Origin of the sequence: Enterobacter cloacae complex sp. 2015409 (assembly GCF_041365315.1) — a bacterium.
Taxonomy (GTDB): Bacteria; Pseudomonadota; Gammaproteobacteria; order Enterobacterales; family Enterobacteriaceae; genus Enterobacter; species Enterobacter pseudoroggenkampii.
The window spans coordinates 2,454,086-2,511,084 of sequence record NZ_JBFTVM010000001.1; the positions used below are offsets into that span (position 1 = coordinate 2,454,086).

A 56,999-nucleotide genomic window follows, 5' to 3' on the forward strand; every position below is an offset into this window, starting at 1 on the left:
ACGTCAACATCCGCGGCGTGGTGATCGCCATTCAGGAAGCGCTGGTGCACATGTCCGACGGCGGGCGCATCATCAACATCGGCAGCTGTCTGGCAAACCGCGTGGCGATGCCGGGCATTGCCGTTTACTCGATGACGAAGTCCGCTCTTAACTCCCTCACCCGCGGTCTGGCCCGTGATTTAGGACCGCGCGGCATTACCGTAAACCTGGTGCACCCCGGCCCCACCAACAGCGATATGAACCCGGAAGACGGCGAACAGGCGGAAGCCCAGCGCCAGATGATTGCGGTCGGTCACTACGGCCAGCCGGAAGACATCGCGGCGGCGGTCACCTTCCTCGCCAGCCCGGCTGCCGGGCAGATCTCCGGTACCGGTCTCGATGTGGACGGTGGTTTGAACGCCTGATCGCACATTTCCTGCAAGCCTCTGTCGTCCGGCAGAGGCCTTCCCGAGCACCCTCGACGGTTCACGTTTTGCCGCTTTCTCCCGGTTTTTCTCCGCTCTACAGTACCCCATTAGAAATTCGGAATTTATCTAATAGTCTTATTATTTCCTTATATTTTGTGTGGGCGTACAGTGGAGGTACGGATGAAGATTGTCTGGTCCAATGGTGCAAAGAAGGCGTTTTCAAAGATTGAAGAGCGGTATCAGCGGCGCATTGAGGTAAAGCTTACTGAGCTGGATGACCGCTCGGCTCCCCGGCCCGATATCAAAAAAATATCGGCGACAGAAGATCATTTCCGGCTACGCGTTGGCGATTACCGCATCATCTATACGCTTCGGGACGATCCCGATGACCATTGTTATGTTTTGGCCGTCAAGCGCAGAACTTCAACGACTTACCTGCATGAGGAGAGTGCCACATATGGCTGTACAGCTAATCAAGGACGATAACGGGAAAACGCAGTACGCCGTTATTCCCTATCACGAATATTTTCGTATGCTCTTACAGATGTCAGAAATTGACGACGAAACCGATGACGATCTGGAGGATATTGAGGTCGAACACGATAGTCTGGATGACGTGGAATTGCCCGGAGAAGTGTGCAGCATCATGACCTGGCAGAACGTCAGCCTGCAGGCCGCGTGGCGTATTCTGCGTGGGTTATCCCAGCAGGAGGTGGCGGAGAAACTCGGTATCAGCCAGTCCGCCGTGTCACAGCTGGAAGCGCTGGACTCCCGTCCGCAAAAACGCACCCGCGAAAAGCTGGCGGCGATCTACGGCTGTAAGCAGGAGCAGATCAGCCTCTATCTCCCGAAAGAGGGTTAACAGCACTTCGCCCCGCCCTTGCCGCCGTAGCGGGCGTCCTGGCGGTCACGGAAAAATTCTTCGTAGGTCATTGGCGTCTGGTCCGGATGGTTGACGCGCATATGCTCGACGTAGTTGTCGTAGTCCGGCACGCCAATCATCATTTTGGCGGCCTGGCCCAGGTACTTACCGGCTTTGGAAAGGGTGTCGAACATGATTCTGATCTCACAGGGAATATAGGCCGGGTAAGGCGAAGCCGCCACCCGGCACAAAGGTTAGTGCGCCCCTTTCGCCTGGGTCACAATCTCTTCCAGGTTTTCAGGCATTGGCTCATACGGCGTCTCTTTCGCCGTTGGCGTGTCGACTTTCAATGCCGCCAGCGCGGTCTTGAGAGAATACAACGCCAGCACCACGACCACCACCATAAAGAAGATGGTCAGCCCGGCGTCCAGACGGTTGTTAAACACCAGCTGCGACAGCTGCGACTCGGTGTACTGCGCCGGGATCTTACCGCTGTCGATCATCGCCTGGAACTTGTTGGCGATCGCCAGGAAGCCCACTTTGTTGTCCGGGCTGAAGGCTTTCTGCCAGCCCGCCGTCAGGGTACAAATCAGCAGCCATGCGGTTGGCACTAATGCCACCCAGGCGTAACGCTGGCGCTTCATCTTGAACAGCACCACCGCGCAGAGCATCAGCGCCATACCTGCCAGCATCTGGTTGGCGATACCGAACAGCGGCCACAGGGTGTTAATCCCGCCCAGCGGATCGACCACACCCTGATGCAGGAAGTAGCCCCACGCCAGCACGCACAGCGCCGTCGCCAGCAGGTTAGCCGGGAGCGAATCGGTACGCTTCAGGTTCGGGGAGATCACCCCCAGCAGGTCCTGCAGCATAAAGCGCGCCGCACGGGTTCCCGCATCCACCGCCGTCAGGATAAACAGCGCCTCGAACAGAATGGCGAAGTGATACCAGAAGGAGACGTCCATCAGCCCGCCCAGCGCGCCGTGCAGGATGTAGGCCATGCCGACCGCCAGCGTTGGCGCCCCGCCCGCACGGGAGATAATCGACTGCTCGCCCACTTCACTGGCGATGCTCGTCAACGTATCAGGGGTAATCGCAAAGCCCCAGCCGCTCACTACCTGCGCGGCGGAGGCCACCACGTCAACGGTTCCGGCAGGCGCCAGGACCGCCATCGGGCTGTTCATCGCGAAGTACACGCCCGGGTCGATGATACAGGCCGAGACCAGCGCCATGATGGCGACGAAGGACTCCATCAGCATGCCGCCGTAGCCAATCAGGCAGGCCTGATTTTCATTCGCCAGCATCTTCGGCGTCGTCCCGGAGGCGATCAGCGCGTGGAAGCCGGACACCGCGCCGCAGGCAATGGTAATAAACAGGAACGGGAACAGGTTACCGGTCCAGACCGGGCCGGTGCCGTCGATAAATTTGGTTAACGCAGGCATGGTCAGGGTCGGGCGCATAATCAGAATGCCGATCGCCAGCCCAATGATGGTGCCGATTTTCAGGAAGGTAGAGAGGTAGTCACGCGGGGCCAGCAGCAGCCACACCGGCAGTACCGCCGCCACAAAGCCGTAGCCCACCAGCATCCAGGTCAGCTGTACGCCGGTAAAGTCGAAGAACGGCGCCCAGGTCGGGCTTTCCGCCACCCAGCCGCCGGAGATAATGGCGAACACCAGGAATACCAGACCAATCACCGACACTTCACCAATGCGCCCCGGGCGCAGATAGCGAATGTAGATCCCCATAAACAGCGCCAGCGGAATGGTAAAGGCTACGGTATAGGTTCCCCACGGGCTGTGGGTCAGCGCTTTCACCACTATCATCGCCAGCACCGCGAGGATGATCACCATGATCATAAAGGTCGCCACCAGCGCAATCACCCCGGCGGTGGCCCCCATCTCCTCTTTCACCAGCTCACCCAGCGAACGTCCGTCGCGGCGGGTGGAGACAAACAGCACCATAAAGTCCTGTACCGCCCCCGCCAACACCACCCCGGCGAGGATCCAGATCATCCCCGGCAGGTAACCCATTTGCGCCGCCAGCACCGGACCCACCAGCGGGCCTGCCCCGGCAATCGCCGCAAAATGGTGACCGAACAGCACTTTCTTGTCGGTCGGCACGTAGTCCAGCCCGTCGTTGTGGCGGACGGCTGGCGTCATGCGCTTCGCATCAACGCCTAACACGTTCTTTGCGATATAGCGGCCATAAAAACGGTACGCGATCAGATAAATGCAGACGGAGGAGACAACGATCCAGAGCGCGTTGATCTGCTCCCCCCGGTTGAGGGCGATATAGCCCAGGGCAAAGGCTCCCACAACGGAGAGCCCTGCCCATGTAAGGTATTTCCCTGAGTTGTTCATAGTTGTTGTCCGTTGTTGTGAAACAGTGAGATGTTACATTTTGTTTCTAGAACAACCGGAAAAATTTAACAACTTTGAAACGCAATAATGCGTGGTCAAACCAGAGATTTACACCACAGTGTTAAGCCGATCACTTTGATCTGCCTGGGCTAGCCCAACACCATCGTACTCAGCCGGCAGGTGCAGCACCGCCGCCCCTGCTCGTCGAAGACCACGATCTCCCAGCTTTGGCTCGAACGCCCAAGATGCAGCGGCTGGCACACCCCGCGCACCTTACCGTGGGAGACCGCGCGATGGTGCGTGGCGTTCAGCTCCGTCCCCACCACGCTCTGCCCGTCGCGGGTCATCAGAAAACCGGCCATTGAGCCCAGCGTCTCCGCCAGCGCCGCCGACGCGCCGCCGTGCAGCAGGCCAAACGGCTGGTGGGTACGCGCATCCACCGGCATCTCCGCTTCCAGCGTGTCGTCGCCGATACGGGTATAGACAATGCCGAGATGCGCCACCAGGGTGTTCAGGCTGGTCGCGTTCAGCTCCTCGAGCGGTATATGACGTTTCCAGATCATCTTACGCCCCCAGCGTGGAGCCGCCGTCCACCACAATATCCTGCAGGGTGATATGGCTGGCGGCATCGGACGCCAGGAACAGCACGGTGCTGGCAATCTCCTGCGGACGGGCGATTTTGCCGAGCGGAATGCCGAGCTTGAACTGCTCGCCAAAGCCGTGAATGCGCTGCTGCTCCGCATCGTCGCTTTTCCACAGGGTGCGCTGCATATCGGTATCCGTTGAGCCCGGCGACACCAGATTACAGCGCACGCCGCTGCCTGCCAGCTCCAACCCGACGGTCAGGGCCAGGCTTTTCAGCGCCGCTTTCGATGCGCCATAGGCGCTCATGCCGATGCGCGGCGTGTGTGCCGCGTCGGACGCCACGGTAACAATCGCCCCGCCCTGCTGACGGCGAAACTGCCCCATGGTCAGCTGGAACAGATTGAACGCGCCGCCGACGTTGACTGCGAAGGTCTGCTGCCAGTCCTCCTGCGAGAGCTGGTCCGTTGCCCCCATGCGCAGAATGCCCGCCGCGTTGACCAGCACGTCCAGCCGTTCGAGCGAAGCCAGCACGCGCCCGCACACCTCATGCACCTGCGCGACGTTCGCCACGTCCAGCGTTTCGGTGGCGAACGGGTAATCATCCTGCGGAAACGCCAGATCGAACCCGGTCACCTGCGCGCCGGCTTCGGCAAACGCCAGTGCGGTCGCGTAGCCAATCCCCTTCCCCGCGCCCGTCACCCAGACGGTTTTACCGGTGAAATCCCATCCCATCACTTCACCTCGCGGGAAAGCAGCGCCCACCAGGCGTCGAGGGTCGGATTTTTCGCCAGCATCACGAAATCAATGTCGCCATGCACTTTGCGCCAGCGGGCGGCCAGCGCCATCATGCGCACTGAATCCAGGCCGTAGTCGATCAGGTTTTCGTCATCCATCGGCTCGTCGGACTCGTCCAGCAGCGGCAGGATCAGCTCGCGCAGCGCGGCCTTCGATGCCGGAATGGACGGCAGCAGTTCGTCGGTCATCACCACGCGGCCCGAACGTCCGGCTACATAGTTCAGCGACATCAGGTGCTCGTCACGGGTGAAATCCGCCAGCGCGTCGGCAATGAAGAACGGCTTAATGTCGCGCATAAAGGCATCGGTGGCGGTGGTCATGCAGCCGATGTGGGCGTAGACGCCGGTAATCAGCAGCTGGTTTCGTCCCGTCTCTTTCAGCATCTGCTCCAGCGGCGAGCGGTGAAACGCGCTGTAGCGCCACTTCACCAGCACCGTGTCCGCTTCGTCCGGTGTCAGCTCTGCGACGATGCGCTGCTGCTCCGGCGAGCGGGTCAGGCCCGGCCCCCACATGTCGTTCAGCAGGGCGCGGTCTTCGTCGCTCTGCTCTTTCGGCTGAGCGGTGTAGTACACCGGGATATTGTGTTCTTTGCACCAGGCGCGCAGTCTGGCGATGTTCGCCACCACCTGCTGCATCATCTCGCTGTTTTCGCCCCAGAAGTTCAGGAAATACTCCTGCATATCGTGGATCAGCAGCGCCGCGCGCTCGGGCTCAAACGTCCAGTTCACCTTGCTGGTCGGCAGCTCTGCGGCGGTCGGCAGCGCGTAAGCGGTTAATTTTGGAATGGCCATACTCTTTTCCTCAGCCCCGGGCGCGTTCAGCAAGCCACAGGCGCAACTGTTTCTTATCGACTTTGCCGACAGGCGTCAGCGGGAGCGCATCCACGCTCTCCACTCGGTCCGGCAGCTTGAATTCGGCGACGCCCTGCTCGCGCAGGAAGCGACGCACCTCAACCGCGCGCAGGGGCTGTTTCACCACCAGATACGCGCAGCTTTTTTCGCCCAGCAGGCTGTCCTCCATGCTCACCAGCGCGGCGTGGATCACCGCCTCATGGCGCAGCAGCAGGTTTTCGATCTCTTCTGCGGCAATCTTCTCGCCGCCGCGGTTGATCTGATCCTTCTCGCGTCCCTGCACGGTGATGTAGCCCTGCTCGTCAATGGCGATCAGATCCCCGGAGCAGTAAAAGCCGTCGGCGTCGAAGGCGCTGGCGTTGTGTTCCGGGCTGTTGAAATAGCCGCGGAAGGTATACGGACCGCGCGTCATCAGACGCCCGACCTCCCCGCGCGGCAGCGGGTTGCCGTGCTCGTCCGCCACCCACACTTCGTCGTCCGGACACATCGGGCGGCCCTGGGTGTTGATGATGCGCTCCGGCGCGTCGTCGAGCGCGGTGTAGTTCACCAGCCCTTCCGCCATGCCGAACACCTGCTGAAGCTGGCAGCCGATTTCTGCCGGAATGCGCGCCGCGAGCGTGGCGGAGAGGCGTGCGCCGCCCACCTGCAGCAGCTTCAGGGAGTTAAGCTGCGCGTTGCCCGCGCCGTCGGCAATCGCCTGCAGCCAGAGGCTCACCGCCGGCGGGACCAGCGAGGTGACGTTAATCTGATGCTGTTCGATCAGCGGGAAGCAGAGCGTCGCGCTCGGATCGTTCGCCAGCACCACGCAGCCGCCCGCCGTGAAGACGCCCAGCGATCCCGGCGAACTCATGGCGTAGTTATGCGCCGCAGGGAGCGCGTTCAGATAGCGGGTGTGCGCAGTAATGCCGCAGATCTCGTTGCTGCGGCGAATGCTGTAGTCATAGTCGTTGTGCGTGCGCGGGATCAGCTTCGGCGTGCCGGTGCTGCCGCCGGAGAGCTGGAAGAATGCCACTTTGTCGGCGGGCGTCGGGTTAGGGATGAAGTTGTCCGCCGGGCGCGCAATCACCGCGTCCAGGGCATATTCACCCTTATCGCCGCGCAGGAGCACGACGCGCACCGAGCGATGTTCATCCACAAAGGTATGAAGAAAATCATCGCCCGCAAACAGCGCATGGTCGCGATCGGCGATCAGCACGGCGGGGTTGATCTGCGCCGCGTAGGCGTTCAGCTCGCTGCGCTGGTGGCTAAAGAGCGCGTTGACCGGCGCGACGCCGATTTGCAGCAGCGCGAAGAAGGTCATGTAGAACTCGGCCACGTTGCCAAGCTGCACCAGCGCCGTCTCGCCACGCTGTAGCCCACGCGCCTGAAGGGCTGAGGCCAGGTTGTTCACGGCCTGATTCAGCGCGCGGTAGGTAATGTGGCGATCGCCATCGATAATCGCCATCGCATCGCTGTCCGCCCGATCCGTCAGGATGTGGGTCAACGGCAGATCCTGCCAGTAGCCTTTTTCACGGTAGCGGCGGGCAAATGCCTCAGGCCAGCGGGTAAAGGGAATGGTCATGAGTCTTCCTTAGTGCAAACCAAACACGTTGAGCATGGTGGAGAGCTTCACGCCCGTCTCGCGCCACTCGCCCACCGGGGAGGAGGCAGGCACAATGCCCGCACCGGCAAACAGGCGAACGGTATTTTCGCGAAGACGCGCGCAGCGGATGGTCACCACCCACTCGCCGTTGCCTTCGCTGTCGCACCAGCCGACGATGCCGCCGAACAGCTCGCGGTCGAACGGCTCCAGCTCGGCGATCAGGTCTTTCGCCACCTGATGCGGGAAACCGCTCAGCGCCGGCGTCGGGTGCAGCAGACAGGCCAGGGTCAGGGCGTTTTCATTTTTACGCGCCTCGCCTTCTACCGGCGTTGCCAGATGCCACAGCGTCGGCGTGGTAATCAACTGAGGCGAATCCGGCATGCTGAGATGGTGGCTGCGCGGTGCCAGAATGGCTTTCATCGCCTGGGTCACCAGGTCGTGCTCGTGACGGTCCTTTTCGGAGGCCAGCAGCTTGTTGCCTGCTTCACGATCAAGCACGTCGTCCGGCTGACGACGTGCGGAGCCTGCCAGCGGCAGCGAGCTAAAGTGCCCACCCTCTTTGCGCAGCAGCAGCTCCGGGCTGGCGCCGAGCAGTACGCCGCCGTCTTCCAGCGGCACGTGGAAGTTAAAGCTCGCCGGGTTCTGGGCGATCAGGCGCTCCATCAGCGCGCCACTATCAATGTGCTTATCGGTCGTGATATCAATCAGGCGCGACAGCACCACCTTGTTCACCTGCGGCGTGGCAGTGAGCGACGCGGCGCGGGCAACCATCTCTTCGAACACGGGCTGCGGCGGGATCTCGGTGCGTTGTTCCACCTTCAGCGCCTGCGAGTCGGAAAAATAGCGTGAAGACTGCTGACGCGCCGGACGGGAAAAGGTCTGCCAGCGCTGTGGAATAAACAGAGAGGATGGCTTGCGGGTATCGAACGGGATAGCCCCTACCATCACCGGATGGGCGATGCCGCTGGCTTTCGCATTCCGGAAGGCCTGGGCTAATTTTTGCTGGAAGTGCCCCGCCGGATCGTCGCCGCCAACGGCGGGTTCACTGAAGCGGGCAAAGCAGCCGGACGTGGTAAAGCTGCGGTAAGGCGACATAAAGAAAAAGCGGTCTGATTCGAGCATGGTTGCGGTGTGCTGAACTTCCTCAGCCAGGGACGTATCCATATCATCCTCCTCAAAATGATAAAAGAAGCAATAATGATTATCATTTATATTTTCGTCGGCTAACCTAATCCCACATCGCTTCGCTGTCAACCGTCGGGCAAATAACTTGTGCGACAAAAGCTTGCATCCCGGTGCGGCAACCATGAAAATGAGAAGCATTATCTTCAACAAAAACAGGATGTCGCGCTGTGAAATTCCCCACCGTATTTCGAAATACCCTGCTTTTACCTGGACTTTTTGTTTTCGGACTTGCCTCAGCCGCTGCCGCCGACTGGCCGCGTCAGGTAACCGACAGCCGCGGCGTTCACGCGCTTGAGAGCAAACCGACGCGCATTGTCTCCACCAGCGTGACCTTAACCGGCTCCCTGCTGGCGATTGACGCACCGGTCGTCGCCAGCGGCGCGACCACGCCGAATAACCGCGTGGCGGATGGACAGGGCTTCCTGCGCCAGTGGGGTGATATCGCGAAGCAGCGGAAGGTTGCGCGACTGTACATTGGCGAGCCGAGCGCTGAAGCGGTTGCCGCCCAGATGCCGGACCTGATTTTGATCAGCGCCACCGGCGGGGATTCCGCGCTGGCGCTGTACGATCAGCTCTCCGCCATCGCCCCAACGCTTATCATCAACTACGACGACAAGAGCTGGCAGGCGCTGCTGACCCAGCTGGGCACCATCACCGGACAGGAAAAGCAGGCCGCAGAGCGCATTGCCGCGTTTGATAAACAGCTCGCGCAGGTGAAACAGCAGATGAAGCTGCCGCCGCAGCCGGTGAACGCCATCGTCTACACCGCCGCCGCGCACAGCGCCAACCTGTGGACCGCGGAATCCGCGCAGGGCAAGCTGCTGCACCAGTTGGGCTTTGCGCTGGCGGAGCTGCCTCCCGGATTGCAGACCTCAACTAGCCAGGGTAAGCGCCACGACATTATCCAGCTGGGCGGGGAAAATCTGGCGACGGGGCTGAACGGCGAGGGGCTGTTTGTGTTTGCCGGTGACGAGAAAGACGTGGCGGCGATTTACGCCAACCCGCTGCTGGCGCATCTGCCGTCGGTGAAGAACAAGCGCGTCTGGGCGCTGGGAACGGAGACGTTCCGCCTGGATTATTACAGCGCGATGTTAGTGTTAGACAGATTGAATACGTTATTTAAGTAGGCATTTTCCCTCCCTCTCCCTGTGGGAGAGGGTCGGGGTGAGGGCATCAGGCCGCACCGTTGTTCAACACACTCTCCTGCCTGAACCGCCGCAATTCCACCAACGCCACTAACAAAATCCCACCAACTATCGCTAACGCAAACCCACTGCTGCTCGCCGACGCCACCGGGGTCATTATCGCCCCCAGCCCGCCGAGGATCGCCGCGCCGATGGCATCGCCCGTGACGTTCTGCGCCGTCCACAGACCGTTGATGCGCCCGAGCATCCCTTCCGGCGTCTGGGTCTGGATCAGGGTGTACTGCAACAGCGAGCTGATGGCGCTCAGCCAGCCGAAAATCACCAGACACAACACGCCCAGCGCCCACACCGGCATCAGGCTAAAGAAGCCGATGGCGATAAACGAGGCCAGCGTGGCAAGCAGCATAATCAGCCCCGGACGCGCTCTCTGCGCCAGGTTGCCGCTGGTCAGCGCCCCGCAGGCCGCGCCGAGCGGAATGGCGGCGTAGAGAATGCCAATCTCCGACGCGCTCATCTGCCACTCTCCCGCCAGCGCCGGGTAGAGCACGCGCACGGCGCTCGCCATCGTCAGCAGGCCGCCGAGCAGCGCAATCCCGCCAATCAGCGGGTTACTGAACAGAAAACGAATAGCGGCCATCAGCGATTTTAGCGGATGCTCGCGCGGCTGCGGCGGAGGCGGCAGCAGCGGCAGGCGCAGCAGGGTCAGCGTGGTGATAAAGGTCCCCGCCGCCGCCAGCCCGTAGTTCCACGCCACGTTGCCGGTCGCCAGCAGCAGGCCGCCTACCATCGGTGAAATCACCGAGCCGAGGCGCACGGTGAGCATAGTAATCGCCCCCGCCTGCATCAGGTTCTCGCGCCCGACCAGCGCGGGCGTCGCCGCCAGCAGCGCCGTCACGCCTAAGGAGGCAAAGAAACCGTCCCACAGCCCGAGGGCATAAATGGCGATCAGCGACGGCTCCGGCAGCATCGCGTTCAGGCACAGCCCGATAAAGCCCACGCCGCAGGTACCGCGCGCCAGCAGGATCAGCTTCTTGCGCTCGTAGCGGTCCGCCAGCACGCCGCCGACCATCAGACCGATAAACATCGCCCCGCCGGTTAAGGTGACGGATAACCCCACCAGCCAGCTGGAGTGGGTCATAGTCTGGATCTGGACCGGCACGGCCACGCCGAGCAGCCCGAGAGACAAAATAGAGATAAAACGAGCGATAAAAACGGCGCGATACGCCGGGTGCGTTTTGAGCAGGCTGAGGTTGAGCAGCCAGGATTTTTGATTCATGACAAAGCCTTGAGTGTAATTCTACCCATTCCATGGGCGCACATGCTAACATAGCCAAATAAGATAGATAACGATAATCACTATCATTATCAAATCATGGATGTTGCTATGTCGTTTTCCTCTTCTTCGGTGCGCGCCGTTGCCGTGCCCGTTTTATTGCTGCTATTGAGCCTGGCGATTGCACTCAGCCTGCTGGTTGGCGCGAAGCCTCTGCCCGCGTCCGTTATCGTTGATGCGCTCTCCGGTACCTGCCAGAACGCTGACTGCGTCATTGTGCTCGACGCCCGCTTGCCCCGCACCCTTGCCGGACTGCTGGCCGGTGGCGCGCTCGGCCTTGCCGGTGCCCTGATGCAAACCCTCACCCGTAACCCGCTAGCGGACCCCGGCATTCTCGGCGTGAACTCCGGTGCCAGCTTTGCCATCGTACTCGGCGCGGCGCTGTTCGGCTTCACCTCTCCGTCTGAGCAGCTGGTAATGGCCTTATGCGGCGCGCTGGCCGCCTCGCTGGTGGTGGCGTTTACCGGCAGCCAGGGCGGCGGACAGCTGAGCCCGGTGCGCCTGACGCTGGCGGGCGTGGCGCTCGCCGCGGTGCTGGAAGGCTTATCTAACGGCATCGCCCTGCTCAACCCGGACGTTTACGACCAGCTGCGCTTCTGGCAGGCCGGTTCGCTGGATATCCGCACTCTTGAAACGCTGAAAGTGGTGGCGATCCCGGTGATGATTGCCGCCGCCGTAGCGCTGTCGTTAAGCCGCGCGCTCAACAGCCTGAGCCTCGGCAGCGACACCGCCACCGCGCTCGGCAACCGCGTCGCGCGCACGCAGTTGATTGGCCTGCTGGCCATCACCGTCCTGTGCGGAAGCGCGACCGCCGTGGTCGGGCCGATCGCCTTTATCGGCCTGATGATGCCGCACATGGCGCGCTGGCTGGTAGGGGCGGATCACCGCTGGTCCCTGCCGGTCACGCTGCTGGCGACGCCTGCCCTGCTGCTGTTTGCCGACGTGCTGGGCCGCCTGCTGGTGCCGGGTGAACTGCGCGTCTCGGTGGTCAGCGCCTTTATCGGCGCACCGGTGCTGATTTTCCTGGTTCGTCGTAAACGCGGAGGTGGCGCATGATGGCCCCGTCCCGGCGTTTAGTCGCCTGCGTCTCCCTGCTGGTCGTCGCCAGTCTGCTGCTGGCGGTCTGGAGCCTGCAAAGCGGTGCCGTAACGCTTGATTTCGCGCAGGTCTTTCACGCTCTCACCGGCAACGCGCCGCATAACATCACCATGGTGGTCACCGAGTGGCGACTGCCGCGCGTGGCGATGGCAATCCTGGTCGGCGCGGCGCTTGGCGTCAGCGGCGCGATATTCCAGTCGCTGATGCGCAACCCGCTCGGCAGCCCGGACGTGATGGGCCTCAATACCGGGGCCTGGAGCGGCGTGCTGGTGGCGATGGTGCTGTTCGGCCAGCACCTGACGGCCATTACCTTCACGGCGATGGCGGGCGGCATTCTGACGTCGCTGGTTATCTGGCTGCTGGCCTGGCGCAACGGTATCGACACCTTCCGGCTGATCATTATCGGTATCGGCATCCGTGCGATGCTGATGGCCTTTAACACCTGGCTGCTGCTGCAGGCCTCGCTGGAAACGGCGCTTTCCGCCGGGCTGTGGTACGCAGGTTCTCTCAACGGCCTGACGTGGGGCAAAACCTGGCCCGCCGCGCCGCTGATTGTGCTGATGTTTATCGGCGCGCTGCTGCTGGTGCGACGCATGCGGCTGCTGGAGATGGGCGACGACAGCGCCTGCGCGCTGGGCGTGAGCGTCGAACGCTCGCGCCTGATGCTGATGCTGGTGGCGGTATTGCTGACCGCCGCCTCCACCGCCATCGCCGGGCCGATCTCGTTTATCGCCCTTGTCGCGCCGCATATCGCACGACGTCTAAGCGGGACGGCGCGCTGGGGATTAACTCAGGCGGCGCTGTGCGGCGCGCTGTTACTGCTGGCCGCCGATCTCTGCGCCCAGCGGCTGTTTATGCCTTACCAGCTTCCGGTGGGCGTGGTGACCGTCAGCCTCGGCGGTATTTACCTTATCGTCTTGCTCGTTCAGGAGTCTCGCAAGAAATGACAGATTCAACCACCCGCTTGCGCGGCGAAAACCTCACTCTTGGCTACGGCAAAAAAATCATTGCCCGTGACTTATCCGTTGCCATTCCGGACGGCCACTTCACGGCAATTATCGGGCCGAACGGCTGCGGCAAATCGACCCTGCTGCGCACCCTGAGCCGCCTGATGACGCCGGCTGAAGGCAGCGTATTCCTCGACGGGGAGCAGATCCAGCGCTTCGCCAGCAAAGAGGTGGCCAGGCGCATCGGGCTGCTGGCGCAAAACGCCACCACGCCGGGGGACATCACGGTGCAGGAGCTGGTCTCACGCGGACGCTATCCGCACCAGCCGCTGTTTACCCGCTGGCGCAAGGAAGATGACGAGGCGGTGAACCGCGCGATGCGGGCGACAGGCATTACCGATCTCGCTCAGCAAAGCGTGGATACCCTTTCCGGCGGCCAGCGTCAGCGCGCGTGGATCGCGATGGTGCTGGCGCAGGAGACCTCCATCATGCTGCTGGACGAGCCGACGACCTGGCTCGACATCAGCCATCAGATTGACCTGCTGGAGCTGCTGAGCGAGCTGAACCGCTCGCAGGGGTATACCCTGGCAGCGGTGCTGCACGATTTAAACCAGGCGTGCCGCTACGCTACGCATCTGATTGCCTTGCGAGACGGTGAGATTGTGGCGCAGGGCGCGCCGAAAGAGATTGTGACGCCGGAGCTGATCGAGCGGATCTACGGCATGCGCTGCATAATTATTGACGATCCGGTGGCGGGCACACCGCTGGTGGTGCCGCTTGGAAAACGTGCGGTCTGATGCCCTCACCCCGGCCCTCTCCCACGGGGAGAGGGAGCAAACCCAACACCACCCGGCGCTTTTGACGTTACCTCAAAATATTCTTCAACACTGGCCCAATTTTCTCAAACGCCTGCGGTGAAATGATATCCACGTGGGCGCAGTCCTGGCTGTACACCTCCAGTTCCGCCACCCACGGCGCCCAGGCAACCTGCGGATCCATCGTTCGCGTGCGCTCGGCGACGAACAGCGTCACTTTGCCGTCAAACCGCGCGCTGTGCGCCGTGGTGAGCAGCCGCACCGCGTCGGCGTAGTTGCCCTCGATGGCATTAAACAGCTCGCTGGAGCCCTGCCCCTGCTGGGCGGCGATAAACGCCTGACGCTCGCGCTCGATTTCCGCCAGCACTTCCGGGTCGAGGCCGCTGGCCTCTTTCTCCGCCCAGTTCTGGGTTTCCGGCGGCCAGGTGTCCAGCAGGCCGAGGAAGGCTACCTCTTCACCCTGCTCGCGCAGACGGGCTGCAATCCCTTGTGCCAGCGTACCCCCGAGGGAATAGCCGAACAGATAATACGGCCCTTGCGGCTGCTGCATACGCAGCGTATTCAGATGATGCTCAATCACTCCATCCAGATCCGCACACTGCTGCATCGGCCCGTCCGGGCGCGGCGACTGAATGCCGACGATTGACCAGCGCGGGCTGAGGTAGCGCGCCAGCACGCTAAACTGCCAGGCGAAGCCGGACGCCGGATGGAAGCAGAATAGCGTCGGGCCGCCGCTCTCGCGCAGCGGCAGAAGCGTTTCATAACCCAGACGCTGCGCCTGCTCGTCGCTCATCTGCGAGTCCAGCAGCGTGCTCAGCTTGCTCACCGTGGAGGCGACCATAATCTGCCCCGGCGTAACCTTGCGCTCGAACGCGCGGCTAAGCTGCGCCGCCAGACGCATCGCCAGCAGCGAGTGTCCGCCGAGGGCAAAGAAGTCGGCCTCAATGTCGTTGACCTCGCAGCCCAGCAGCGCGGCAAACGCCTGCGCGACGGCAATTTCGGATTCGCTTTCCGGCGCACGTCCGGAGATTTTGCTGGTCAGCTCCGGCAGCGGCAGCGCCTTGCGGTCAAGCTTGCCGTTGGCGCTCAGCGGCAGCGCGCTGATTTGCAGCAGCACCACCGGCACCATATGCGGCGGCAGCTGTGCCTTGAGCGATTCGAGCAGCGCGTCGCGGTCCAGCGGTAAGCCGGTTTCAGAAACCACGTACCCCACCAGCTGCCGGGCATCGCCACCCGTTGCCGCCGCCCGGTTGAACACGCAGGCGTGCGCCACGGCCTGAGCCACGTCCGGCAGCGACAGCATCGCCCGGTCGATTTCACCCAGCTCGATGCGCTGGCCGCGGATTTTAAGCTGGTCGTCGCTGCGGCCCAGGTATTCCACCGCGCCGTTGTCCAGCCAGCGGGCAACGTCTCCGGTGCGGTACATCCGCTCGCCCGGCGCAAACGGGTCGGCGATAAAGCGGCTGGCGGTGAGGTCCGGACGGCCCAGATACCCCTGCGCCAGCTGAATGCCGGTGAGATAGAGATCGCCCGCCACGCCGAACGGCACCGGGCGCATCATCGCGTCCAGAATGCGCAGCCCCGTGTTCCACACCGGGAAGCCGATCGGCACGCTGTTGCCCTCCACCGCCGCCAGCTCGGGACCAAACGCCGGATACCAGCTCACGTCCACCGCCGCTTCCGTCGGGCCATAGAGGTTGTGAAGCGGCGCATGGGTCAACTGCTCCCACTCGCGGCACAGTTCGGTTGGCAGCGCTTCGCCGCTGCAGAACACCTGCTTAAGGGTTTTACAGCACGCAACGTTTTCCGGCGTCAGCGAGGCAACAAACGCCGCCAGCATCGACGGCACGAAGTGGGTGGTGGTCACGCCGTACCGAGTGAAGAAGCTCTGCATCGCCTGCGGATCGCGGTGCGCGTCCGGCTCGGCCATCACCAGCTTCGCCCCGGCGATAAACGGCCACCAGAACTCCCACACCGACACGTCAAAGCTGCACGGCGTTTTCTGCGCCACCACGTCCGTCGCGTCCAGCGGGTAATGATCCTGCATCCACTTCAGGCGGTTAACGATGGCGGTATGGCCGACCATGACCCCTTTAGGGCGCCCCGTCGAACCGGAGGTAAAGATGATGTACGCCGTCTGCTCCGGCGTCGCCAGCCGCAGCGGCTCAGCATCCGCGGTCGGTAACAGTGTGTTGTAACTAAACGTCGTAATAGGCAGATCGCTAAAGCGCGGAAGCTGTTCGTCGGTAGTAATGAGCAGGGACGGCTTCGCGTCCTCAAGCATCATCCGCAGGCGGTCGTCCGGGTAGCCGGTGTCGAGCGGCAGCCACGCGGCGCCCGCCTCCACAATGCCGTGCAATGCTAACGTCAGGAACACCGAGCGCGGCAGGGCCACCGCCACGCTGTCGCCCGGCTTCACGCCGCGCGCGCGCAGCAGGTTTGCCAGCGCGACCACCTGCTCGCGCATCTGACGATAGCTAAGCTCAATATGCGCGTCCGCCAGCGCAGGGGCGTCCGGCGTTTTGCTCGCCTGCTCCGCCACCAGATCCGCGAGCGTGGTGGACGGCAGCGCCAGCCCGGTATCGTTGATGCGCGCCAGCTGCTGATATTCCTGCTCTGAAACGGTTTCCACTTCGCCACAGCGCAGGTCCGGATTAGCCGCAAACTGCATTAGCATCGCGTTCAGACGCGCGACGTGTCGGGAAAGCGTCGCTTCATCGTAGCGCTGCTTATTGGCGAGGATCTCAATGCTCAACCCGCCCTGTTCGTCCGGGAACAGCGCCAGCTCCAGATCGTTCACCGGGCCGGTCGCCAGCGTGTGGGTGATGGCCTCCACGCCGTCGATATCCAGCTGGTAGTCGAACACTTTAACGTTCAGCACCGGGCCGAACAGCGCTTCATCGCCCGCCGCTTTCCCGCTGTCGCGCACGATCTGCTCGGCGTCGTAGCGCTGGTGGCGGCGCATTTTTTTCAGCTGGTTCGCCAGGCGCAGCGCCAGCGAGGGCAGGCTCTCCTGCGGATCGATATTGACCGCCAGCGGCAGGACGTTAAGCACCGGCCCGGTCGCGGTCAGCGCCGCGGAGCCCAAGCGGCGCATAAAGATAAACCCGGCGGCATAGTCCAGCCTCCCGGTCAGGCGGCCCAGCCACAGTGCCACCAGCGCAAGGGCCAGGTCGGTGCGCTGTACCTTTTCTGCCGCCTGCGCAAGCTGGCTAAAGGCGCGGCCGTCGGCGGCAACCTTTAGGCGAAGAATATCGGTCGTGGCGGCGCGTCCAGGCAGGGGCGCGGAGGAGAGCGAGACCGGAGAAGGCAGCTCCTTGCGCTGCTCTGCCCAGAACGCGCCGTCGCGCGCATACGCCTCGCTGTCGCGATAGCGCTGATACTCGTCCACTACCCCGGCAAACGGCGTAAACGGAGATGCGGGCGTAGGTTCGTCCTTTTTCCACGCGGCGTAAATCGCGGCGATCTGGCGGGTAATCGCCGGGAAACTGAAGCCATCCACCACCAGATGGTGATAGCGCTGATACCAGTACCAGTGGCTTTCACCCACCTGAATCAGCTGGTGAAACGCCAGCGGCTGACCGCTGTCGACGCGCAGGTTCTGGTCAAGATCGGATTCCATCAGCGTCATGGCGTCGTCGTGAGAGTTAACGCGAACGATGGACGGCTCAGGCAGGATCGTGGACTCGTCCATCCACTGCCACACCTCGCCGTTCTCCTCGGCAAAACGCATCCGCAGGGTATCGGCCTGCATCATGCCTTCAGCAATCGCTTTTGCCAGCAGCGGCGCGTCGATATCGCCTTTCAGCTCGGTGTAGTGTGCCACGCTCCAGGCGTTTGGCAGCGTGGACAGCTGTTCCGCCATCCAGATCCCCGGCTGGGCGGCGACGAGAGGAAGACGGATCATGCGTACTCCCCCGCAAAGTGAGACGGCTCAAGCGTTTGCCAGTGCCCGACAAGCCACTGCTGGCATGCCTCCTGAGACTGTGCTTCACACACCACGTGCCACCCCGCCGGCAGTTCGCACTGCTGCGGCCACAGGCTGTACTGCCCCTGGTCGTTTTGCAAAATGGCGAACTGTCCCTGCGGATTATCGAAAGGATTGCTGAATTCCATACAGACTCCGTTAGTGAATAAGCGGCTGCCAGAGGGTCATCAGCCCCTGCGTCAGCCCACCGCGCCAGCAAAGCGCATCGTGTCCGCCGTCAACCTGACGCCAGAAAACCGGTTGGTGCGCGTGCAGCTCGGCGTAAATCGCCTGATTCGCGCGGAAGATGAGCGGCTCGTTGCGCCCGGCTTCAAGAATGATGCGTAGCCCGCGAGGAGATATTTCACCGGCTTTAAGTTGTTCGATTAATAGCCCGTCCTGCTGGCCGCCACGGTCTGGCCACCAGTAGGAGCCGGACTGGCTAAGCACGCAGCCAAAACGCTGCGGCCAGTGGAGGCCAGCATAAAGCGACGCGAGACCGCCAAAGCTCTGGCCAGCCACCACCGTACGGTCAGCACGGTCGCTAAACGGCACGCGTTTTTTAACAAGGGGGAGAAGTTCTTCCTGCACCGCCAGCCAGAAATCGGGATTACACGGCAGCTCGCGGTTGCGATGCTCCATATCGATAACATCGATTAAGACGTAGACCGCAGGCGGTAATTTGCGCTCGGCGGTGAGCGACGCCAGCGCAGGCCAGACCGGCATACTTTCGGCCCAGAACTGCCCGTCAAGCAGCACCGCCAGCGGACGTTCCGGGTCGTCGCCCCCGGTAGTGAAAATCCAGACGCGACGGCGATTTTTCAGGCGCACGCTTTCCCACTCAATGCAGACTGGCGGCTGATACGGCGTATCGGGATGATTCCACCCCGGCTGAACGGGTGCTTCCGGCATTTCCAGCGCGGAGACGGCATGGCCGCGCCCGCCGCGCCAGCTCTGCGGATTCAGCGGGTCGGAAACCGCATGAGGCAGCAGCTTGCGCCAGCCTTCGCGCAGCGCCATGCGGTCCGGCTGCTCGCCTTCGAATACCGCGTCGGCAAAATCGTTTTCATTCACGGAAGGGATAAAACAGTAGCTTCCGCGCCACTCGGGGCTGAAATCGCCCTGCCACTGCCAGACGTCGGTATCGGGCATGCGTTCGAGAGACTGCGGGCGGGCATTTTGGTGGTGATCGGTCACGCCGGTGACGTAGAGCCAGACGCGTTTGATCGGTGACGTTCTTTGCGTTCCTGCCGGGTCACGCCACCAGAACGTGACGCGATAGTTTCCCTTTTCCGGCTTCCATTCAGGCCCGTTTTTCGACTGCCACCACGCTTCACTTCCCGTTGTTAACGCCGTCACCCTTATAACCTCATGTTTAACAGTCTTTTTTGTTTCAGAGCAAATTTTATTGATAATATTATTGATAACTATTTGCATTTGCAATAGCGTAGTGCCCGCGCTGTGGGAAGCGCTCATAAAACAACCACAAAAGCAGGACGTACAATGAATAAGAAGATTCACTCTTTGGCCTTGCTGGTCAATTTAGGGATTTACGGCGTCGCGCTGCCCGCTCTGGCAGACGACAACACCACCTCTGCGCAGCACGAAGACACGATGGTGATCACCGCCGCCGAGCAGAATCTGCAGGCGCCGGGGGTATCGACCATCACCGCCGATGAGATCCGTAAAAACCCGCCCGCGCGGGACGTGGCTGAAATCATCCGCACCATGCCGGGCGTTAACCTGACCGGTAACTCCACCAGCGGCCAGCGCGGGAACAACCGTCAGATTGATATCCGCGGCATGGGGCCGGAAAACACCCTGATCCTGATCGACGGCAAGCCGGTCACCAGCCGAAACTCCATCCGTCTGGGCTGGCGCGGCGAGCGTGACACGCGCGGCGATACCGGCTGGGTGCCGCCGGAGATGATCGAGCGCATCGAAGTGATCCGCGGTCCGGCCGCCGCGCGCTACGGCAACGGCGCGGCTGGCGGCGTGGTCAACATCATCACTAAAAAATTCGACGACCAGTGGCACGGCTCCTGGAACACCTACCTGAATGCGCCTGAGCACAAGGATGAAGGGTCCACCAAACGCACCAACTTTAGCCTGAGCGGCCCGCTGGGCGGCGACTTCAGCTTCCGCATGTACGGCAATCTGGACAAAACCCAGGCCGACGCGTGGGACATCAACCAGGGTCACCAGTCTGACCGAACCGGTGCCTACGCCGACACGCTGCCCGCGGGCCGCGAGGGTGTAGAAAACAAAGACATTAACGGCGTGGTGCGCTGGGACTTTGCGCCGATGCAGTCTCTGGAATTTGAGGCGGGCTACAGCCGTCAGAACAACCTCTACGCCGGCGACACGCAGAACACCAACAACGACAACAGCTCCAGCGGTCTGGTGAAAAAGAACTACGGCAAGGAGACCAACCGTATCTATCGCCAGAACTTCGCGGTGACCTGGAACGGCGGCTGGGATAACGGCATTACCACCAGCAACTGGGCGCAGTACGAGCACACCCGCAACTCCCGTCTGGGCGAAGGGCTGGCAGGCGGTCTGGAAGGCCTGTTCAACAGTAATAAATTCACCGACACCGATCTCGCCGACGTGATGCTGCACAGTGAAATCAACCTGCCGATTGATTTCCTCGTTAACCAGAACCTGACGCTCGGCACCGAGTGGAACCAGCAGCGCATGAAGGACTCGACCTCCTTCACCCAAACCCAGCAGGGCGGCACCATTCCGGGCATGAGCAACGACCGCAGCCCGTACACGTCGGCAGAGATTTTCTCTCTGTTCGCCGAAAACAACATGGAGCTGACCGACAGCACCATGCTGACCCCTGCCCTGCGCTTCGACCATCACACCATCGTCGGCAACAACTGGAGCCCGTCACTTAACCTGTCGCAGGGTCTGGGGGATAACTTCACGCTGAAGATGGGGATCGCGCGCGCCTATAAGGCGCCGAGCCTGTACCAGACCAACCCGAACTACCTACTCTACAGTAAAGGCCAGGGCTGCTACGCCAGCTCCGACGGCGTGGGCTGCTACATGATGGGTAACGACGACCTGAAGGCCGAAACCAGCATCAACAAAGAGATTGGCCTGGAGTGGAAACACGACGGCTGGCTGGCGGGCGTCACCTGGTTCCGCAACGACTACCGCGACAAGATTGAAGCGGGCTACGCGCCGATTGGTCACACCTCTTCCGGTAAAGTGCAGACCGACATCTACCAGTGGGAAAACGTGCCGAAGGCGGTGGTGGAAGGTCTGGAAGGCTCCCTGAACGTGCCGGTCAGCGACACGATTAACTGGACCAACAACATCACCTACATGCTGCAGAGCAAGAACAAGGAGACCGGCGACCGTCTGTCGATCATTCCGGAGTACACGCTGAACTCAACCCTGAGCTGGCAGGTGCATCAGGACGTGTCGCTCCAGTCGACCTTTACCTGGTACGGCAAGCAGCAGCCGAAAAAGTACAACTACAAAGGTCAGCCGGTGACCGGCTCTGAAAAAGACGAAGTCAGTCCGTACAGCATCGTTGGCCTGAGCGCGACGTGGGACATGACCAAAAACGTCAGCCTGACCGGCGGCGTGGACAACGTCTTCGACAAACGCCAGTGGCGCGCGGGTAATGCCCAGACAACCGGAAACACCACCACCGGTGCGTATATGTACGGTGCGGGTGCGTATACGTATAATGAACCGGGTCGCACCTGGTACATGAGCGTGAATACGCGTTTCTAGGTAAAAGCAAAACGGCAACCCCGTTGCCGTTTTTAGTGTTTGCTCCCTCTCCCCGTGGGAGAGGGCCGGGGTAAGGGCGAGGTGAAAGCAAAACGGCAACCCCGTTGCCGTTTTTAGTGTTTGCTCCCTCTCCCTGTGGGAGAGGGTCGGGGTGAGGGCATCAGGCCGCACTATTTGCTGATAGAGGAAAAACATGCACACCACCCACAGCACGTTCATTCTCGCCGGCCACACCGTCCACCACGTTACCTTCGACCCAACCACCTTCACCGACGCCGATCTCCTCTGGCTCCCCCACCACGCCGAGCTTTCAAACGCCGGGCGCAAACGCAAAGCCGAGCATCTGGCAGGCCGCATCGCCGCCGCGTATGCCTTACCTGACCACACCGTGCCCGGCATCGGCCCCAGCGGTGAGCCTCTCTGGGCTGACGGCGTATCAGGGAGCATCACCCACTGCGGCACGCAGGCGATGGCGCTTGCCGTCCGTCATGCAGATGCGCTGGTGGGTATTGATTGCGAAGCCATTCTTCCAGACCGTGAAGCCCGAGAAATCCAGGACGGCATCATTGATGCACAGGAAGCGATGTGCCTGAAGCGTTCGGGCTACCCCTTTGCGCTGGCGTTGACGTTGGCATTCAGCGCCAAAGAAAGTTTGTTTAAAGCCCTGTTCCCTACGGCAAAGCGCTACATGGGATTCGACTGTGCACGGGTCACTGCGTTGAATCAGAAAACTATCGCGTTGACGCTCAGCCATCCGGCAGGCCGTTATCAGCAGGGAAAATGCTTTAGCCTCGCCTGGCAACGTGTTAATGGAGAGGTATATACCTTGATTGTCGTTCAGGAATAATGCTGCCCGTTTATTGCTCCCGGCAATTAAAGACTAAAAATAACGAAACTCTCACTCCCTACCATTTATAATAGCCACCAAAATCTTCCTGAAGCATTTAAACGTATGCGGGCGATTTTTTTCATAACAGAATTTGGTCATAAAACCTCGAGCCAGATCAAAAACACGAGGATAAAAAATCAATAAATACAAAATAAGTTATTTCAATTTTATATTTTCAGGAACATTATTCCTTCGCTGTTTTACATTAGCTCGATGTGACTAAGGAAACATGACGTACTCAACTAACGCCACTAACAGAACAACATGAGCCCAGCCAGAAATGAAACATTGTCTGATACCGAGAATAAAACATATCAGCAAGCAGATAATTATTAGTACTCTCGCATTTTTCGGCTGTCTCTTTTTCGTTCATGCTAACGAAACTCCCTATGAGGACGGCATGGATCCTTATCATTGGATGGAAACTCACCCCCAGCAGACCGCACGCTGGTTAAATCAACGCTCAAACCAGACGGTTAACATGCTCCACGCCCTTCCCTGGCGAAACGTTCTGGCGAAAAGGTTGAGCGAGTTAGTGAATACGGCCCCCAATATTTCAGACATTTATGATGCGGGAGACAATCGTTTTTATCTCCGCTCATCGGTCGAACATCCATACCTGCGGCTGTTTGTAAGACAGAAGAGAAAACCGGAACGGGTGCTCATTGATCCGCCTGTTGGCTATGGGATTAATTTTTTTAGCCCTTCACATGATGGTCGCTACGTGGCTTTTGGGCTCTCAAGAAACGGGACTGAAAGCACGAGAATTACCGTTATCCGGGTTGTGGATAATGTCGTATTAGATACGCATATACCCGACGTTCGCTATCCCAGCGTTGTCTGGGCCTCGGATAATCAGTCCTTTTATTATAGTCTCAACACCATCACTCAGGATTCAGGACGGCAAACCTGCGGCAAGGTCTACCTCCATCATATAGAAAGCTACAACGATATTATGACGTTTGACTGGCGCACCATTCCAGAACTCGCACAGCAATCCTGCGAAAACGTTAATCTTTACGCCTCCCCTGATTCTGACTACCTGATTGTTAACGTGTCAAAATCCATTAGCGGTTATGGCAGCTCTCTTTTTTCCGCTAAAAAAGACGCAGATGGCAACGGCACGCTCAACTGGACCAGGATTGTTGATCCCGATGAAAATGTTTCTGCCTTTGTTTATTCCGGGGAGTGGATTTATCTGGCGGGCTATAACGCCTCCTCAGGCTATGATATTTCACGCATCAATCTGGCGGCTCCTGCCTCCACTAAAGAACCCGTGATGAGCTGGTCGAACGGAGAGTTAACACAATTAAGCCTGAGCAGGGATTCACTTTATGTGGTTTATCATGACGCTGGCAGCAGTAAATTCATGCGTATTCCGTTTGCTGATATCAGTCACCACCAGGCAATTCCGGTCCCTGCAGATGAAGACGTGAGTGCGATATTTGCCAGCAGCGATAGTCAGGACATTCTCTTCACCCGCCAGGGCTGGCTGAAGCCCCCCGTCATTTATCATTATCAACCTGCGGACAACATTATCCAGAAAACAGAGTTAATACCGCCGTTAAGCCAGCCCCTGACAGACTATGTGACGGAAGAAAAATGGGTCACTACAGCAGACAATATTCGCGTCCCACTGACCCTCATATACCGTAAAGGCATTGCGCGCGATGGTTCGGTCCCTACCTGGTTGACGGCTTATGGCGCGTACGGCGTGAGTACGTTTCCTTCATTCGATCTGACCCGTCTGCTCTGGCTGGAACAAGGCGGTATTCTCGCTATCGCGCATGTACGCGGAGGCGGTGAAATGGGCCCTGAATGGCACGAAGCAGGAAGAGCAGATAAGAAAGAAAATTCCATTACCGATTTTATCCGTTGCGCGGAATATCTTATCGACAGTCGCTACACCTCACCGTCAAAACTGGCAATCGGGGGTGAAAGCGCGGGGGGAATTATCGTGGGTATGGCGATGACCCGTCGCCCGGAACTGTTTGCCGCTGTGGCCATAGACGCAGGGATGCTCAATACCAGCCGACTGGATAACATTCCGATAGGCGTGATGAACTATGACGAACTGGGATCGCCGCTGACGCCGTCAGGCAGACTAAACTTATTGAAAATAGATGATTACCGGCATCTGGTACCTGAAAAACGTTATCCTCCCGTCCTGTTAACCGTGGGCCTGCATGACCAGCGCGTTTCCCCGTGGCAAACAGCAAAATTCGCCGCCCGTTTAGAGGAAATAGGCTCGCCGCGCAGCGTGCTGGTTCTGGCTTACCGTCAGGGAGGACACAGTGCCGCAACCTATGCCGAGGCCGATTCAAAATTAGTCGACACGGTAAGCTTCTTTATCTGGAAAACCGGTCTTCACGTTCAGGATAGATGATAGCGGCACCCGTTACGGGTGCCCTGTCATTCATACACGTAATGGCTCAAACATCCGGGAACATCACGCTATTTCCCGGCGCTTCCCTGTGCAGATGGATAAAGTTCAGATGCCGTTCATACTGATCCAGAATGTCCGTAATTACCTGCTCCTTGCTGTAGTCCATCAAATCGTTCCCCTGGCTCCCTTCCAGCAGGAAGGTCTCAAGCCGGTAGTAGGTCGATTTCCCGCTGCGTGCCCGATAGGTAAAGCCGGGCACCGAGTACTGCTGCGGCCAGATCTGGTAGACAAAGTTCTGCTCGTCGCCCATATGCACCAGCAGATCCAGGTGCCCCAGGGTCTCGCCCTCCTCCGGCGGCAGGTTTTTCAGCTCCACGTAAGCACCACGCAGCTTCAGCTCCTGGGCTACCTCTTCCATGGCGGGGAAGCAGACCGTCTCCATCATCTGTTTGGTGTAGCGCGTGCCCGGGTAGTTCATCAGGCGCGACAGACGTTTCTTCCAGCTCAGCCTGTCCTGCGCGCCCATCGGGCGCGGCGCGGTGTCGCGGCTGGCGCTGACGCGGCGGTAATCTTCCACCTTGAGGGACTTATACAGCCCGGCCATGACAAAGAAGATGACGAAGCTGAACGGCAGCCCCATGATCACCGTGGTGTTCTGCAGCGCCGAGATGCCGTTGGTCATCAGCATGCCGAGCGTCAGCAGGCCGATGGCGACGGACCAGAAGATGCGCAGCCAGTTCGGGGCATCGCTGTTGATGTCCTTCAGCTTCGAGGTGAAGTTGCCCAGCACCAGCGCGCCGGAATCCGCCGAGGTGACGTAAAACAGCAGGCCGGTAATAGTCGCCACGGAGGCGCTAAAGGTGAACGCCGGATACTGCGCCAGCAGGCTGTAGAAGCCTCGCTCCGGGTGCGCCATCGCTTCCTGCGCGAAAGTAGCATTGCCGTGGATAATCTCGTGCAGCGCGCTGTTGCCGAACACCGACAGCCACAGCAGGGTAAAGGTGAACGGGATGATCAGCGTGCCCATCACAAACTGGCGGATGGTGCGGCCACGTGAAATACGCGCCAGGAACAGGCCAACGAACGGCGACCACGCGACCCACCACGCCCAGAAGAACAGCGTCCAGTTGTTCATCCACTCTACAGGGCGGTCGAAGGCGAAGCTGTTCAGCGTCATGCCCATAAAGCGATTTACGTAGTCGCCCACGTTCAGCACTAAGGCATTGAGCAGGAACGAAGTATCGCCCATAAACAACACGAACAGGATCAGGCCCAGCGCCAGCGCCACGTTCAGCTCGGAGAGCACGCGGATGCCCTTATCGACGCCCGACGTCACCGAAATGGTGGCGATAATGACCGAAAGCGCAATCAGCGCCGCTTTCGCCGCCATCGAATCCGGAATATCAAACAGCACGCTCAGCCCGTAGTTAAGCTGCACCACGCCAATCCCAAGCGTCGTCGCGATACCGAAGATGGTGCCGATCACCGCCGCAATGTCGACGCTGTGGCCAATCGGGCCGTTTATCTTTTTACCGAAAATCGGGTACAGCGCGGAGCGGATGGTGAGAGGCAAATTATAACGATAGCTAAAGTATCCCAGCGCCATCCCCATCAGGGCATACATCGACCAGCCGGTCAGGCCGTAGTGGAACAGCGTCAAGACCATCGCCTGGCGCGCGGCCTCCATCGTCTGCCCTGCCCCTTCCGGCGGCTGCATATACTGCGTGACCGGTTCGGCCACGGAGAAGAACATCAGGTCGATGCCGATGCCCGCGGCAAACAGCATTGCGGCCCAGCTCAGCAGGCTGAACTCGGGCTTTGACTGCTCTGGCCCGAGCTTCACCGAACCGAAGCGCGAGCAGGCAATGCAGACCACGAAGACGATATAGAGCGTCGCCGCCAGCAGGTAGTACCAGCCGAAGGTCTTCGACACCCAGTTCAGGGTGCGCCCAATCCACTCGGCAGAAAAATCGCGAAAGAAGATCGTTGTCAGGGAAAACAACAAAATCAGCCCGGCAGACGTATAAAAAACGACCGGGTTGATTTTGTCTTTTTCTCTGTCCTGTGAAAGGTCTGTCATCCAGTATCCCCACTGTTTTTGTAACTATTAAAATCCAAATCCGCAACAATTAAGACACATTTTATATTGAACGTCCAATCAAAAACCGCTTTAATGGTTAACCAACGCTGATGAATGGAGTGGCAAAAATGCCCAAAGTGGGGATGCAGCCGATCCGGCGCAGGCAGCTTATCGACGCCACGCTGGAAACAATAAATGAAGTGGGAATGCATGACGCGACGATCGCGCAGATCGCCCGTCGGGCGGGCGTTTCCACGGGGATCATCAGTCACTATTTCAAAGACAAAAACGGTCTGCTGGAAGCAACCATGCGCGACATCACCGGCCAGCTGCGCGACGCGGTATTAAGCCGCTTACGCGCCCTGCCGGACGCCAGCGCGGAGCAGCGACTGCAGGCGATTGTCGGCGGCAATTTTGATGAAACCCAGACCAGCGGCGCGGCAATGAAGGCCTGGCTGGCCTTCTGGGCAAGCAGCATGCACCAGCCGATGCTCTACCGCCTGCAGCAGGTGAGCAGCCGCCGCCTGCTGTCGAACCTGGTGTATGAGTTCCGCCGCGAACTGCCGCGCGAACAGGCCGAAGAGGCGGGCTACGGCCTGGCGGCGCTGATCGACGGGCTGTGGCTGCGCGCCGCGCTAAGCGGCAAGCCGCTGGATAAAACCCTGGCACAATCGCTCACCAGCCACTTTATCAGCCAGCATTTACCGACCGAATAACCGAGGAGAATTTATGTCCCGAATGGCAGAACAGCAGCTTTATATCAATGGTGGTTATACATCGGCCACCAGCGGTCGCACCTTCGAGACCATCAACCCGGCCAACGGTGAAGTCCTGGCGAGCGTACAGGCCGCCGGGCGCGAAGACGTCGATCGCGCCGTAGCAAGCGCAACGCGCGGGCAAAAAGTCTGGGCGGCGATGACCGCCATGGAGCGCTCTCGCATCCTGCGTCGCGCCGTCGATATCCTGCGCGAGCGCAACGACGATCTGGCAAAGCTGGAAACCCTCGACACCGGTAAAGCGTATTCCGAAACCTCAACCGTGGATATCGTCACCGGCGCGGACGTGCTGGAGTACTACGCGGGACTGATCCCGGCGCTGGAAGGCAGTCAGATCCCATTGCGCGAGACCTCATTCGTCTACACCCGCCGCGAGCCGCTGGGCGTGGTGGCGGGTATCGGGGCGTGGAACTACCCGATCCAGATCGCCCTGTGGAAATCGGCCCCGGCGCTGGCGGCGGGCAACGCGATGATCTTCAAGCCAAGCGAAGTGACGCCGCTTACCGCTCTGAAGCTTGCCGAGATCTACACCGAAGCGGGCCTGCCGGACGGCGTGTTTAACGTCCTGCCGGGCGTGGGCGCGGAGACCGGCCAGTACCTGACCGAGCATCCGGGCATCGCGAAAGTCTCCTTCACCGGCGGCGTCGCCAGCGGCAAAAAGGTGATGGCCAACGCTGCGGCATCGTCCCTGAAAGAGGTGACGATGGAGCTGGGCGGCAAATCGCCGCTGATTGTGTTTGACGATGCCGACCTCGATCTCGCGGCGGACATCGCCATGATGGCCAACTTCTTCAGCTCCGGCCAGGTGTGTACCAACGGCACCCGCGTGTTTGTTCCGGCTAAGTTCAAAGCCGCGTTTGAGCAGAAAATCGTTGAGCGCGTGGGCCGCATCCGCGCGGGCGATCTGTTCGATGAAGCTACCAACTTTGGTCCGATGGTCAGCTTCCCGCACCGCGAAAGCGTGATGCGCTACATCACCAAAGGCAAAGAGGAAGGCGCGCGCGTGCTGTGCGGCGGCGACGCGCTGAAGGGCGAAGATTTCGATAACGGCGCGTGGGTGGCTCCGACCGTATTCACCGACTGTACCGACGAGATGACCATCGTGCGCGAAGAGATCTTCGGCCCGGTGATGTCCATCCTCACCTATGAGTCCATTGAGGAAGCGATTCGCCGCGCCAACGACACCGACTACGGGCTGGCGGCAGGCATCGTCACGGCCGACCTGAACCGCGCCCACTGTGCCATTCATCAGCTCGAGGCGGGCATCTGCTGGATCAACACCTGGGGTGAATCCGCCGCAGAGATGCCGGTCGGCGGCTACAAGCACTCCGGCATTGGCCGCGAGAACGGCGTCATGACGCTGCAGAGCTACACCCAGGTGAAGTCCATCCAGGTTGAGATGGGTAAATTCCAGTCCATATTTTAACCGGGAGGTTTATTTGCAATTTGACTACATCATTATCGGGGCCGGCTCTGCCGGCAACGTGCTGGCAACGCGACTGACTGAAGATCCGAATACCACCGTCCTGCTGCTTGAGGCAGGCGGACCGGATTACCGCTTTGACTTCCGCACCCAGATGCCCGCCGCGCTGGCGTTCCCGCTGCAGGGCAAGCGCTACAACTGGGCGTACGAAACCGAACCAGAGCCGTACATGAACAACCGCCGCATGGAGTGCGGGCGCGGCAAAGGGCTGGGCGGCTCGTCGCTGATCAACGGCATGTGCTACATCCGCGGTAACGCGATGGACCTCGACCACTGGGCAAAAGAGCCGGGTCTGGAGCACTGGAGCTACCTCAACTGCCTGCCCTACTACCGCAAGGCGGAGACGCGCGACGTGGGGCCGAACGACTACCACGGCGGCGACGGTCCGGTGAGCGTCACCACTTCGAAACCGGGCGTGAACCCGCTGTTTGAGGCAATGGTGGAGGCGGGCGTGCAGGCGGGTTATCCGCGCACCGACGATCTCAACGGCTATCAGCAGGAGGGCTTCGGCCCGATGGACCGCACGGTCACGCCGCAGGGCCGACGCGCCAGCACCGCGCGCGGCTATCTGGATCAGGCGAAACCTCGCCCAAACCTGACCATCCGCACCCACGCCATGACCGATCGCATCCTCTTTGAGGGCAAGCGCGCGGTGGGCGTCGAGTGGCTGGAGGGTGAAAGCACCATCCCATCCAAAGCGACGGCAAAAAAAGAAGTGCTGCTGAGCGCCGGGGCGATTGCCTCCCCGCAGATCCTCCAGCGCTCCGGCGTGGGCAACGCTGACCTGCTGAAACAGTTCGATATCCCGCTGGTACACGATCTGCCCGGCGTGGGCGAAAACCTGCAGGATCACCTGGAGATGTACCTCCAGTACGAATGCAAAGAGCCGGTCTCCCTCTACCCTGCCCTGCAGTGGTGGAACCAGCCGAAGATTGGCGCCGAGTGGCTGTTTGGCGGCACCGGCGTGGGCGCGAGCAACCACTTCGAAGCGGGTGGGTTTATCCGCAGCCGCGAGGAGTTTGAGTGGCCGAACATTCAGTACCACTTCCTGCCGGTGGCGATTAACTACAACGGCTCGAACGCGGTGAAAGAACATGGCTTCCAGTGCCACGTCGGTTCCATGCGCTCGCCGAGCCGTGGACACGTGCGCATCCAGTCGCGCGATCCGCACCAGCATCCGGCGATCCTGTTCAACTACATGTCCCACGAGCAGGACTGGCAGGAGTTCCGCGACGCGATCCGCATCACCCGCGAGATCATGCACCAGCCCGCGCTGGACAAGTACCGCGGCCGTGAAATCAGTCCGGGTATTGACTGCCAGACCGACGAGCAGCTGGACGAGTTCGTGCGCAACCACGCCGAAACCGCCTTCCACCCGTGCGGCACCTGCAAGATGGGTTACGACGAGATGGCGGTGGTCGACGGCGAAGGCCGCGTTCACGGGCTGGAAGGGCTGCGCGTGGTGGATGCGTCGATTATGCCGCAGATTATCACCGGCAACCTGAACGCCACCACCATTATGATCGGCGAAAAGATTGCCGACGCCATTCGCGGACGCGAGCCGCTGGCGAAGAGCACGGCCGCGTATTATGTGGCGAACGGGGCACCGGTTCGCCGCTGAGGATATTTCCCCTCACCCCATAGGGGAGAGGGGATCAACCTCCCCTTCAAAAATTTATTTTTATTTTCCTGCATCCAGTTTCCACCCGCCCCTCGTATATCAGTCTGTGAGCAACCCCTTTGCTCCCCAATCCGAGGAAAGATGATGAAAAAGCTAACCCGTGTTGCATTCGTAACCAGCGCTTTACTCTTCTGTGCAGGCGCATCAGCCGCCATGACGTCAGGCTCCGTGATGGTGGGCGGAGCGGAAATGTTCCCGAGCAAAAATATTGTTGAAAACGCCATAAACTCGAAAGATCACACCACGCTGGTAGCCGCCGTCAAAGCGGCAGGACTGGTGGATACGCTTCAGAGCAAAGGGCCGTTCACCGTGTTTGCGCCGACCAATGCGGCGTTTGCGAAATTGCCTGCCGGCACGGTCGAAAACCTGGTCAAACCCGAAAACAAAGCCACACTCACCAGCATCCTGACCTATCACGTGGTCGCCGGTAATTACGATATGAAAGCGCTGGAGCAGAAAATTAAACAGGGCGGCGGCCACGCGGAGCTGAAGACCGTTAACGGTCAGCCGCTGTGGATCATGAGCAACGGCCCGCACAATATTCAGCTTAAGGACGGTAAAGGCAATGTGGCGAACATTAGCACCTATGACGTTCATCAAAAAAACGGCGTGATCGATGTGATTGATACCGTCCTGATGCCTAAGTAGTTGTCTATACTTCGGAAGTGTGACGTTGCCTTCCGGGAAAAACATGGATAACGCGCTGGCTGAACAGCAACTGAAATTAATGCAGGCGGTCGCAAACGGCGATCGCCGTGCATTTGAACAACTTTATCGACTCACGTCGCCACACCTGTTTGCCGTCGCGCTGCGTATGCTGCGTGACCGCGCGTGGGCAGAAGAGATCCTTCACGACTGTTTTATCACCGTCTGGAGTAAAGCCGAAACCTACAACGCTGCACTGAGCTCCCCGATGACCTGGCTTACGCACATTGTGCGCAACCGCTGTATTGACTGGCTGCGCAGCGGACAAACCCGCGCTGCCGACCGCGAGACAGCGTATAACGACGCGCTTTTGCCTTGCGAGAACGATGAGCAGAATAACTGGCACGACGATGTGCAGGCAGAGCGGCTCAGACAGTGTCTCGAACATTTGAGCAGCGAGCAGCGCCAGAGCATTACGCTCGCCTACTATCAGGGAATGTCTCACAGCGACATTGCCGACTGGCTCCAGCAGCCTCTGGGCTCGGTGAAAAGCTGGATACGTCGGGCAATGGACCATCTTCGGGAGTGTGTCGGGCTATGAATGACGCAGAAAAACGCGACGACATGCTGGCAGCAGAGTATGCCCTCGGCACGCTGCGGGGAGGAGCGCGGCTTCAGTTCCAGAAAAGGGTCCTCCATGAACCCGCTCTGGCCGCCCGCGTGGCGTACTGGCAGGAAATGTTCAGCACGCTGGATAGTCATCTTGTGCCCGTCCCGCCACCCGAGACGGTGTGGAAGAGAATCGCCCTCGATCTGCCGCCCAAAAAGCCTTTACGCAAAAGTCGGCCTTATGTCGGCTGGATGGCTGCGGCCTCCCTCGCCGCCCTGTCGGTCGTTGCCTGGTATGCCATCCGTACCCCGGAACTTGCTCCGCTGATGGTACTCAACGATACCCAACAGCACGGACAGTGGGTCGTCAGCGCGGACGCCAGCCGTCAGCACCTGAGCATTGCCCCTCTTCGACCAACGGCCGTCGCGGCGCAACACAGCCTGCAGCTTTGGCTGATCCCAGGCGGGCAGGCGCCGGTATCCATGGGGCTGTTGCATAACGATATACCCACACGCGTCACCCTCAGGAACACAACGCTCCCTCCTGACGCCACGATAGCCATAAGCCTTGAACCAGAGGGCGGATCGCCCACTGGACTCCCCACAGGCCCGGTGCTTTACAGTGGCAAATTGTAATCCTCAGGCCCTGTTCGCAGGGCCGCTATCGTGACCCCATTTCATTTATATACTATTCTCGGTTACCTATAAGAATTAAATATTAAGTCTGCAATTAATTTAATTATTAAAAAACGACATTGACAGACTCTTCCGCACTCCATTAAGTTTTAAACGAACATCATTTTATTCCCGATACACAATATATCAAAAAACCGCGTTAATGAATTTATCATTATTCATTAACGCTTCTCTGCCTTTTATTTTTTGCATCACTCAATAGCGAGATAAGATCATGAATAATAGTGCAAACAAGGTTGTTGTCATTACCGGTGCCAGCAGCGGTATTGGTCAGGCGATTGCCCTCCATTTAGCGAATAACGCGTTTTCGCTGGTGCTGGTGGCGCGCCGTCTGGACAGAATTAATGCCCTGGTGGATCAGATTATTCAGCAAGGCGGCAAGGCTATTGCCGTCAAGGCCGATGTCACCCGTCAGGAAGAGGTTCAGCGCGCCATTGACGCTGCCGTTGCCGCCTACCAGCACGTGGATGTGCTGATCAACAACGCGGGCTTTATGGCTATCGCCCCCCTCAGCGAGCTGAAAACCGACGAATGGGACAAGATGATTGATACCAATCTGAAAGGGGTACTGTACGGCATCGCTGCCGCTTTCCCGGTGTTCCAGCGTCAGGGCAGCGGGCATTTTATTAACGTTGCCTCCGTCGCGGGCATCAAGGTGCTGGCGCCTGGCGGCGTGGTGTACAGCGCCACGAAATTCGCCGTCCGCGCGCTGAGTGAAGGCTTACGTCAGGAGGCGGGTAAAACCCTCCGCACGACGCTTATTTCGCCCGGTGCCGTCGAGAGCGAACTGCAATTCGGTAGCTCTGACGAAGAGAGCAAAAAATTTCTCCATGAGTTTTATAAGCAGGCTATTCCGGCTGAAGCAATTGCCCGCGCGGTTTTATTTGCTATTGAACAGCCTGGCGACGTTGATATTAATGAAATTGTTGTCCGTCCGACGCAGGAAGAATTTTAGCCTGGGTTAAATAATACTGAATGAGGTGTCAGTATGATTAAATCATTAACGTCCATATCAGATCTCAATATGCGAACGGGTGCCGATATTCTCCTTGAAGTGCTGGAGAGTGAAGGCGTGGAATATATTTTTGGCAACCCCGGTACCACCGAGCTTCCGCTCATTGATGCCCTGCTTCGCCATGAAAATATTCATTATATTCTGGCGCTACAGGAGAGCACCGTGGTGGCAATTGCTGACGGCTATGCGAAAGCCTCCGGCAAAACGGGCTTTATCAATTTGCATACCGCCAGCGGTCTGGGGCACGGCATGGGGAATCTGATTAATTCGCGGATCATGAAAACCCCGCTGGTGGTCACCGTCGGACAGCAGGATACGCGGCACTACGTCCGCGATCCGCTGCTGTATGATGATATTGTTTCCATTGGCTCCCCGGTCATGAAATGGGCGCAGGAGGTCACCAGCGCCGACCAGCTCCCGGTACTGGTACGCCGCGCGTTTCACGCTGCCAGCTATCCTCCGGCCGGTCCGGTGCTGCTCTCTCTGCCAATGAACGTGATGGAAGAGCTCAGCGACGCCGGGATACAAACGGCCTCTAAAGTGAACTACCACACCGTGGCGGGCTCGCTGGACGAACTGGCCGAAGAACTGAGCCAGGTTACGCCCGGCAGGATCATGATTGTGGCGGGCGATGAGGTGCACTCCAGCGGCTCGACGCAGGAGATTGTCCAGTTGGCGGAAGCGCTCAGCGCCCATGTCTACGGCTCCTCCTGGCCGCTGAATTTGCCTTTTCCCACTCAGCACGCGCTCTGGCGGGGCAATATGCCCACCACCGCCAGCGAAATCGCCAACATCATCAACGCCTACGATGCCGTATTCATCATCGGCGGCAGAAGCCTGATCACCATTTTGTACAGCGAGGGCGAGGCCATTCCGGCGACCTGCGCGGTGTATCAGCTCTCGGCGGATATGCACGAGCTTGGCCGCACTTATGCCACTCGCCTTTCGGTGATGGGGGATATCAAACTGTCCCTGCACGAACTTTTGCCAAAGCTTAAGCAGCGCCTGATCGCCAGCACGCTGGCCCACCAGCGGCTGCTGGTTGCAGCCCGTGACGAACGGGAGAAGGAGTGGCAGCAGCAGGAGGAACGTCTGGCCGCCGAGCGGCTACGCCCGGCGATCTCCCCGATGGTCGCAGCCTGGGAAGTCATCCGGTCCATTCCGGCGGGTACCACCATCGTGGATGAGGCGATAGCGACCGCCCGGCATGTCCGCCGGTTCATCTCTGACCAGCAGCACCAGCGCTACTACTTTATGCGCGGTGGCGGACTGGGCTGGGGGATGCCTGCCTCAGTAGGGCACTCGCTGGGACGCGGACGGGAGCCGGTGGTCTGCCTGATAGGTGACGGAGCCTCCCTGTACTCGCCGCAGGCGCTCTGGACGGCGGCACACGAAAATCTGCCGGTCACCTTTATCGTCATGAATAACAGGGAGTACAACATCCTGAAAAACTTTATGAAGAGCCAGGCCGACTACAGCTCAACGCGGCTGGGGCGTTTTATCGGGATGGACCTGGTGAACCCGCATATCGATTTTCAGTCGCTGGCCACCGCCATGGGCGTCCACTGCTGCCGGGTAACCGAGGCTGCAGATATCGCCGAAGCGGTAGCGCGCGGGCTACAGTCAGGAAAAACCAACCTGATAGAAATCGCGATTTCCGCGGATTAGCCGCGCGTTTACGCTGTACCCTACATAAAACACTTATAACCGAAACGCCTCAAGGCGCCTTATCTGACGCCCGTCGTCGTCAAAATTCTCCGCCGCCAGCCAGGCGCGCAGCTCCCCGTCTCTTTGCGGCCATTCGCCGTCAATAATAGAAAGCATATCGCTATCACGATTGCGTCCTTTGCGCACCAGCTTCTGGCGCAGGCGCCCTTCCCAGACAAACCCCAGCCGCTCCGCCGCCCTGCGTGAGGCAACGTTCATCGAATCGCACTTCCACTCGAGGCGCCGGTAGCCGTGCTCAAACGCATTTTTCAGCAGCAGCCACACCGTTTCAGTGCCGATGCGGGAGCCTTTCATTTTACGTGACCAGGTGACGTGTCCTATCTCCACCGACCCCAGCAGCCGCTCGTTGGCCATATAGCTCACCAGCCCCACCGCCCGTTCGGTGCGTAAGTCAATGACGGCAAATGGCACCAGCTCATCATCCATGACCTTCGCCATGATCCAGTGCGCGGTGGCTTCCACGCTCGTGGGCTGCGTGCTGGCAAGCCACGTCCAGTCGCTGTCGTCGCCCAGCGCATAGGCCTCATAGAGATCGGCCGCGTGGCGATCGGCGTCCAGCGGCTCCAGGCGGCAATACTGGCCGAACAGCGGCGTGCGGGTTAACGCGCGCGCGCCTTTCCAGTCGGGAACGATATCGTTAACGGTTTGACCATGTTGATTGATTTCGGGCACGGCGGTGACTCCCTGAAAGGTAAGGCATTTGTTATAGCAAGTTAAAAAGCGCGCGAAAAGCAGCGTATTTTAATAGCCCGAGCGCATGCGATATTCCCGGAAGGCATAAGCAAAGCTGAATTTCGACTTTGCGGAATGTCATAGTCGCCCTAACGTAGCGGAGCATAAAACAATCACAATATATTCTTCTCAGGGATCGCTATGACGAAAAAACTGTTGCCGTTACTGGTGCTGGCTGCGCTCTCAGACGCTACCCACGCCGCTACTCCGCCCAACACGCTGGTGGTTGCCCAGGGGCTTGATGACATCGTGAGCCTCGACCCGGCTGAAGCCAACGAGCTCTCCAGCATCCAGACCGTGCCGAGCCTGTACCAGCGTCTGGTCCAGCCGGACCGCGATAATCCGGAAAAAATCAGGCCGATTCTGGCAGAAAGCTGGGAAGCGGACGCGGCAGCAAAAACCCTGACCATCAAGCTTAAACCCGATGCGAAATTCGCCTCCGGCAACCCGCTGCGCCCGGAAGACGTGATTTTCTCCTACACCCGCGCCGTGACGCTGAACAAATCCCCGGCCTTTATCCTCAACGTGCTGGGCTGGGACGCGAGCAACATCGCCAGCCAGCTGAAAAAGGTGGACGATCATACCCTCCAGCTGCACTGGACGGCGGACGTCAGCCCGTCGGTGGCGCTGAATATTCTCTCCACGCCGATTGCCTCTATCGTCGATGAAAAAGAGGTCGCCGCGAACGTGAAGGATAATGACTTCGGTAACGCGTGGCTGAAAATGCACTCGGCGGGCAGCGGCGCCTTCAAAATGCGCGTCTATCAGCCGCATCAGGCCATCGTGCTGGAAGCTAACGACGCCGCGCCCGGCGGCGCGCCGAAGCTCAAAAGCATCATCATTAAAAACGTCCCCGATCCGGCTTCACGCCGCCTGCTGATCCAGCAGGGGGACGCGGACGTGGCGCGCGATCTGGGTGCCGATCAGATTAGCGCCCTGGACGGCAAGCCGGGCGTGAAGGTGCTGAGCATTCCGTCCGCCGAGCAGAATTACCTGGTGTTTAACACCGGCAACAGCGCTAACCCGCTGCTGAATAACCCGGCCTTCTGGGAAGCCTCGCGCTGGCTGGTCGATTATGACGGCATCACTAAAAATCTGCTGAAAGGCCAGTATTTTGTTCACCAGAGCTTCCTGCCGGTCGGTCTGCCGGGCGCGCTGGAAGACAATCCGTTTAAATTTGACCCGGCAAAAGCGAAAGCCATTCTCGCCAAAGCGGGCATTAAGGACGCGCACTTCACGCTGGACGTAGAGAACAAGCCGCCGTTTATCACCATCGCCCAGTCGATGCAGGCGAGCTTTGCTCAGGGTGGCGTGAAGGTGGATCTGCTGCCTGCCGCCGGGAGCCAGGTCTATGCCCGCGTGCGCGCTAAGCAGCATCAGGCGGCGATTCGTCTGTGGATCCCGGACTACTTCGATGCGCACTCTAACGCCAGCGCCTTCGCGTGGAACGACGGGAAGTCCAGCACCGTGGCCGGTCTGAACGACTGGAAAATTCCGGAGCTGAACAAGGCCACGCTGGCGGCGGTAGCTGAGCCGGATCCGGCGAAGCGTCTGGATCTGTACAAGAAGATGCAGGAACAGCTGCAGCAGAGCTCGCCATACGTATTTGTCGATCAGGGTAAAACCCAGATCGTGGTGCGCGATAACGTGAAGGGGTATCAGCAGGGGCTGAACGCGGATATGGTCTGGTACGATCGCGTTACGAAGTAGCCCTTGTCCTTCTCCCTCTCCCGTGGGAGAGGGGGTCGTCCGTGCATATTTTCAGGATAATGGTTTTCCCATGCCACATCTTTCCACCCGCGTGCTCCAGGGTCTGCTGACCCTGCTGCTCACGCTCTTCGGACTGCTGCTCGTCACGTTTGCGCTGTCGGCATTTTCACCGGTCGATCGCGTGCTGCAGATCGTCGGCGATCACGCCAGCCAGTCAACCTACGATCAGGTTCGCCACCAGCTGGGGCTGGATCGCCCCCTGCCCGTGCAGTTCTGGCACTATCTGCAAAACCTTGCCCATGGTGATTTAGGCACCGCCAGCGCCACCGGGCAGCCGGTGCTGCAGGATCTGCTGCACGCCTTCCCCGCCACGCTGGAGCTGGCGACCCTTGCCTTGATCATCGGAGCCGTACTCGGCGTGATTGCCGGGGTGCTATGCGCCCGCTACGCCGGTTCGCCACTGGACTTAGCGATCAGAACGCTCACCCTGCTCGGCAACTCGGTGCCGATTTTCTGGCTCGGCCTGCTGATGCTGGCCCTGTTCTACGCGAAGCTGCAGTGGAGCGCGGGTCCCGGCAGGCTGGACGATATCTGGCAGTTCACCGTCGAGCCGCGCACCGGCTTTGCGCTGGTGGATACCTGGCTTTCCGGCGACCGCGAGGCGTTTCGCAACGCCCTCAGCCACCTGGTGCTGCCGGTGCTGCTGCTGACCTATTACTCGCTGGCAAGCATTACCCGCCTGACGCGCTCCGCCTGCCTCGGCGAAATGAACAAGGAGTACATCCTGCTCGCCCGCGCCAAGGGAGCCGGGGAGATGACCATCCTGCTGCGCCACGTGCTGCCAAACATTCGTGGCACCCTGCTGACGGTGATCGCCCTCGCCTACACCAGCATGCTGGAAGGCGCGGTACTGACCGAAACCGTCTTCTCCTGGCCGGGGATCGGGCGCTACCTCACCACCGCCCTGTTCGCCGGAGACACCACCGCCATCATGGGTGGCACGCTGCTGATTGGCGTCTGCTTTGTGCTGATCAATAACCTTACCGACCTGCTTGTGCGGGCGACCGATCCCAGGGTGCGCTGATGCCGTTTTATCTTTTCTTACGCCGCCTGCGCCGCTCCCCTGCCGCGTTTTGCGGGCTGGTGGCCATCGCGCTGCTGGTGTTTATCGCCCTGTTCGCCCCCTGGCTCGCGCCGCTTGACCCGAACTGGCAGGACGCCGCCGCGCGCCTGCAGGCCCCGAACGGCCAGCACTGGCTGGGTACCGACAGCTACGGGCGCGACCTGCTCTCGCGCCTGATTTACGGCACCCGTCCGGCGCTCGGGCTGGTGGCGCTGGTTACCGTTATCACCCTGCCTGCCGGGCTGCTGGTGGGGATTTTGTCCGGCTACTACGGCGGCTGGATGGAGCGCATCCTGATGCGCTTCACCGACGTGGTGATGTCGATGCCGCGCCTGATCCTCGCCTTCGCGTTTGTGGCGATGCTCGGTCCGGGGCTGGTCAACGGCGCGCTGGCGCTGGCCTTAACCACCTGGCCTGCCTATGCGCGTCAGGCGCGGAGTGAAATTCAGCGTCTGCGCCACAGCGATTATCTGGCCGCCGCAGAGATGATGGGCATTCGCGGCCTGCGCCTGCTGGTCGGCCATATTCTGCCCCTGTGTCTGCCGTCCGCGATTGTGCGCCTGGCGCTGGATCTGGCGGGGATTATTCTGGCGGCCGCCGGTCTGGGCTTCCTCGGCCTTGGCGCACGGCCGCCCATGGCCGAATGGGGGGCGATGATTGCCGACGGCATGCAGGTCATTTTCGACCAGTGGTGGATTGCCGCCATTCCGGGCGGGGCGATTCTGTTTGCCAGTCTGGCCTTTAACCTGTTAGGCGACGGCCTGCGCGACGTACTGGAGCCACAGCATGACTGAACACCGCGTCATCGTCGATGCGCTGAATATCGACTACCCCGCCGCGCGCGTGGTCAACAACCTGAGCTTCACGCTTGGCAACGAGCGGCTGGCGCTGGTGGGGGAATCCGGCTCCGGCAAGTCGATGTCCGCCCGCGCCCTGATGGGGCTGGTGCGTAAGCCCGGCATCGTAAGCGCTAACCGGCTTAACGTGCTCGGCAACGACCTGCTGACCCTAAGCCCCCGCCGCTGGCAAGCGCTGCGCGGCAACGGGATTGCGATGGTCCTGCAGGACCCGCGCTACGCCCTTAACCCCGTGAAAACCGTCGCCGCCCAGCTTGATGAGGCACTTACGCTGCATCAGCGGCTGCCGTGTTCAGAACGCCAGGCACGCATTCACGACATCATCCGCGCCGTCGGGCTGAGCGAGAACGTGCTGTCCCGCTACCCCGGTGAGCTTTCCGGGGGCATGGGCCAGCGGGTGATGATTGCGATTGCGCTCGTCAACAACCCGCAGGTGCTGATTGCCGACGAACCTACCTCCGCGCTGGACGCCCGCCTGCGTAGCCAGATCCTCGAACTGCTGGTGCAGCAGTGCGAAGAACGCCGGATGGCGATGCTGTTAATCAGCCACGATCTGCCGCTGGTGGCGGAGCACTGCGACCGCGTGCTGGTGATGTATCAGGGCGAAAAGGTGGATGAGATGGAGGCAAGCCAGCTTCCGCAGGCAACGCATCCGTACACGCGCACCCTGTGGACCTGTCGTCCAGACGCCCATACTTATGGACAGATGCTGCCAACGCTCGACCGTTCGCAGCCGTGGAAGGAGGCCGACAATGACGCTCGTTGAAGTAAAGGATCTCCAGGTGAGCTTCGGGGAGAAAACGGCGGTGTCCGCCGCCAGCTTTGCCATCGAGAAAGGTGAAACCTTCAGCCTGATAGGTGAATCCGGCTGCGGGAAATCGACGATTCTGCGCGTGCTGGCAGGGCTGCAGCGCGAGTGGCGCGGCAATATTGCGCTGCTGGCAGAAACGTTAACGCCTGGGCGACGTTTTGAAGGAGAGCTTCGCCGCAACGTACAGATGGTGTTTCAGGATCCGTGGGCGTCGCTGCACCCGAACCACACCATTGCGCGCACGCTGTCGGAGCCGTTAAGCATCCATGGCGAGACGCAAATCGCGGAAAAGGTGGCCAATGCACTGCACGAGGTGGGGCTTTCTGCCGACGCGGGTAAACGTTATCCGCATCAGCTTTCCGGCGGCCAGCGCCAGCGCGTGGCCATTGCCCGCGCGCTGCTGCTGCGCCCGCAGCTTCTGCTACTGGACGAGCCGACCTCGGCGCTGGATATGTCCGTGCAGGCGGAAATCCTGAACCTGCTTAACCGCCTGAAGGCCGAGCATGAGATGACCTATCTGCTGGTCAGTCACGACGCGGACGTGATTGCCCATATGTCCGACCGGGCGGCATTGATGGCGCACGGGAAGATCCAGAAGGTGTTTGACCGTGAGGCGATGTTACGGGGCGAGCACAGGATGGGTTAAGTGCGTGCGGCGGTGCCCGGTGGCGCGTTGAGGTTTTTCGTAGGCCGGGTAAGGCATCGCCGCCACCCGGCAAACAATTACTTCAGCAGCTTCACCGTGGCATCAATGTCGATCTCATCTTCGGTGAAGATCAGCGTCGTGTTCTGGAAGGTGGTGATTGCCAGCTTCTTCACCGTGCGCATTTCGCCCGGCTTTTTATCAGATTTCGGCTTGATGCTGTTCATCAGCAACCCCACCGACAGCACCGCGTTCTCTTTGTCGATTTTGGTATCAACCGGCTCTTCTTCGTTAAACACCACGAAGGATTTGATCGAGGTGAGCTTCACGCGCTCGCCCGCAATAAAGAGATGTTTGCTTTCCGGGATCACCTTCACCGCGTAGGCGGAAAGGCCTTTGTTGTTGGTGGTTGGCTCGAAGGTCACCGCGGCATCTTTCTTAATCAGATCGGGGTTCGCGACCTTAATCACATGAAAATAGCGGTTATCGCCGTTTTCATCTTTGATAAATCCAAAGCCTTTATCTTTAAACCACGTTGTGATTGTACCGTTCATCGCTGTTACCGCCTGTCAGATCGTAATGACTAAAGTTTTGCAGCGCGCAGTGTAATGCACAATGGCGGAGGAGACAAAAAAAAGCCCCTGCACGGGTGCAGGGGAAAACTCATGTCAGAGCTTATTAGAATTTAGTTGAACACCATCCCACCATCAATTAAGAGCGACTGGCCGGTCATGTAGTCGGAATCCGGCCCAGCCAGGTATGAGACGCAGGCGGCGACATCTTCCGGTTCGGACAGGCGGCCAAGCGTAATGCGTTTGGCAAAGGTTTCAGTCCCGTAACCGAGCGGTTTACCCGCCGCCTCGGAGACCTGACGGTCAATCTCTGCCCACATCGGCGTTTTAACGATGCCCGGGCAGTAGGCGTTAACGGTTATCCCCAGCGGCGCGAGATCCCGTGCGGCGGTCTGGGTTAAGCCGCGCACCGCGAACTTGCTGGAACTGTAGACCGCCAGCTCCGGGTTGCCGGTGTGGCCCGCCTGGGAGCAGGCGTTGATGATCTTGCCGCCGTGCCCCTCTTTGCGGAACGCGTCAATCGCGGCCTGGATCCCCCAGATCACCCCTTTCACGTTGATGTTGTAGACCTTGTCGACAATATCCGGCGTGATGGATTCAATTGGGGTAGACGGCGCAATCCCGGCGTTATTGACGATCACGTTGAAGCCGCCCAGCGCGGTGCGGGCTTTCTCCACCGCCGCAAATACCTGTTCGCGGTCAGAAACATCCACCTTCACGGCGACGGCGTTCCCGCCGTTACGGATGATTTCATCGGCGACGGCTCTTGCCGTCTCCACGTTATAGTCGGCGATGGCGACGGCAAAGCCATCCTTCACCAGGCGAAGCGCGATCGCTTTACCAATCCCCTGGCCTGAGCCTGTTACGAGAGCAACTTTTTGCATTTCTCTGTCCTTATGTTGATTCACAAAATCTGGCTGAGATGGAGCTGGCCCATCAGCAGCGGGTTATCGCTGTAGTCGACGGGAATGGCCACCACGGCCGGGCCATCCACATCCATCGCCGCACGCAGCGTGGGTTCGAGCGCGTCGGCGCTCTCCACGGCAAAGCCTTTCGCGCCAAAGGCGTCGGCATAGACTTTGAAATCGACCGGGCCGAACTCGACGCCGGAAAGACGCTGGTATTTTTTCTCTTCCTGAATGGCAACCATGTTGTAGCCGTTATCCACCCAGATGATGTGCAGCACGTTAGCGTTGAGGCGCACCGCGGTTTCCAGCTCCATGCTCGACTGCAGGAAGCCGCCGTCACCGGAGACCGACACCACCTTGCGGCTCGGGTTGACCAGCCACGCGCCAATGGCCCACGGCAGCGCGACGCCCATGGTCTGCTGACCGTTGGAGATCATCACCTGACGTGCCCGGAAGCTGTAGAGATAGCGGGCGATCCAGATGTGGAAGCTGCCCATGTCGACGGTGAGCGTCACGTCGTTATTCACGATGTCCTGCATGGCGCGCACGATGCGCAGCGGATGCAGGGCAAACTGGTTGAGCGAGGCGCCGCGACGATCGAGCAGATCGCGCTGATGCTGGCGATCGACCAGAATTTCGGAGGCCCGCTGGCTTAGCTCAAGCTTATGGTCGATACGGTTAGCGAGCTGATTCAGCGTTTCGGCGATGTCCCCCACCAGCTCCAGATCCGGCACGTAGTTTCGTTCTTCATAGGCAGGCAGCACATCGATGTGCACCAGCGTAGCGTCGCCGCTGTTCCACATGGACGGCTCGTATTCCACCGGGCTGTAGCCGATGCAGATAATCAGATCCGCCAGATGGAGCAGCCGGTCGCCCGCCTGGTTATTGAAGAGACCGACGCGTCCGGCGAAGCGGGTGAAGTGCTCCTGGTTCACCGCCCCGGCGGCCTGATAGGTGCTGGTGACCGGAATGCGGCTTTTCTCCAGCAGCTTGCGCAGCGCGGCGCTGTTGGCTGGCTGGCTCGCCATCAGCCCCAGCAGAATGACCGGGTTTTTGGCCTTCTCGATAAGCTTCGCTACATCGTTGATGGCGGATTCCGGTGCCGGCCCCATCAGCGCGGGACCGCTGGCGGGCAAAATTGCCCCCGTGGCGGGCTGGTCGACAATATCCTGCGGCAGGCTGACGAATGCGCCCCCCGGCCTGCCGTGCTCGGCGGCGCGAAACGCGTTGGAAACCACCTCAGCAATCGCGTCCGGCGCACTCACCTCCACGGCGTATTTGGTGACCGGGCTGAACATGGCGACGGTGTCCATGCTCTGGTGCACCAGCTTGGCTTTATCTGCCCGCTTCACCGCCCCGCCCAGCGCCACCACAGGGTCGCCTTCGCTGTTGGCGGTGGCAATGCCGGTGATCAGGTTGGAACAGCCCGGCCCGGAGGTCACCAGCGCCACCCCGGCCTTGCCGGTCAGACGCCCTACCGCCGCCGCCATAAACGCCGCGTTGGCTTCGTGACGCACCGGAATAATCTCGATGGAGGAATCCAGCAGGGAGTCAAAGACCTTGTCGATTTTCGCCCCCGGGATCCCGAACACCTGCTTCACGCCCTGCGCTTCCAGCTGGCCAACAACCAAATCGGCGCCGTGCGCCCACTGACGTGACTGTTTCTCACTGTTCACGGTAGTTCTCCTGTTAGTTTTCGACGGCACGGATCGCCGCATCCAGATTGCTGGGGTGAAGGTTGGCCTGTAAAAAGGCGCTGTCGGCGGGCAGATCGATCATCAGCTTGTGAATTTCACCGAAGGTGAGGACGCCGCTCTCCAGCTGGTAGTCGAGCAGATGGCCCCCGCCCTGACGGTCGTCGGTGATGAAATGCTCGTGATAGCCCGCCACGTTGATGCCCTGCATATGCTGCGGCGTGCGGAACCCGACCAGCACACCCTCGCGCTGGTTAAAGCGGAACACCGGCTGGTCGTCCAGCACGTCGGTCATCGCGCGGTACGGCGGCTTTTGGCGCGGTACGGTGCGGGTGTGGGCGTGACGGAAGTTGCCGTCGATGCGCAGCGCGCAGAACAGGTTATCGGAGGGGATCTGCTGGTCGATGACGTCGTGGATCTGCTGACGGCTCACCGGCGCATCGAAAGTTTTGCGGTACTGCGGCTGGAACCAGGTCATGACCGCGAACGGCGTTTTCTGCTCCGGCTTCGCGGCCCGGGCGCTGCCGTCGGCGCGCAGCTGGTACACCTGGCTGCTGAAGGCAATCATTTCGCCGTCCAGCTCGTTGAAGGTACCCAGACCAAAATCACCGTGTGCCAGCAGATCGGCGATGGTGGTCTCTCCTTCATACACGCCGCTTAACAGGGCGCTCATTAGCGATGTCTGATAGATCACGCTGTCAGGATGCTGGGCGGAGAACCCGCGCAGGGTCTCACACAAACTGGCCTCACAGTCGCAGGCAGATGAATGCATCATCATGCTCGTCCTCTTCAACTTTATTTAGAAAGGTTAAATAAATGTTGACCCGATTCAGCAGAGAGTTCCAATATAGAAACCATGCTGGTTTGAGACGTTTTAGATATGGAACTTCGTTATCTGCGGTATTTTGTCGCGGTTGCACGCGAGCGACACTTCACCAGGGCGGCCGAAGCGCTGGGTATTTCACAGCCTCCTCTGAGTCAGCAAATCAAACGGCTCGAAGAGGAAGTAGGTACGCCGCTGTTCAGACGCCTGACGCGAGGCGTGGAGCTGACCGAAGCGGGAGAAGCCTTCTACGAGGATGCCTGCAAGATCCTGGCGCTGAGCGATGCCGCGCTGGAGAAAGCCCGCGGCATCGCGCGCGGGCTGAACGGCAACCTGTCGATTGGCATTACCAGCTCCGACGCTTTTCATCCCAAAATTTTTACCCTGATTCGCCAGTTTCAGGTGCAGAACATGGCGGTGCAGGTTCACCAGGTGGAAGCCAATATGTCGTCGCTGACGACGATGCTGGCAGAGGGTGAACTGGATATCGCCTTCGTGCGCCTGCCGTGCGAGAGCAGCAAGGCATTCGAGTTAAAAATTCTCGACCGGGAGCCGATGGTGGTGGCGCTGCATCGCGATCATCCGCTGGCGGCGTGCGATTCGCTGGCGTTAGAGCAGCTTCGGGAAACGCCGGTGGTGTTGTTCCCGCAGGAGGTCGCGCCGGGCCTGTATGACCGGGTTCACGGCTGCTGCGAGCGGGCCGGGATTGACGTGCAGCACGCGCTGCAGTCGTCGCAGCTTTCCTCCTCCCTGAGCATGGTTTCCGCAGGCGGCGGGTTCGCGCTGGTGCCGAAATCCATGGCGGCTATATCTCCGCCGAACGTCACCTATCACACGCTGAGTTCACCGGAGCTGTATACCGACATCGCGCTCTGCTGGCGGCGCTTTGAGCGCTCACGGACGGTAAAGCGGTTTTTGACGATGCTGAGCGAGGGGTGACGGCCATATAGGGGTTTTGGTTTTTAGTAGGCCGGGTAAGGCGTAGCCGCCACCCGGCAAGGCAGCCTCCGACGTTAAATCCAGACATCGTTCTCTGCGGTGCGATCCCCGCCTTCGTGTCCGGTATTCAGTACCCCGCAAGGTTCTATCATCATCATTTTTACCGTCGTTTCAGCAGACGTTTTATGTTCAACGCCTTTTGGCACTACGTACATTTCCCCCTGATTGACGAGCACATGTCCGTCACGAAAATCGATACGTAACACGCCCTCGACCACGATGAATGCCTCATCGGTTTCAGGGTGCGCGTGCCATATAAAATCACCCGATATTTTGACGATTTTAAACTGATAGTCGTTCATCCGGGCGATGACTTTCGGCTGCCAGTACGCGTCGAAGAGAGAAAATTTATTTTCTAAATTAACAGGTTGATACATGGAGACACTTCCTATGGTTGAGAAGCGTCCAGGATAGAATAAGGTCGGCGTGCCGGTCTTGAACGATCGTGCAAATCAGGCACGGCTGTTTTGGATGAATTTTTGCCAGCGTCCCGGAGAGATCCCTAACGTTTTTATAAACTGCCGTGTCATATGACTTTGATCGGAAAACCCCGCGGCAGCGGCAGCCTCAGCAAGCGACAAGCCTGCCTGAATTAGGCGTCGACAGTATTCAAGACGACGCATGGTCACATAGCGATAGGGACTCGTTCCATAAAGCGCACGAAAATCCCGGCTCAGTCTCCAGCGATCCCTGCCACTGACGATGGATAAGGTATCCAGCGTAATGTTCTGAATGAATTCAGTGTGTATATATTCGCGCGCGCGCTCTGCGGATTGATAATCCACCTTGTTCCGGCGAAAACGTTGCCCTCCCACTACGGCCAACGTGTGGGCGAGATCGTAGAGCGCATCGTCTTCTTCCAGCGTATCGACAGATTCCTCTGGCGCTTTTAACAGCGGTTCGGTCGCGGCAAAAAGCCGGGGATCGGATGAAATCCCGCCGGGAATAAATGGCAAAGGCTTTCCGCCCAGGATTTTTTGAATTAACGCCGGATCGATATATAGCATCCGATACTGGAATCCCTCTGCTGTTCCCGCTTCTCCATCATGCACTTCGTCCGGGTGCAGGACCATCGTTCCGCCCGGAAGGCTATGTTGTTGACTCCCCCGATAGTGAAAACTCTGCACCCCGGACAAGGTCCGGCCTATGGCGTAAGCGTCGTGACGATGCGGCTCATAGCCATGGCCGCTGAAATACGCCTCAATGCGCTCTATTTTCCCGGGTTGTTGCGCCAGTCTGACCCAGTCTTTGTTGGCTTTTGCATTCGACATAGATGACACCTGATGCCCTGTGAGGGTGAAACAACACCATAAACGCATAGGGTGCAGTTTGGAAAGTCGTCGCTGGCAACGCGGCAAGTCCTTGCGCGCTAACGCGGGGGTCGGGGCCGGGACACCGCTGAAGGTAAGGAGGTATAAACGGGACTTATCCGCCCTAACATTCGCCAGACCAGGAATGCGCAAAGCACAGTGATGACGGCGAGGAGACGAAAGAGCCAGACATAGGCTGAGTCATAACTTTCCCTGAGTAATGGATGAGAAAGTTCCGGCAAAAGAGCGGCGGCCCGTTCAATATTGCCACTTCCCAGCCATGAAGCGGCACTATCAATACTTTTTGACGCATAACCGGAGAGGTTCTTTCTAAGATTGAGCGCGTTCATTTCCACTAAAACTGCTGACACCATAGCAAGTGCAATGCCCTCTCCCGCAACGCGAACAGTATTAAACAGGCCTGCTGCCATACCGGATTTTTCGACAGGCACGGAGGAAATAGCCAGGCCATCCATCAGCCCCCATGGAAGCGCGGCGCCCGCACCGGTTAAAACCAGTGAAAACACTAAGAGGTTGCTACTGGTGCTCTGTAAAGCCTGCCCGAGAATAAGCAATCCGGCTGCGGATAACATGAGTCCTGCGGCAGAAACAGCCCCGGGATTAAACCACCGGGTCATGAAGGCGGCGAGTGAGGGAACGATCAGCATCGGAGCCGTCAGTGCCATAAGATAAAACGCACTCTGTGTCTCGCTCAGGCCGTCCCCCCCCATAAAATGCAGCGGGAGGATAATCAACAGTACAACATAGCAATAGCAGGTTGCTACCGGCAGCAACAGGACGCCGGTAAAACGCGGCTCGCGCACAAGAGATAAGTCGAATACAGGATTTTCGACGTTCAGGCAGCGCACCACAAACGTGAGAAAAAGCAGTAAAGCGGTAGCAAACAGAGCAAGGTTGGAGAGGGATAAAAATCCCCAGACAGGCACCAGCATGACCCCCGCGGTAAACAGAACCAGCGCAGCGGTAAAAAGCGCTAAGCCTGCGTAATCCACCTGTCGGTGTTCACTTTTTTCCGACATGGGAATAAACAACGAGCCCACCAGCATGACCGTTCCGGAGATCAGCGCCATCAAGGCATATACCCACCGCCAGCCCAGAACATCAGTGATAAACCCAATAACCAGAGGGCCGAAGGCTAATCCTGTGCCAAACATCGTCCCCAGGATACTGAATGCCCGGGTTCGGGCTACGCCCTCATAGAGCTGAGCGAGCACAGCACTCCCGCCCGCTAAAGTCATCGCTGCTGCGATACCCTGTAGTGACCTGAGCACGCCGATTAAAAAGAGATTATTGGCCAAGAATATGAGCGAACTGCTGAGGCCAAAGATTAATAACCCCAGGATGAATACCCGTTTTCTGCCTGCTGCATCTGCCATTATGCCTGCTGACAGGAGAAAGCTACCGAAGGTCAGCATGAATCCATTCGTCAACCATGAGAGTGCCGCAGCGGAACCGCCCAGTGCATGGCTGATTGCAGGGGTGGTCACCACTCCACCGGTAAAACTGACCGGCAGCAGTATGGCCGCCACGAAAATTGAGGCGGCGGCCGGGCTTCCTGCAAGCCGGAGAAACGAAGTTATGAAAGAGCGCATCGGGTTATCCTGGTTCGCGAGAAATACGTGAACCATGTTATTGCGGATAATTAGCAAGATAAATAGACTGAAAATACAAACTGAATAGAGATAAAGTTTATAATCAATGGATAGTTTGACGTCACTCACCTCGTTTGTCAGGACCGCGGAAACGCTGAGCTTTGTTCAGGCAGCAAGATTGCTAGGCATTTCAGCGTCAGCCGTTGGCAAAAATGTTGCAAGGCTTGAACAAAAACTGGGCGTCAGGCTTTTCAATCGCAGCACCCGGAGCGTAAGCCTGACGGCAGAAGGAGCGGTATTACTGGTTCGTTGTCAGCAGATCCTGGAACAGTTGCAGGACGCGGAGGCCGAACTGACCCGCCATATTGCTCAACCTTCTGGCAAACTCAGGGTTTCTCTTCCGGTAACAGGCTATCGATTGCTGTTATCCCTTCTACCGTCCTTCACCCGCCGCTACCCAGCTATAGAGCTGGAGCTGGACTTCAGCGATCGGCTGGTAAACATCATTGATGAAGGGTTCGATGTGGCGATACGCAGCGGTGAAATTGCGGACTCCAGGCTCACATCGAAGAAGCTTGGTAACTTCCGTTTTGTTCTCTGCGCCAGCCCCGCTTATCTGCTGGAGTATGGTTCACCGGCCTCCCCCGAGGATTTAAACAACCATAAGTGCATTCTCTACCGCTTTCCCTCAACTGGGTTACTACAGCCCTGGGAGATGCAGGGTGCGGATGGGATAAGTAACTTCACACCGGTTTCTGTCTTAACCGCCAACAATATTGAAGCCATCATCCGCATGAGCACTGCGGGAATGGGCATCAGTTACGTTCCTGATTTTGTCGTTAGTGACGCACTGGAAAAGGGAGAGTTAAGAGAAGTTTTATCGGGTTCATGTATACGACAAGGGCAATTTTCTGCGCTATGGGCAACCAGACGCCACCTTTCCCCGAGAATTCGCTGCTTTATTGATTTCATGTCTGAAAACTGGATCTAAAAGCCGTAATTGTTTTATTGATGCACGCTTCGGTACTACGTTTTCCTGGTAATTGTCTGCCGCAAACCATCTGTTACTCTGGCTGTGCTCAAAGGATGACAAGGAAGAACAATGCTGAACCCCGGATTCGTTACCCGCAAAGCGCTTGCTCAGTGGCGGGATGTTCCTGCTTTTCTACCCCAGTTCCAGTTTCATGAAAAACACCGAGCGGTCATTCATACTGCGCATCCTGAAAATATTCTGCCGTTGATTGCCAACTTTGACGTCCGGCAAGATGCCGTGATTCGTCGGCTGATGTCTTTGCGGCAATTGCCGCAAAGATTTCTGCGCAATCAGCAGGCTAACTCAATCAGCAACTTTGGGTTGCACAGCTTTACGCTTTTGAAAAGTTCAGCCTCTGAGCTCAGCTACGGCTTAAAAGGCCAATTCTGGAGGACTGATTTCGGTCTGGAAAACGCACCGGATGCCATTGCTTTTCAGTCTCCAGCCGCGCCGGGCAGCGCAAAACTGTTGCTCCGCTACCAGGTAACGGAACTGGCCCCGGGTCAACATGAACTCTGTACGGAGACCTTCGTCTATTGTCCGGACAAACGTACTCACCTAAAAATGGTAGCCTACTGGCTGGCAATACGGGCCGGGAGCGGCTGGATCCGAAGAAGGACGCTGAAAGCGGTTAAGTCGAATATCGAAGGGCTGGAATGAGCGAGGAGCAGCGCTATGCTGCATAGAAAACAGTCTTACCTTTGGCCTTTATCATAATGATCATCAGATTGGTTTCGCGCGTCTGATAAGCCCCTGTTCAGCTCCCCGTTGACTTATTCACTCTGTGTTTTCATCATCCGTTTCTGAGACAACGCGAACCCGTTCGGTCTGTGAAGATCGAACGTAAGTTGACAACAGCAGCGCTAACCTTAAAAAGCGGGACTATTTGCTATGAATCCAAGGGAAAATATTGTCAGTACATTCAGTGAGTTGTCTGCAGAATTACAGCGTGCTGCCGAGTTCTCTCTACAGAATACCAATCAGTTGGTCGTGCTATCGATGCGTGCCTTCGCCAGTGAAGCCGGTGTAAAACCCGCCACGCTGCTACGGTTAGCGCAACGATTGGGTTACAACGGCTGGGGTGAACTCAAGAACGCATTCATTGATGAACTCGGACTGCGCAATGATACATATGTATCCAAAGCCGAGAAACTAATTGCCAAAGGCACTCAGCCGCAGCTGTATGAAGAGGTGTTTCAGGCCCATCAGGTAAATTTGGCTTTCACACAGCATGAAAACCATCAGGCCATGGAGCAGGCTGTATCGCTGCTGGACGCGGCTGAGAATGTCTATATTTGCGGCTTCCGGGCCAGCTTTCCTATCGCCTGGTCGCTGTTTTATGTCTATCGACTGTTCAATCGGCAAGCATCACTCATTGATGGTCTGGCGAGCAATATCGAGGTGTTCACCCGCGAATTAACAGCACAAGATTGCCTGTTACTCACCAGTTTTGCCCCCTATTCGCGTGAGTCGCTCGATGTCCTGCGCGCGGCCCAGCAGGCAGGCGCGACAATCGTCGCCATTACGGATTCTCCCGTCTCTCCATTAGCCCAGGCTGCCGATTGCACGCTGCTGTTTTCCATAGACAGCCCGTCGTTTTTTCCTTCTGTGGTGTCCGGTATGGGGCTCGCCGAGTGTTTACTGGCGATGCTGGTCGCGCGCCATGGTCGGGATGCAGTCAATAAAATCGAAAATGCTGAACGCTATCTTATCGACTCTGGTGCCTATGTGGTGCCCGGGAAACCCTGAAAAATAATTCATTTGCATCCGGCATAAGAAAACAGAATGCATTTGGATCAAAATGAAATTGACGTGATACAAATGGATCCTGCAAGATGCGCTTTATTAGCACAGCGTATTCAGGAGCAGGACCCGCATGACCCATATCATTCACCGCAGTCTACGCAACACGCCCGCCGTGGCGGTACGCGCCCAGGGGGCGTACATTTTTGATGCACAGGGAAAACAGTATCTGGATGCCTGCGGTGGCGCCGCCGTTTCCTGTTTAGGCCACGCGCATCCGGACGTTCTGGCTGCGATGCATCGCCAGATCGATCAACTGGCCTATGCCCACACCAGTTTTTTTACCAGCGACACCGTTGAACAGCTTGCTGAACAGCTGACGCGCACGGCGCCTGGCGATCTTAATTATGCCTATTTCGTTTCGGGCGGTTCGGAAGCGGTCGAAACTGCGCTCAAGCTGGCGCGTCAGTATTTTGTTGAGATCGGCCAGCCGTCGCGCACCAAATTTATCGCCCGTAAGCAGAGCTATCATGGCAATACCCTTGGCGCACTCGCGGTGGGAGGCAACGAATGGCGCCGCCGCCAGTTTGCTCCCTTGCTGATCGACGTTATCCGCGTTTCGGCCTGCAATGAGTATCGCGACCGCCGCGCAGACGAAACCCAGCAGCAATACACCACGCGTCTGCTCAACGAGCTGGAGCAAGCCATTATTGAGGCCGGTCCCGACACCATTATTGGTTTCTGTGCAGAAACCGTGGTGGGAGCCACCACCGGCGCCACGCCGCCTACCCCGGGCTATCTTAAAGGTGTACGCAACCTGTGTGATAAATACGGCATCCTCTATATCGCGGATGAAGTCATGTGCGGCATGGGACGCACCGGCACATTGCATGCGTTTGAACAGGATGATGTGGTGCCGGATTTGGTGACCATCGCGAAGGGGCTGGGGGGCGGCTATCAGCCTATTGGCGCAGTATTAGCGAGCGAGAAGATTGTCTCAGCGCTGCAGGCCGGTAGCGGTCTGTTCCAGCACGGGCACACCTACATTTGTCACGCGACCGCCGCGTCCGCAGCCCTGGCCGTGCAGCAGGTGATCGCGCGCGATAATTTACTGCAGGCGGTCAGGCAACAGGGGGCTTACCTGCACAACGCATTGCGTGAAGTGCTGGGGGAATTACCGCATGTCGGTGATACGCGTGGACGCGGCTTGTTTGCGGGCGTTGAGCTGGTACGCGATAAAGCCAGCAAAACCCCCTTCGATCCTGCCCTGAAACTGCACGCAGCAATCAAAGCAAACTGTATGTCACGTGGGCTGATGGTCTATCCAATGGGTGGAACGATTGACGGGCAGTATGGCGACCATATCCTGATCGCCCCCCCGTTTATTGTCACGCCTGGCCAGCTCGACTTTGTAGTGGACACGCTGAACACCGTCATTCGCGAAGAGACCGGCAAATTATGATCAATCGTTTACCCCCACTGGCGGAGCATGAATGGGACGACCAGCAGCGTGATTTGGCCGAAGAGATAATCAACGGGCCCCGCGGTGCGCTGCTGCCACCTTTCGAGCCGCTGCTGCGCAGTCCAGAGCTGATGGCGCATGCGCAACGCATGGGCGAATACCTGCGTTATCGCAGCGCGCTGGGACAGCGCCTGTCGGAACTGGCGATTTTAATGACCGCGCGGCACTGGTCGCAGCCTGTGGAGTGGGCGATTCATGCGCCGATTGCGCGCGAGAAAGGTATTTCTGCCGCGGCAGTGCAGGCGATTAATGAAAAGCGTCTTCCAGAGGATCTGCAGCCGGATGAATGGGCGGTCTATCACTTTTGCAAGGAGTTACAGGAGCAGCAGAAGGTCAGCGACGCCACCTGGCAGCACGCTATCGCGCTGTGGGGTGAGAAAGGCGTGGTGGATCTGATCGGAATTAATGGTTATTACAGTTTTCTCTCGATGGTAATGAACGGCGCACAGACGCCGGTACCCGACACCCGGGATGAGATTATTCCCGCATAAGTATCGTTTTAATTTTGGCGCATGAAAGTGCGCCCTGCATATCAACTTTTTTATTTCCCCACCCTGCCGATATATTACGCCGGGTGACATTCATGCACGCTACTTTACTGACGCCGAGGGTTATCATGTCTGGATTATTCACTAAATTAAAAGTTACGTTAGCACTGGTCGCTTGCTCCGCCAGTTTTGTGGCAGAAGCGCAGGATAAATTAACGGTTGGCGTTGATACCGCCTTTGTCCCCTTTGAATTTAAACAAGGCGATAAATACGTCGGCTTTGATATTGATTTGTGGGATGCTATTGCTAAAAAAATGCACGTCAGCTACGAATTACGCCCGATGGACTTCGGGGGACTGATTCCGGGTTTGCAATCACGTAATCTGGATGTCGCCATGGCGGGCATTACGATAACCGACGCGCGTAAACAGGTCGTCGATTTCAGCGACGGTTATTATGATGCTGATTTATTAATAGCGGTGAAAAGCAGCGATAATACCATTACTAAATTCAGCGATTTAGCAGGAAAGAAAGTGGGATTAAAGCAGGGAACGGCGGCGGCCAGCTTTATGAAAAGCAAATATAAGGCGAACTATGTCGAATTCCCGAATATCGATAACGCCTATCTTGATTTGCAGGCAGGTAACCTTGATGCCGTGGTGCATGATTCGCCCAACGTGCTCTATTACGTAAAAACGGCAGGTGATGGCAAAGTGAAATCGACCGGCGAGACTGACAGCATTCTGCCGCAGCACTACGGCTTTGCGATGCAGAAGAACAGCAGCCTGACGCCGAAGATCAACGCTGCGCTGCAGGCGCTACGTGCGGACGGAACTTACAACAAGATTTACGTGAAGTGGTTTGCTAAACAGCCAAAATAATCCCGCCAGGTCGGAGCGATCCGACCTCGTTGCATCTTAACGGGTAACATGATGAATTTCGACAGTAAATATATTTGGGAGTCCCTGCCGCTGCTGTTGCAAGGACTACAGTTGACGCTGATTATTTCATTAGCAGGTTTATTGGGTGGTTTTGTTATTGGCCTGCTGGCGGGAACCTGCCGGGCGCTCGGAGGGAAAATATCAAAGACAGTCTCGTTAGTCTTTGTCGAGTTAATCCGCGGGACGCCTATTATGGTGCAAGTGATGTTTATTTACTTCGCACTGCCCATGGTGTTACCGATTCATATCGACCCGGTAACGGCGGCCATTACGACTATTGTGATTAACTCGGGTGCTTATATTGCAGAAATCACCCGAGGGGCGATCCTCTCGATTAATAAAGGTTTTAGAGAGGCCAGCCTGGCAATGGGATTATCTCAGCGCAGCACGCTATGGCATGTCATTATGCCGCTGGCATTACGCCGTATGATCCCTGCGTTAGGTAATCAGTGGATTATCAGTATTAAAGATACCTCGCTGTTTATTGTGATTGGTGTGGCGGAATTAACTCGTCAGGGGCAAGAAATTATTGCCGGTAATTTCCGCGCGCTGGAAGTCTGGACCGCAGTGGCAATGATTTATCTGCTGGTGACGCTGTGCCTGAGTTTCCTGCTGAAGCAACTGGAGAAGAGGATCCATATTTTATGAGCATGGTTGAATTTAGCGCAGTGTCGAAAAATTTCGGTGCCACTCAGGTGCTGCACGACATCAATTTAAAAATTGACGCCGGCGAAGTCGTGGTGATCATCGGCCCTTCCGGTTCGGGCAAATCGACGCTGCTGCGCTGCATTAACAAGCTGGAGGAAATTTCCTCCGGCACGCTGCTGGTAGCGGGAATGCATATTACCGATCCTCACGCTAACGAATGTGATATCCGCCGCGAAGCCGGGATGGTGTTTCAGCAGTTCCATCTGTTCCCCCATCTGACGGCGCTGGAGAATGTGATGTTTGGTCCGGTTCGCGTACGCAAACAGAGCAAAGCCGCCGCGCGGGAGCAGGCGCTGGCGCTGCTGGACCGCGTTGGCTTACGCGAACGCGCCAGTCACTACCCATCAGAGCTCTCTGGCGGTCAGCAGCAACGCGTGGCCATTGCCAGAGCCCTGGCGGTGAAACCGAAAATGATGCTGTTCGATGAGCCAACCTCAGCCCTGGACCCCGAATTACGGCACGAGGTGCTGAAAGTCATGCGCTCGCTGGCCGAAGAAGGCATGACCATGGTGATTGTGACCCATGAAATCGGCTTCGCCCGGGATGTGGCATCACGGCTCATCTTTATTGATGGCGGTACCATTGCCGAAGATGGTCCACCTGATATGCTGCTGAATAGCAGTCGCAATCCACGCCTGAAAGAATTTTTGCAACACGTATCCTGAACAGAAGTGAATGATAATACTATGAAAAAAATCGACATTCGTGGTTCCGCTTTTGCAGTAGGTCAGGAACTTGGCGCCTTTGGCCGCGAGGCCTGGCATGCAAAACTCACGCAAACGGCGTTGTGGCAAACCGTTACCGCCATGAAAGACGCAGAACAGACCCGAAGCATGCGCTCGCGGGTCCAGTCACACTATCCCCTGATCTGGCAGGAGCTGGAGGGATTAGCCGAGGGTCTGGATGCACCGTTTGATGAGGTGTTTGCCTGGAACTGCCGCGGCGATCTGGTGCGCTCAACCTCTGATGGCTGTACCACGGTAGCGGGAAGAACCGCAGAGGGGGAGCTGATTATCGCGCATAATGAAGACGGTTTCCCGCAGCTTCGCAATGACTGCGCCATCGTCAGCATCACCCCGGATGACGGCCTGGCGTT

Annotated in this window: 53 protein-coding genes (2 of these 53 running past the window's edge); 33 read left to right on the forward strand and 20 right to left on the reverse strand. The window is 58.7% G+C overall.

Features of this window, described 5'->3' with window-relative positions; all coding sequences use genetic code 11:
* From ACDO57_RS12020 to ACDO57_RS12030, 3 genes are all read left to right on the forward strand, one after another.
* On the forward strand, positions 1-404 hold the 3' portion of the coding sequence (locus tag ACDO57_RS12020; RefSeq protein ID WP_024906989.1) for an SDR family NAD(P)-dependent oxidoreductase. Its footprint begins 340 nt before the window's first position; only the last 404 of its 744 coding nucleotides appear in the window; its start codon lies off the left edge, out of view; the stop codon is at positions 402-404.
* A gap of 183 nt (positions 405-587) precedes the next feature.
* Positions 588-893 carry a type II toxin-antitoxin system RelE/ParE family toxin gene (locus ACDO57_RS12025; protein ID WP_032649596.1) on the forward strand — a complete coding sequence of 102 codons (306 nt, stop codon included), beginning with the start codon at positions 588-590 and terminating at the stop codon, positions 891-893.
* Positions 865-1,269, forward strand: a complete 405-nt coding sequence (locus ACDO57_RS12030) for a helix-turn-helix domain-containing protein (RefSeq protein WP_045909615.1) — start codon at positions 865-867, stop codon at positions 1,267-1,269. The genes ACDO57_RS12025 and ACDO57_RS12030 overlap by 29 nt, the downstream gene beginning before the upstream one ends.
* Here the strand turns inward: ACDO57_RS12030 and ACDO57_RS12035 are convergent.
* The 7 genes from ACDO57_RS12035 to entC all read right to left on the reverse strand — a co-directional run bounded on the left by ACDO57_RS12035 (position 1,266) and on the right by entC (position 8,606).
* Positions 1,266-1,463, reverse strand: a complete 198-nt coding sequence (locus ACDO57_RS12035; protein WP_006809671.1) for a YbdD/YjiX family protein — start codon at positions 1,461-1,463, stop codon at positions 1,266-1,268. The genes ACDO57_RS12030 and ACDO57_RS12035 overlap by 4 nt on opposite strands.
* A gap of 60 nt (positions 1,464-1,523) precedes the next feature.
* On the reverse strand, positions 1,524-3,629 hold the full coding sequence (gene cstA, locus ACDO57_RS12040; RefSeq protein ID WP_370884007.1) for a pyruvate/proton symporter CstA: 2,106 nt from the start codon (positions 3,627-3,629) through the stop codon (positions 1,524-1,526).
* Between the two features lie 149 nt (positions 3,630-3,778).
* On the reverse strand, positions 3,779-4,192 hold the full coding sequence (gene entH, locus ACDO57_RS12045) for a proofreading thioesterase EntH (RefSeq protein WP_048993150.1): 414 nt from the start codon (positions 4,190-4,192) through the stop codon (positions 3,779-3,781).
* 1 nt (position 4,193) lies between these two features.
* Positions 4,194-4,946: a 2,3-dihydro-2,3-dihydroxybenzoate dehydrogenase EntA gene (gene entA / locus ACDO57_RS12050; RefSeq protein ID WP_157188757.1), complete on the reverse strand. Its 753-nt coding sequence runs from the start codon at positions 4,944-4,946 to the stop codon at positions 4,194-4,196.
* On the reverse strand, positions 4,946-5,800 hold the full coding sequence (locus ACDO57_RS12055) for an isochorismatase family protein (protein ID WP_370884008.1): 855 nt from the start codon (positions 5,798-5,800) through the stop codon (positions 4,946-4,948). Before ACDO57_RS12055 ends, entA begins: the two co-directional genes overlap by 1 nt.
* Positions 5,801-5,810: 10 nt before the next feature.
* On the reverse strand, positions 5,811-7,421 hold the full coding sequence (gene entE, locus ACDO57_RS12060; protein WP_370884009.1) for a (2,3-dihydroxybenzoyl)adenylate synthase EntE: 1,611 nt from the start codon (positions 7,419-7,421) through the stop codon (positions 5,811-5,813).
* A 9-nt stretch (positions 7,422-7,430) separates the two neighbouring features.
* Entirely contained in the window at positions 7,431-8,606 is a 1,176-nt protein-coding gene (gene entC, locus ACDO57_RS12065) for an isochorismate synthase EntC (protein ID WP_370884010.1), read from the reverse strand.
* 188 nt (positions 8,607-8,794) lie between these two features.
* Between entC and fepB the strand changes: the two genes are divergently transcribed.
* Complete coding sequence (gene fepB / locus ACDO57_RS12070; protein ID WP_370884011.1) at positions 8,795-9,754, forward strand: Fe2+-enterobactin ABC transporter substrate-binding protein; 960 nt, start codon at positions 8,795-8,797, stop codon at positions 9,752-9,754.
* A gap of 46 nt (positions 9,755-9,800) precedes the next feature.
* On the opposite strand, the gene entS is transcribed toward fepB, so the two are convergent.
* Positions 9,801-11,048 carry an enterobactin transporter EntS gene (gene entS / locus ACDO57_RS12075; protein WP_370884012.1) on the reverse strand — a complete coding sequence of 416 codons (1,248 nt, stop codon included), beginning with the start codon at positions 11,046-11,048 and terminating at the stop codon, positions 9,801-9,803.
* Between the two features lie 108 nt (positions 11,049-11,156).
* On the opposite strand from entS, the gene fepD reads away from it, so the two are divergent.
* The 3 genes from fepD to fepC are packed head-to-tail and all read left to right on the forward strand — an operon-like array spanning position 11,157 to position 13,947.
* The gene (fepD, locus tag ACDO57_RS12080) at positions 11,157-12,161 is read left to right on the forward strand and encodes a Fe(3+)-siderophore ABC transporter permease (RefSeq protein WP_290094580.1); all 1,005 of its coding nucleotides are present in this window, start codon (positions 11,157-11,159) and stop codon (positions 12,159-12,161) included.
* Positions 12,161-13,150 carry an iron-enterobactin ABC transporter permease gene (fepG, locus tag ACDO57_RS12085; RefSeq protein ID WP_370884130.1) on the forward strand — a complete coding sequence of 330 codons (990 nt, stop codon included), beginning with the start codon at positions 12,161-12,163 and terminating at the stop codon, positions 13,148-13,150. The genes fepD and fepG overlap by 1 nt, the downstream gene beginning before the upstream one ends.
* The gene (fepC, locus tag ACDO57_RS12090; protein ID WP_370884013.1) at positions 13,147-13,947 is read left to right on the forward strand and encodes an iron-enterobactin ABC transporter ATP-binding protein; all 801 of its coding nucleotides are present in this window, start codon (positions 13,147-13,149) and stop codon (positions 13,945-13,947) included. The genes fepG and fepC overlap by 4 nt, the downstream gene beginning before the upstream one ends.
* A gap of 67 nt (positions 13,948-14,014) precedes the next feature.
* Here the strand turns inward: fepC and entF are convergent, their stop codons facing one another.
* Genes entF through fes form a run of 3 tightly spaced genes read right to left on the reverse strand, consistent with a single transcriptional unit; the run spans position 14,015 to position 19,291 of the window.
* Positions 14,015-17,872 carry an enterobactin non-ribosomal peptide synthetase EntF gene (gene entF, locus ACDO57_RS12095; protein WP_370884014.1) on the reverse strand — a complete coding sequence of 1,286 codons (3,858 nt, stop codon included), beginning with the start codon at positions 17,870-17,872 and terminating at the stop codon, positions 14,015-14,017.
* Positions 17,869-18,081, reverse strand: a complete 213-nt coding sequence (locus tag ACDO57_RS12100; protein WP_061715786.1) for an MbtH family NRPS accessory protein — start codon at positions 18,079-18,081, stop codon at positions 17,869-17,871. The genes entF and ACDO57_RS12100 overlap by 4 nt, the downstream gene beginning before the upstream one ends.
* A gap of 10 nt (positions 18,082-18,091) precedes the next feature.
* Positions 18,092-19,291, reverse strand: coding sequence for an enterochelin esterase (fes, locus tag ACDO57_RS12105; RefSeq protein ID WP_370884015.1), 1,200 nt, complete (start codon positions 19,289-19,291; stop codon positions 18,092-18,094).
* Positions 19,292-19,435: 144 nt separating this feature from the next.
* Between fes and ACDO57_RS12110 the strand changes: the two genes are divergently transcribed.
* The 3 genes from ACDO57_RS12110 to ACDO57_RS12120 all read left to right on the forward strand — a co-directional run bounded on the left by ACDO57_RS12110 (position 19,436) and on the right by ACDO57_RS12120 (position 24,960).
* A complete protein-coding gene (locus ACDO57_RS12110; RefSeq protein WP_370884016.1) occupies positions 19,436-21,685 on the forward strand; it encodes a TonB-dependent siderophore receptor in 2,250 nt (749 codons plus the stop codon).
* Between the two features lie 193 nt (positions 21,686-21,878).
* Entirely contained in the window at positions 21,879-22,532 is a 654-nt protein-coding gene (entD, locus tag ACDO57_RS12115; protein ID WP_370884017.1) for an enterobactin synthase subunit EntD, read from the forward strand.
* 322 nt (positions 22,533-22,854) lie between these two features.
* The gene (locus ACDO57_RS12120) at positions 22,855-24,960 is read left to right on the forward strand and encodes a prolyl oligopeptidase family serine peptidase (protein ID WP_370884018.1); all 2,106 of its coding nucleotides are present in this window, start codon (positions 22,855-22,857) and stop codon (positions 24,958-24,960) included.
* A 46-nt stretch (positions 24,961-25,006) separates the two neighbouring features.
* Here ACDO57_RS12120 and betT read toward each other — a convergent pair whose 3' ends face one another.
* Complete coding sequence (gene betT, locus ACDO57_RS12125) at positions 25,007-27,040, reverse strand: choline BCCT transporter BetT (protein ID WP_370884019.1); 2,034 nt, start codon at positions 27,038-27,040, stop codon at positions 25,007-25,009.
* A gap of 128 nt (positions 27,041-27,168) precedes the next feature.
* Between betT and betI the strand changes: the two genes are divergently transcribed.
* The 8 genes from betI (at position 27,169) to ACDO57_RS12165 (ending at position 35,613) form a co-directional block, all read left to right on the forward strand.
* The gene (gene betI / locus ACDO57_RS12130; protein WP_370884131.1) at positions 27,169-27,756 is read left to right on the forward strand and encodes a transcriptional regulator BetI; all 588 of its coding nucleotides are present in this window, start codon (positions 27,169-27,171) and stop codon (positions 27,754-27,756) included.
* A 13-nt stretch (positions 27,757-27,769) separates the two neighbouring features.
* Entirely contained in the window at positions 27,770-29,242 is a 1,473-nt protein-coding gene (betB, locus tag ACDO57_RS12135) for a betaine-aldehyde dehydrogenase (protein ID WP_370884020.1), read from the forward strand.
* A 13-nt stretch (positions 29,243-29,255) separates the two neighbouring features.
* Entirely contained in the window at positions 29,256-30,920 is a 1,665-nt protein-coding gene (gene betA, locus ACDO57_RS12140) for a choline dehydrogenase (protein WP_063621087.1), read from the forward strand.
* A gap of 144 nt (positions 30,921-31,064) precedes the next feature.
* The gene (locus tag ACDO57_RS12145) at positions 31,065-31,628 is read left to right on the forward strand and encodes a fasciclin domain-containing protein (RefSeq protein WP_024906966.1); all 564 of its coding nucleotides are present in this window, start codon (positions 31,065-31,067) and stop codon (positions 31,626-31,628) included.
* A 43-nt stretch (positions 31,629-31,671) separates the two neighbouring features.
* On the forward strand, positions 31,672-32,226 hold the full coding sequence (locus ACDO57_RS12150) for an RNA polymerase sigma factor (RefSeq protein ID WP_267217099.1): 555 nt from the start codon (positions 31,672-31,674) through the stop codon (positions 32,224-32,226).
* A complete protein-coding gene (locus ACDO57_RS12155; protein WP_234084126.1) occupies positions 32,223-32,870 on the forward strand; it encodes an anti-sigma factor domain-containing protein in 648 nt (215 codons plus the stop codon). Before ACDO57_RS12150 ends, ACDO57_RS12155 begins: the two co-directional genes overlap by 4 nt.
* A 274-nt stretch (positions 32,871-33,144) precedes the next feature.
* Positions 33,145-33,885, forward strand: a complete 741-nt coding sequence (locus ACDO57_RS12160; protein ID WP_248272911.1) for an SDR family oxidoreductase — start codon at positions 33,145-33,147, stop codon at positions 33,883-33,885.
* A gap of 33 nt (positions 33,886-33,918) precedes the next feature.
* A complete protein-coding gene (locus ACDO57_RS12165; protein ID WP_267217100.1) occupies positions 33,919-35,613 on the forward strand; it encodes a thiamine pyrophosphate-binding protein in 1,695 nt (564 codons plus the stop codon).
* 33 nt (positions 35,614-35,646) lie between these two features.
* On the opposite strand, the gene ACDO57_RS12170 is transcribed toward ACDO57_RS12165, so the two are convergent.
* Positions 35,647-36,345 (reverse strand): GNAT family N-acetyltransferase, encoded by a 699-nt coding sequence (locus tag ACDO57_RS12170; protein ID WP_248163546.1) that lies wholly within the window; start codon positions 36,343-36,345, stop codon positions 35,647-35,649.
* A gap of 201 nt (positions 36,346-36,546) precedes the next feature.
* Between ACDO57_RS12170 and ACDO57_RS12175 the strand changes: the two genes are divergently transcribed.
* From ACDO57_RS12175 to ACDO57_RS12195, 5 genes are all read left to right on the forward strand, one after another.
* Positions 36,547-38,115, forward strand: coding sequence for an ABC transporter substrate-binding protein (locus ACDO57_RS12175; RefSeq protein ID WP_370884021.1), 1,569 nt, complete (start codon positions 36,547-36,549; stop codon positions 38,113-38,115).
* A 70-nt stretch (positions 38,116-38,185) separates the two neighbouring features.
* Positions 38,186-39,199, forward strand: a complete 1,014-nt coding sequence (locus ACDO57_RS12180; RefSeq protein WP_370884022.1) for an ABC transporter permease — start codon at positions 38,186-38,188, stop codon at positions 39,197-39,199.
* Positions 39,199-40,032, forward strand: a complete 834-nt coding sequence (locus ACDO57_RS12185) for an ABC transporter permease (RefSeq protein WP_126544101.1) — start codon at positions 39,199-39,201, stop codon at positions 40,030-40,032. The genes ACDO57_RS12180 and ACDO57_RS12185 overlap by 1 nt, the downstream gene beginning before the upstream one ends.
* Positions 40,025-40,861, forward strand: coding sequence for an ABC transporter ATP-binding protein (locus ACDO57_RS12190; protein WP_370884023.1), 837 nt, complete (start codon positions 40,025-40,027; stop codon positions 40,859-40,861). The genes ACDO57_RS12185 and ACDO57_RS12190 overlap by 8 nt, the downstream gene beginning before the upstream one ends.
* The gene (locus tag ACDO57_RS12195; RefSeq protein ID WP_370884024.1) at positions 40,848-41,552 is read left to right on the forward strand and encodes an ABC transporter ATP-binding protein; all 705 of its coding nucleotides are present in this window, start codon (positions 40,848-40,850) and stop codon (positions 41,550-41,552) included. The genes ACDO57_RS12190 and ACDO57_RS12195 overlap by 14 nt, the downstream gene beginning before the upstream one ends.
* Positions 41,553-41,629: 77 nt before the next feature.
* On the opposite strand, the gene ACDO57_RS12200 is transcribed toward ACDO57_RS12195, so the two are convergent.
* The 4 genes from ACDO57_RS12200 to budA all read right to left on the reverse strand — a co-directional run bounded on the left by ACDO57_RS12200 (position 41,630) and on the right by budA (position 45,498).
* Entirely contained in the window at positions 41,630-42,103 is a 474-nt protein-coding gene (locus ACDO57_RS12200) for a cold-shock protein (RefSeq protein ID WP_024906955.1), read from the reverse strand.
* Between the two features lie 131 nt (positions 42,104-42,234).
* Positions 42,235-43,005 (reverse strand): (S)-acetoin forming diacetyl reductase, encoded by a 771-nt coding sequence (locus tag ACDO57_RS12205; RefSeq protein ID WP_024906954.1) that lies wholly within the window; start codon positions 43,003-43,005, stop codon positions 42,235-42,237.
* A 20-nt stretch (positions 43,006-43,025) separates the two neighbouring features.
* Positions 43,026-44,705 carry an acetolactate synthase AlsS gene (gene alsS, locus ACDO57_RS12210; RefSeq protein ID WP_024906953.1) on the reverse strand — a complete coding sequence of 560 codons (1,680 nt, stop codon included), beginning with the start codon at positions 44,703-44,705 and terminating at the stop codon, positions 43,026-43,028.
* A gap of 13 nt (positions 44,706-44,718) precedes the next feature.
* Entirely contained in the window at positions 44,719-45,498 is a 780-nt protein-coding gene (gene budA, locus ACDO57_RS12215) for an acetolactate decarboxylase (protein ID WP_061098944.1), read from the reverse strand.
* Positions 45,499-45,603: 105 nt separating this feature from the next.
* Between budA and ACDO57_RS12220 the strand changes: the two genes are divergently transcribed.
* Complete coding sequence (locus ACDO57_RS12220; protein ID WP_032649661.1) at positions 45,604-46,485, forward strand: LysR family transcriptional regulator; 882 nt, start codon at positions 45,604-45,606, stop codon at positions 46,483-46,485.
* A 74-nt stretch (positions 46,486-46,559) separates the two neighbouring features.
* Here the strand turns inward: ACDO57_RS12220 and ACDO57_RS12225 are convergent, their stop codons facing one another.
* From ACDO57_RS12225 to ACDO57_RS12235, 3 genes are all read right to left on the reverse strand, one after another.
* Positions 46,560-46,922, reverse strand: a complete 363-nt coding sequence (locus ACDO57_RS12225; RefSeq protein ID WP_370884025.1) for a cupin domain-containing protein — start codon at positions 46,920-46,922, stop codon at positions 46,560-46,562.
* A gap of 75 nt (positions 46,923-46,997) precedes the next feature.
* Entirely contained in the window at positions 46,998-47,816 is an 819-nt protein-coding gene (locus ACDO57_RS12230; protein WP_370884026.1) for an AraC family transcriptional regulator, read from the reverse strand.
* Between the two features lie 98 nt (positions 47,817-47,914).
* Positions 47,915-49,468, reverse strand: a complete 1,554-nt coding sequence (locus ACDO57_RS12235; protein WP_370884132.1) for an MFS transporter — start codon at positions 49,466-49,468, stop codon at positions 47,915-47,917.
* 106 nt (positions 49,469-49,574) lie between these two features.
* Here ACDO57_RS12235 and ACDO57_RS12240 point away from each other — a divergent pair, with 106 nt between their 5' ends.
* From ACDO57_RS12240 to ACDO57_RS12280, 9 genes are all read left to right on the forward strand, one after another.
* Positions 49,575-50,459 (forward strand): LysR family transcriptional regulator, encoded by an 885-nt coding sequence (locus ACDO57_RS12240; protein ID WP_370884027.1) that lies wholly within the window; start codon positions 49,575-49,577, stop codon positions 50,457-50,459.
* Positions 50,460-50,570: 111 nt separating this feature from the next.
* Positions 50,571-51,161: a hypothetical protein gene (locus tag ACDO57_RS12245; RefSeq protein WP_024906950.1), complete on the forward strand. Its 591-nt coding sequence runs from the start codon at positions 50,571-50,573 to the stop codon at positions 51,159-51,161.
* Between the two features lie 231 nt (positions 51,162-51,392).
* Positions 51,393-52,250, forward strand: coding sequence for a MurR/RpiR family transcriptional regulator (locus ACDO57_RS12250; protein WP_048993198.1), 858 nt, complete (start codon positions 51,393-51,395; stop codon positions 52,248-52,250).
* A 127-nt stretch (positions 52,251-52,377) separates the two neighbouring features.
* A complete protein-coding gene (locus ACDO57_RS12255) occupies positions 52,378-53,706 on the forward strand; it encodes an aspartate aminotransferase family protein (protein ID WP_048993199.1) in 1,329 nt (442 codons plus the stop codon).
* Positions 53,703-54,257 carry a carboxymuconolactone decarboxylase family protein gene (locus ACDO57_RS12260; protein ID WP_024906947.1) on the forward strand — a complete coding sequence of 185 codons (555 nt, stop codon included), beginning with the start codon at positions 53,703-53,705 and terminating at the stop codon, positions 54,255-54,257. The genes ACDO57_RS12255 and ACDO57_RS12260 overlap by 4 nt, the downstream gene beginning before the upstream one ends.
* A 125-nt stretch (positions 54,258-54,382) precedes the next feature.
* Entirely contained in the window at positions 54,383-55,135 is a 753-nt protein-coding gene (gene glnH / locus ACDO57_RS12265) for a glutamine ABC transporter substrate-binding protein GlnH (protein ID WP_248165417.1), read from the forward strand.
* A gap of 51 nt (positions 55,136-55,186) precedes the next feature.
* Positions 55,187-55,843: a glutamine ABC transporter permease GlnP gene (gene glnP / locus ACDO57_RS12270; protein WP_370884133.1), complete on the forward strand. Its 657-nt coding sequence runs from the start codon at positions 55,187-55,189 to the stop codon at positions 55,841-55,843.
* A 2-nt stretch (positions 55,844-55,845) separates the two neighbouring features.
* Positions 55,846-56,568: a glutamine ABC transporter ATP-binding protein GlnQ gene (glnQ, locus tag ACDO57_RS12275; protein ID WP_024906944.1), complete on the forward strand. Its 723-nt coding sequence runs from the start codon at positions 55,846-55,848 to the stop codon at positions 56,566-56,568.
* A 21-nt stretch (positions 56,569-56,589) separates the two neighbouring features.
* Positions 56,590-56,999 carry the 5' end (the start) of a C45 family autoproteolytic acyltransferase/hydolase gene (locus ACDO57_RS12280; protein ID WP_370884028.1) on the forward strand. 604 nt of this gene lie beyond the right edge of the window, so the window shows 410 of its 1,014 coding nt (coding positions 1-410); the start codon lies at positions 56,590-56,592; the stop codon falls past the right edge of the window.

Bases quoted from the DNA above. Each gene is read 5' to 3' on its own strand.
- ACDO57_RS12025 (WP_032649596.1), top strand. From the start codon at position 588: ATGAAGATTGTCTGGTCCAATGGTGCAAAGAAGGCGTTTTCAAAGATT.
- ACDO57_RS12030 (WP_045909615.1), top strand. From the start codon at position 865: ATGGCTGTACAGCTAATCAAGGACGATAACGGGAAAACGCAGTACGCC.
- ACDO57_RS12035 (WP_006809671.1), bottom strand. From the start codon at position 1,463: ATGTTCGACACCCTTTCCAAAGCCGGTAAGTACCTGGGCCAGGCCGCC.
- cstA (WP_370884007.1), bottom strand. From the start codon at position 3,629: ATGAACAACTCAGGGAAATACCTTACATGGGCAGGGCTCTCCGTTGTG.
- entH (WP_048993150.1), bottom strand. From the start codon at position 4,192: ATGATCTGGAAACGTCATATACCGCTCGAGGAGCTGAACGCGACCAGC.
- entA (WP_157188757.1), bottom strand. From the start codon at position 4,946: ATGGGATGGGATTTCACCGGTAAAACCGTCTGGGTGACGGGCGCGGGG.
- ACDO57_RS12055 (WP_370884008.1), bottom strand. From the start codon at position 5,800: ATGGCCATTCCAAAATTAACCGCTTACGCGCTGCCGACCGCCGCAGAG.
- entE (WP_370884009.1), bottom strand. From the start codon at position 7,421: ATGACCATTCCCTTTACCCGCTGGCCTGAGGCATTTGCCCGCCGCTAC.
- entC (WP_370884010.1), bottom strand. From the start codon at position 8,606: ATGGATACGTCCCTGGCTGAGGAAGTTCAGCACACCGCAACCATGCTC.
- entS (WP_370884012.1), bottom strand. From the start codon at position 11,048: ATGAATCAAAAATCCTGGCTGCTCAACCTCAGCCTGCTCAAAACGCAC.
- fepD (WP_290094580.1), top strand. From the start codon at position 11,157: ATGTCGTTTTCCTCTTCTTCGGTGCGCGCCGTTGCCGTGCCCGTTTTA.
- fepG (WP_370884130.1), top strand. From the start codon at position 12,161: ATGGCCCCGTCCCGGCGTTTAGTCGCCTGCGTCTCCCTGCTGGTCGTC.
- fepC (WP_370884013.1), top strand. From the start codon at position 13,147: ATGACAGATTCAACCACCCGCTTGCGCGGCGAAAACCTCACTCTTGGC.
- entF (WP_370884014.1), bottom strand. From the start codon at position 17,872: ATGATCCGTCTTCCTCTCGTCGCCGCCCAGCCGGGGATCTGGATGGCG.
- ACDO57_RS12100 (WP_061715786.1), bottom strand. From the start codon at position 18,081: ATGGAATTCAGCAATCCTTTCGATAATCCGCAGGGACAGTTCGCCATT.
- ACDO57_RS12110 (WP_370884016.1), top strand. From the start codon at position 19,436: ATGAATAAGAAGATTCACTCTTTGGCCTTGCTGGTCAATTTAGGGATT.
- entD (WP_370884017.1), top strand. From the start codon at position 21,879: ATGCACACCACCCACAGCACGTTCATTCTCGCCGGCCACACCGTCCAC.
- ACDO57_RS12120 (WP_370884018.1), top strand. From the start codon at position 22,855: ATGAAACATTGTCTGATACCGAGAATAAAACATATCAGCAAGCAGATA.
- betT (WP_370884019.1), bottom strand. From the start codon at position 27,040: ATGACAGACCTTTCACAGGACAGAGAAAAAGACAAAATCAACCCGGTC.
- betI (WP_370884131.1), top strand. From the start codon at position 27,169: ATGCCCAAAGTGGGGATGCAGCCGATCCGGCGCAGGCAGCTTATCGAC.
- betB (WP_370884020.1), top strand. From the start codon at position 27,770: ATGTCCCGAATGGCAGAACAGCAGCTTTATATCAATGGTGGTTATACA.
- ACDO57_RS12145 (WP_024906966.1), top strand. From the start codon at position 31,065: ATGAAAAAGCTAACCCGTGTTGCATTCGTAACCAGCGCTTTACTCTTC.
- ACDO57_RS12150 (WP_267217099.1), top strand. From the start codon at position 31,672: ATGGATAACGCGCTGGCTGAACAGCAACTGAAATTAATGCAGGCGGTC.
- ACDO57_RS12155 (WP_234084126.1), top strand. From the start codon at position 32,223: ATGAATGACGCAGAAAAACGCGACGACATGCTGGCAGCAGAGTATGCC.
- ACDO57_RS12160 (WP_248272911.1), top strand. From the start codon at position 33,145: ATGAATAATAGTGCAAACAAGGTTGTTGTCATTACCGGTGCCAGCAGC.
- ACDO57_RS12165 (WP_267217100.1), top strand. From the start codon at position 33,919: ATGATTAAATCATTAACGTCCATATCAGATCTCAATATGCGAACGGGT.
- ACDO57_RS12175 (WP_370884021.1), top strand. From the start codon at position 36,547: ATGACGAAAAAACTGTTGCCGTTACTGGTGCTGGCTGCGCTCTCAGAC.
- ACDO57_RS12180 (WP_370884022.1), top strand. From the start codon at position 38,186: ATGCCACATCTTTCCACCCGCGTGCTCCAGGGTCTGCTGACCCTGCTG.
- ACDO57_RS12185 (WP_126544101.1), top strand. From the start codon at position 39,199: ATGCCGTTTTATCTTTTCTTACGCCGCCTGCGCCGCTCCCCTGCCGCG.
- ACDO57_RS12190 (WP_370884023.1), top strand. From the start codon at position 40,025: ATGACTGAACACCGCGTCATCGTCGATGCGCTGAATATCGACTACCCC.
- ACDO57_RS12195 (WP_370884024.1), top strand. From the start codon at position 40,848: ATGACGCTCGTTGAAGTAAAGGATCTCCAGGTGAGCTTCGGGGAGAAA.
- ACDO57_RS12200 (WP_024906955.1), bottom strand. From the start codon at position 42,103: ATGAACGGTACAATCACAACGTGGTTTAAAGATAAAGGCTTTGGATTT.
- ACDO57_RS12205 (WP_024906954.1), bottom strand. From the start codon at position 43,005: ATGCAAAAAGTTGCTCTCGTAACAGGCTCAGGCCAGGGGATTGGTAAA.
- budA (WP_061098944.1), bottom strand. From the start codon at position 45,498: ATGATGCATTCATCTGCCTGCGACTGTGAGGCCAGTTTGTGTGAGACC.
- ACDO57_RS12220 (WP_032649661.1), top strand. From the start codon at position 45,604: ATGGAACTTCGTTATCTGCGGTATTTTGTCGCGGTTGCACGCGAGCGA.
- ACDO57_RS12225 (WP_370884025.1), bottom strand. From the start codon at position 46,922: ATGTATCAACCTGTTAATTTAGAAAATAAATTTTCTCTCTTCGACGCG.
- ACDO57_RS12230 (WP_370884026.1), bottom strand. From the start codon at position 47,816: ATGTCGAATGCAAAAGCCAACAAAGACTGGGTCAGACTGGCGCAACAA.
- ACDO57_RS12235 (WP_370884132.1), bottom strand. From the start codon at position 49,468: ATGCGCTCTTTCATAACTTCGTTTCTCCGGCTTGCAGGAAGCCCGGCC.
- ACDO57_RS12240 (WP_370884027.1), top strand. From the start codon at position 49,575: ATGGATAGTTTGACGTCACTCACCTCGTTTGTCAGGACCGCGGAAACG.
- ACDO57_RS12245 (WP_024906950.1), top strand. From the start codon at position 50,571: ATGCTGAACCCCGGATTCGTTACCCGCAAAGCGCTTGCTCAGTGGCGG.
- ACDO57_RS12250 (WP_048993198.1), top strand. From the start codon at position 51,393: ATGAATCCAAGGGAAAATATTGTCAGTACATTCAGTGAGTTGTCTGCA.
- ACDO57_RS12255 (WP_048993199.1), top strand. From the start codon at position 52,378: ATGACCCATATCATTCACCGCAGTCTACGCAACACGCCCGCCGTGGCG.
- ACDO57_RS12260 (WP_024906947.1), top strand. From the start codon at position 53,703: ATGATCAATCGTTTACCCCCACTGGCGGAGCATGAATGGGACGACCAG.
- glnH (WP_248165417.1), top strand. From the start codon at position 54,383: ATGTCTGGATTATTCACTAAATTAAAAGTTACGTTAGCACTGGTCGCT.
- glnP (WP_370884133.1), top strand. From the start codon at position 55,187: ATGAATTTCGACAGTAAATATATTTGGGAGTCCCTGCCGCTGCTGTTG.
- glnQ (WP_024906944.1), top strand. From the start codon at position 55,846: ATGGTTGAATTTAGCGCAGTGTCGAAAAATTTCGGTGCCACTCAGGTG.